Origin of the sequence: Chryseobacterium amylolyticum (assembly GCF_051011775.1) — a bacterium.
GTDB lineage: Bacteria > Bacteroidota > Bacteroidia > Flavobacteriales > Weeksellaceae > Chryseobacterium.
Genome location: NZ_JBPCHX010000009.1, coordinates 57,672 through 115,051 on the forward strand (window position 1 = coordinate 57,672; position 57,380 = coordinate 115,051).

The 57,380-nt window shown below is 37.0% G+C and carries 61 protein-coding genes and 1 tRNA gene (2 of these 62 cut by a window edge); 41 read left to right on the forward strand and 21 right to left on the reverse strand.

Going from position 1 to position 57,380, the window contains the following annotated elements; translation table 11 throughout:
• From ACR1PO_RS21155 to clpB, 4 genes are all read right to left on the reverse strand, one after another.
• On the reverse strand, window positions 1–87 hold the 5' end (the start) of the coding sequence (locus tag ACR1PO_RS21155; RefSeq protein WP_433988081.1) for a sensor histidine kinase. Its footprint begins 570 nt before the window's first position; only the first 87 of its 657 coding nucleotides appear in the window; it begins with the start codon at window positions 85–87; the stop codon falls past the left edge of the window.
• 781 nt (window positions 88–868) lie between these two features.
• Complete coding sequence (locus ACR1PO_RS21160) at window positions 869–1,411, reverse strand: hypothetical protein (protein WP_433988082.1); 543 nt, start codon at window positions 1,409–1,411, stop codon at window positions 869–871.
• Window positions 1,412–1,613: 202 nt separating this feature from the next.
• Window positions 1,614–1,766 (reverse strand): hypothetical protein, encoded by a 153-nt coding sequence (locus ACR1PO_RS21165; RefSeq protein ID WP_002981788.1) that lies wholly within the window; start codon window positions 1,764–1,766, stop codon window positions 1,614–1,616.
• A 135-nt stretch (window positions 1,767–1,901) separates the two neighbouring features.
• Window positions 1,902–4,496 (reverse strand): ATP-dependent chaperone ClpB, encoded by a 2,595-nt coding sequence (gene clpB / locus ACR1PO_RS21170; protein WP_433988083.1) that lies wholly within the window; start codon window positions 4,494–4,496, stop codon window positions 1,902–1,904.
• A 388-nt stretch (window positions 4,497–4,884) separates the two neighbouring features.
• On the opposite strand from clpB, the gene ACR1PO_RS21175 reads away from it, so the two are divergent.
• The 18 genes from ACR1PO_RS21175 (at window position 4,885) to paaZ (ending at window position 21,449) form a co-directional block, all read left to right on the forward strand.
• Window positions 4,885–5,463, forward strand: coding sequence for a TetR/AcrR family transcriptional regulator (locus ACR1PO_RS21175; protein ID WP_433988084.1), 579 nt, complete (start codon window positions 4,885–4,887; stop codon window positions 5,461–5,463).
• Between the two features lie 171 nt (window positions 5,464–5,634).
• The gene (locus ACR1PO_RS21180) at window positions 5,635–6,951 is read left to right on the forward strand and encodes a phenylacetate--CoA ligase family protein (protein ID WP_433988085.1); all 1,317 of its coding nucleotides are present in this window, start codon (window positions 5,635–5,637) and stop codon (window positions 6,949–6,951) included.
• Window positions 6,951–8,036 carry a 2Fe-2S iron-sulfur cluster-binding protein gene (locus tag ACR1PO_RS21185; protein ID WP_332388168.1) on the forward strand — a complete coding sequence of 362 codons (1,086 nt, stop codon included), beginning with the start codon at window positions 6,951–6,953 and terminating at the stop codon, window positions 8,034–8,036. Before ACR1PO_RS21180 ends, ACR1PO_RS21185 begins: the two co-directional genes overlap by 1 nt.
• 92 nt (window positions 8,037–8,128) lie before the next feature.
• Window positions 8,129–9,067: a 1,2-phenylacetyl-CoA epoxidase subunit PaaA gene (paaA, locus tag ACR1PO_RS21190; protein ID WP_332388167.1), complete on the forward strand. Its 939-nt coding sequence runs from the start codon at window positions 8,129–8,131 to the stop codon at window positions 9,065–9,067.
• Between the two features lie 110 nt (window positions 9,068–9,177).
• Window positions 9,178–9,459, forward strand: coding sequence for a 1,2-phenylacetyl-CoA epoxidase subunit PaaB (paaB, locus tag ACR1PO_RS21195; protein ID WP_002981782.1), 282 nt, complete (start codon window positions 9,178–9,180; stop codon window positions 9,457–9,459).
• Between the two features lie 88 nt (window positions 9,460–9,547).
• Window positions 9,548–10,297 (forward strand): 1,2-phenylacetyl-CoA epoxidase subunit PaaC, encoded by a 750-nt coding sequence (gene paaC / locus ACR1PO_RS21200; RefSeq protein WP_433988086.1) that lies wholly within the window; start codon window positions 9,548–9,550, stop codon window positions 10,295–10,297.
• Window positions 10,298–10,303: 6 nt separating this feature from the next.
• Window positions 10,304–11,113, forward strand: a complete 810-nt coding sequence (locus tag ACR1PO_RS21205) for an alpha/beta hydrolase (protein WP_433988087.1) — start codon at window positions 10,304–10,306, stop codon at window positions 11,111–11,113.
• Between the two features lie 3 nt (window positions 11,114–11,116).
• On the forward strand, window positions 11,117–11,581 hold the full coding sequence (gene paaD / locus ACR1PO_RS21210; protein ID WP_433988088.1) for a 1,2-phenylacetyl-CoA epoxidase subunit PaaD: 465 nt from the start codon (window positions 11,117–11,119) through the stop codon (window positions 11,579–11,581).
• A 164-nt stretch (window positions 11,582–11,745) separates the two neighbouring features.
• Complete coding sequence (locus ACR1PO_RS21215) at window positions 11,746–12,546, forward strand: enoyl-CoA hydratase/isomerase family protein (RefSeq protein WP_332388158.1); 801 nt, start codon at window positions 11,746–11,748, stop codon at window positions 12,544–12,546.
• Between the two features lie 82 nt (window positions 12,547–12,628).
• Entirely contained in the window at window positions 12,629–13,762 is a 1,134-nt protein-coding gene (locus ACR1PO_RS21220) for a 3-hydroxyacyl-CoA dehydrogenase NAD-binding domain-containing protein (protein ID WP_433988089.1), read from the forward strand.
• Window position 13,763: 1 nt separating this feature from the next.
• A complete protein-coding gene (locus ACR1PO_RS21225) occupies window positions 13,764–14,231 on the forward strand; it encodes a hypothetical protein (RefSeq protein WP_433988090.1) in 468 nt (155 codons plus the stop codon).
• Between the two features lie 15 nt (window positions 14,232–14,246).
• The gene (locus tag ACR1PO_RS21230; protein WP_332388155.1) at window positions 14,247–14,555 is read left to right on the forward strand and encodes a hypothetical protein; all 309 of its coding nucleotides are present in this window, start codon (window positions 14,247–14,249) and stop codon (window positions 14,553–14,555) included.
• A gap of 9 nt (window positions 14,556–14,564) precedes the next feature.
• The gene (locus ACR1PO_RS21235; RefSeq protein WP_433988091.1) at window positions 14,565–14,978 is read left to right on the forward strand and encodes a PaaI family thioesterase; all 414 of its coding nucleotides are present in this window, start codon (window positions 14,565–14,567) and stop codon (window positions 14,976–14,978) included.
• Between the two features lie 30 nt (window positions 14,979–15,008).
• Window positions 15,009–15,704, forward strand: a complete 696-nt coding sequence (locus tag ACR1PO_RS21240; RefSeq protein ID WP_433988092.1) for a DUF6624 domain-containing protein — start codon at window positions 15,009–15,011, stop codon at window positions 15,702–15,704.
• Window positions 15,705–15,755: 51 nt separating this feature from the next.
• Window positions 15,756–16,961: a 3-oxoadipyl-CoA thiolase gene (pcaF, locus tag ACR1PO_RS21245; RefSeq protein ID WP_332388151.1), complete on the forward strand. Its 1,206-nt coding sequence runs from the start codon at window positions 15,756–15,758 to the stop codon at window positions 16,959–16,961.
• Between the two features lie 101 nt (window positions 16,962–17,062).
• Complete coding sequence (locus tag ACR1PO_RS21250; protein ID WP_332388149.1) at window positions 17,063–17,656, forward strand: acyltransferase; 594 nt, start codon at window positions 17,063–17,065, stop codon at window positions 17,654–17,656.
• Between the two features lie 365 nt (window positions 17,657–18,021).
• Window positions 18,022–18,849 (forward strand): alpha/beta hydrolase, encoded by an 828-nt coding sequence (locus tag ACR1PO_RS21255; RefSeq protein ID WP_433988093.1) that lies wholly within the window; start codon window positions 18,022–18,024, stop codon window positions 18,847–18,849.
• A 104-nt stretch (window positions 18,850–18,953) separates the two neighbouring features.
• The gene (gene paaZ, locus ACR1PO_RS21260; RefSeq protein WP_433988094.1) at window positions 18,954–21,449 is read left to right on the forward strand and encodes a phenylacetic acid degradation bifunctional protein PaaZ; all 2,496 of its coding nucleotides are present in this window, start codon (window positions 18,954–18,956) and stop codon (window positions 21,447–21,449) included.
• Window positions 21,450–21,530: 81 nt separating this feature from the next.
• Here the strand turns inward: paaZ and ACR1PO_RS21265 are convergent, their stop codons facing one another.
• The 3 genes from ACR1PO_RS21265 to ACR1PO_RS21275 are packed head-to-tail and all read right to left on the reverse strand — an operon-like array spanning window position 21,531 to window position 24,206.
• Window positions 21,531–22,442 (reverse strand): hypothetical protein, encoded by a 912-nt coding sequence (locus ACR1PO_RS21265; RefSeq protein WP_433988095.1) that lies wholly within the window; start codon window positions 22,440–22,442, stop codon window positions 21,531–21,533.
• Between the two features lie 8 nt (window positions 22,443–22,450).
• Window positions 22,451–23,299, reverse strand: a complete 849-nt coding sequence (locus ACR1PO_RS21270; RefSeq protein ID WP_433988096.1) for a hypothetical protein — start codon at window positions 23,297–23,299, stop codon at window positions 22,451–22,453.
• Between the two features lie 10 nt (window positions 23,300–23,309).
• Window positions 23,310–24,206: a hypothetical protein gene (locus tag ACR1PO_RS21275; RefSeq protein ID WP_433988097.1), complete on the reverse strand. Its 897-nt coding sequence runs from the start codon at window positions 24,204–24,206 to the stop codon at window positions 23,310–23,312.
• 573 nt (window positions 24,207–24,779) lie between these two features.
• Here ACR1PO_RS21275 and ACR1PO_RS21280 point away from each other — a divergent pair.
• Window positions 24,780–24,944: a bacteriocin-like protein gene (locus ACR1PO_RS21280; RefSeq protein WP_433988098.1), complete on the forward strand. Its 165-nt coding sequence runs from the start codon at window positions 24,780–24,782 to the stop codon at window positions 24,942–24,944.
• Between the two features lie 101 nt (window positions 24,945–25,045).
• Here ACR1PO_RS21280 and ACR1PO_RS21285 read toward each other — a convergent pair whose 3' ends face one another.
• Entirely contained in the window at window positions 25,046–25,717 is a 672-nt protein-coding gene (locus tag ACR1PO_RS21285) for a CPBP family intramembrane glutamic endopeptidase (protein ID WP_433988099.1), read from the reverse strand.
• A 174-nt stretch (window positions 25,718–25,891) separates the two neighbouring features.
• On the opposite strand from ACR1PO_RS21285, the gene ACR1PO_RS21290 reads away from it, so the two are divergent.
• Entirely contained in the window at window positions 25,892–26,668 is a 777-nt protein-coding gene (locus ACR1PO_RS21290; protein WP_433988100.1) for a DUF4241 domain-containing protein, read from the forward strand.
• 4 nt (window positions 26,669–26,672) lie between these two features.
• On the forward strand, window positions 26,673–27,359 hold the full coding sequence (locus tag ACR1PO_RS21295; RefSeq protein WP_433988101.1) for an SMUG2 DNA glycosylase family protein: 687 nt from the start codon (window positions 26,673–26,675) through the stop codon (window positions 27,357–27,359).
• An 83-nt stretch (window positions 27,360–27,442) separates the two neighbouring features.
• On the opposite strand, the gene ACR1PO_RS21300 is transcribed toward ACR1PO_RS21295, so the two are convergent.
• Window positions 27,443–28,264, reverse strand: a complete 822-nt coding sequence (locus tag ACR1PO_RS21300) for a T9SS type A sorting domain-containing protein (RefSeq protein WP_433988102.1) — start codon at window positions 28,262–28,264, stop codon at window positions 27,443–27,445.
• A gap of 38 nt (window positions 28,265–28,302) precedes the next feature.
• Window positions 28,303–28,854, reverse strand: a complete 552-nt coding sequence (locus ACR1PO_RS21305; RefSeq protein WP_312288603.1) for a phage tail protein — start codon at window positions 28,852–28,854, stop codon at window positions 28,303–28,305.
• A 253-nt stretch (window positions 28,855–29,107) separates the two neighbouring features.
• Between ACR1PO_RS21305 and ACR1PO_RS21310 the strand changes: the two genes are divergently transcribed.
• From ACR1PO_RS21310 to ACR1PO_RS21355, 10 genes are all read left to right on the forward strand, one after another.
• Window positions 29,108–29,872 carry an enoyl-CoA hydratase/isomerase family protein gene (locus tag ACR1PO_RS21310; protein ID WP_433988103.1) on the forward strand — a complete coding sequence of 255 codons (765 nt, stop codon included), beginning with the start codon at window positions 29,108–29,110 and terminating at the stop codon, window positions 29,870–29,872.
• 206 nt (window positions 29,873–30,078) lie between these two features.
• Window positions 30,079–30,696 (forward strand): hypothetical protein, encoded by a 618-nt coding sequence (locus tag ACR1PO_RS21315; RefSeq protein ID WP_433988104.1) that lies wholly within the window; start codon window positions 30,079–30,081, stop codon window positions 30,694–30,696.
• A 90-nt stretch (window positions 30,697–30,786) separates the two neighbouring features.
• Complete coding sequence (locus ACR1PO_RS21320; RefSeq protein ID WP_002981743.1) at window positions 30,787–31,077, forward strand: winged helix-turn-helix domain-containing protein; 291 nt, start codon at window positions 30,787–30,789, stop codon at window positions 31,075–31,077.
• 65 nt (window positions 31,078–31,142) lie between these two features.
• Window positions 31,143–31,433, forward strand: coding sequence for a hypothetical protein (locus ACR1PO_RS21325; RefSeq protein WP_332388137.1), 291 nt, complete (start codon window positions 31,143–31,145; stop codon window positions 31,431–31,433).
• A gap of 29 nt (window positions 31,434–31,462) precedes the next feature.
• Entirely contained in the window at window positions 31,463–31,795 is a 333-nt protein-coding gene (locus tag ACR1PO_RS21330; protein ID WP_433988105.1) for a hypothetical protein, read from the forward strand.
• A gap of 12 nt (window positions 31,796–31,807) precedes the next feature.
• Complete coding sequence (locus ACR1PO_RS21335) at window positions 31,808–32,293, forward strand: Coq4 family protein (protein WP_374463314.1); 486 nt, start codon at window positions 31,808–31,810, stop codon at window positions 32,291–32,293.
• A gap of 194 nt (window positions 32,294–32,487) precedes the next feature.
• Entirely contained in the window at window positions 32,488–33,858 is a 1,371-nt protein-coding gene (locus ACR1PO_RS21340) for a DUF4153 domain-containing protein (RefSeq protein ID WP_433988106.1), read from the forward strand.
• 6 nt (window positions 33,859–33,864) lie between these two features.
• Entirely contained in the window at window positions 33,865–34,569 is a 705-nt protein-coding gene (locus tag ACR1PO_RS21345) for a DUF1361 domain-containing protein (RefSeq protein ID WP_433988107.1), read from the forward strand.
• Between the two features lie 53 nt (window positions 34,570–34,622).
• On the forward strand, window positions 34,623–35,162 hold the full coding sequence (locus ACR1PO_RS21350; protein WP_433988108.1) for a hypothetical protein: 540 nt from the start codon (window positions 34,623–34,625) through the stop codon (window positions 35,160–35,162).
• Between the two features lie 60 nt (window positions 35,163–35,222).
• Window positions 35,223–35,735: a hypothetical protein gene (locus tag ACR1PO_RS21355; protein ID WP_332388128.1), complete on the forward strand. Its 513-nt coding sequence runs from the start codon at window positions 35,223–35,225 to the stop codon at window positions 35,733–35,735.
• Between the two features lie 82 nt (window positions 35,736–35,817).
• Here the strand turns inward: ACR1PO_RS21355 and ACR1PO_RS21360 are convergent, their stop codons facing one another.
• The 3 genes from ACR1PO_RS21360 to ACR1PO_RS21370 all read right to left on the reverse strand — a co-directional run bounded on the left by ACR1PO_RS21360 (window position 35,818) and on the right by ACR1PO_RS21370 (window position 38,657).
• Window positions 35,818–37,476, reverse strand: coding sequence for a S8 family peptidase (locus ACR1PO_RS21360; protein WP_433988109.1), 1,659 nt, complete (start codon window positions 37,474–37,476; stop codon window positions 35,818–35,820).
• A gap of 267 nt (window positions 37,477–37,743) precedes the next feature.
• Entirely contained in the window at window positions 37,744–38,193 is a 450-nt protein-coding gene (gene dtd / locus ACR1PO_RS21365) for a D-aminoacyl-tRNA deacylase (protein ID WP_332388126.1), read from the reverse strand.
• Window positions 38,194–38,201: 8 nt separating this feature from the next.
• A complete protein-coding gene (locus tag ACR1PO_RS21370; RefSeq protein ID WP_332388125.1) occupies window positions 38,202–38,657 on the reverse strand; it encodes a hypothetical protein in 456 nt (151 codons plus the stop codon).
• A 109-nt stretch (window positions 38,658–38,766) separates the two neighbouring features.
• On the opposite strand from ACR1PO_RS21370, the gene greA reads away from it, so the two are divergent.
• The 7 genes from greA to ACR1PO_RS21405 all read left to right on the forward strand — a co-directional run bounded on the left by greA (window position 38,767) and on the right by ACR1PO_RS21405 (window position 44,699).
• A complete protein-coding gene (gene greA / locus ACR1PO_RS21375; RefSeq protein ID WP_002981731.1) occupies window positions 38,767–39,237 on the forward strand; it encodes a transcription elongation factor GreA in 471 nt (156 codons plus the stop codon).
• 56 nt (window positions 39,238–39,293) lie between these two features.
• Window positions 39,294–39,683: an HIT family protein gene (locus ACR1PO_RS21380; protein WP_002981730.1), complete on the forward strand. Its 390-nt coding sequence runs from the start codon at window positions 39,294–39,296 to the stop codon at window positions 39,681–39,683.
• 68 nt (window positions 39,684–39,751) lie between these two features.
• The gene (gene clpX / locus ACR1PO_RS21385) at window positions 39,752–40,939 is read left to right on the forward strand and encodes an ATP-dependent Clp protease ATP-binding subunit ClpX (RefSeq protein ID WP_332388122.1); all 1,188 of its coding nucleotides are present in this window, start codon (window positions 39,752–39,754) and stop codon (window positions 40,937–40,939) included.
• Window positions 40,940–41,013: 74 nt separating this feature from the next.
• Window positions 41,014–42,996, forward strand: a complete 1,983-nt coding sequence (locus ACR1PO_RS21390) for a T9SS type A sorting domain-containing protein (protein WP_433988110.1) — start codon at window positions 41,014–41,016, stop codon at window positions 42,994–42,996.
• Window positions 42,997–43,002: 6 nt separating this feature from the next.
• Complete coding sequence (locus tag ACR1PO_RS21395; RefSeq protein ID WP_433988111.1) at window positions 43,003–43,227, forward strand: signal peptidase; 225 nt, start codon at window positions 43,003–43,005, stop codon at window positions 43,225–43,227.
• A 61-nt stretch (window positions 43,228–43,288) separates the two neighbouring features.
• A complete protein-coding gene (locus ACR1PO_RS21400) occupies window positions 43,289–44,581 on the forward strand; it encodes a TlpA family protein disulfide reductase (protein WP_433988112.1) in 1,293 nt (430 codons plus the stop codon).
• 44 nt (window positions 44,582–44,625) lie between these two features.
• Window positions 44,626–44,699: transfer RNA gene (locus tag ACR1PO_RS21405), tRNA-Met, on the forward strand.
• Between the two features lie 381 nt (window positions 44,700–45,080).
• Here the strand turns inward: ACR1PO_RS21405 and ACR1PO_RS21410 are convergent.
• The 8 genes from ACR1PO_RS21410 to ACR1PO_RS21445 all read right to left on the reverse strand — a co-directional run bounded on the left by ACR1PO_RS21410 (window position 45,081) and on the right by ACR1PO_RS21445 (window position 55,005).
• Window positions 45,081–46,379 carry an HlyD family secretion protein gene (locus ACR1PO_RS21410; RefSeq protein WP_332388116.1) on the reverse strand — a complete coding sequence of 433 codons (1,299 nt, stop codon included), beginning with the start codon at window positions 46,377–46,379 and terminating at the stop codon, window positions 45,081–45,083.
• Between the two features lie 43 nt (window positions 46,380–46,422).
• The gene (locus ACR1PO_RS21415; protein WP_332388115.1) at window positions 46,423–46,617 is read right to left on the reverse strand and encodes a hypothetical protein; all 195 of its coding nucleotides are present in this window, start codon (window positions 46,615–46,617) and stop codon (window positions 46,423–46,425) included.
• 71 nt (window positions 46,618–46,688) lie between these two features.
• Window positions 46,689–48,884, reverse strand: coding sequence for a peptidase domain-containing ABC transporter (locus ACR1PO_RS21420; RefSeq protein ID WP_433988113.1), 2,196 nt, complete (start codon window positions 48,882–48,884; stop codon window positions 46,689–46,691).
• A 189-nt stretch (window positions 48,885–49,073) separates the two neighbouring features.
• Window positions 49,074–50,588 carry a thioredoxin domain-containing protein gene (locus tag ACR1PO_RS21425; protein WP_433988114.1) on the reverse strand — a complete coding sequence of 505 codons (1,515 nt, stop codon included), beginning with the start codon at window positions 50,586–50,588 and terminating at the stop codon, window positions 49,074–49,076.
• A 690-nt stretch (window positions 50,589–51,278) separates the two neighbouring features.
• Complete coding sequence (locus tag ACR1PO_RS21430) at window positions 51,279–52,238, reverse strand: DUF3810 domain-containing protein (RefSeq protein ID WP_433988119.1); 960 nt, start codon at window positions 52,236–52,238, stop codon at window positions 51,279–51,281.
• Between the two features lie 91 nt (window positions 52,239–52,329).
• Entirely contained in the window at window positions 52,330–53,775 is a 1,446-nt protein-coding gene (locus tag ACR1PO_RS21435; RefSeq protein ID WP_433988115.1) for an MFS transporter, read from the reverse strand.
• 30 nt (window positions 53,776–53,805) lie between these two features.
• Window positions 53,806–54,543, reverse strand: coding sequence for a lysophospholipid acyltransferase family protein (locus ACR1PO_RS21440; protein ID WP_332388111.1), 738 nt, complete (start codon window positions 54,541–54,543; stop codon window positions 53,806–53,808).
• Window positions 54,544–54,546: 3 nt separating this feature from the next.
• Window positions 54,547–55,005, reverse strand: coding sequence for a GtrA family protein (locus tag ACR1PO_RS21445; protein WP_433988116.1), 459 nt, complete (start codon window positions 55,003–55,005; stop codon window positions 54,547–54,549).
• Between the two features lie 364 nt (window positions 55,006–55,369).
• Here ACR1PO_RS21445 and ACR1PO_RS21450 point away from each other — a divergent pair, with 364 nt between their 5' ends.
• From ACR1PO_RS21450 to ACR1PO_RS21460, 3 genes are all read left to right on the forward strand, one after another.
• Complete coding sequence (locus ACR1PO_RS21450) at window positions 55,370–55,633, forward strand: hypothetical protein (protein WP_433988117.1); 264 nt, start codon at window positions 55,370–55,372, stop codon at window positions 55,631–55,633.
• Window positions 55,634–55,717: 84 nt separating this feature from the next.
• Window positions 55,718–56,569, forward strand: a complete 852-nt coding sequence (locus ACR1PO_RS21455) for a BadF/BadG/BcrA/BcrD ATPase family protein (protein ID WP_332388109.1) — start codon at window positions 55,718–55,720, stop codon at window positions 56,567–56,569.
• 16 nt (window positions 56,570–56,585) lie between these two features.
• Window positions 56,586–57,380, forward strand: partial view of an NADP-dependent malic enzyme gene (locus ACR1PO_RS21460; RefSeq protein ID WP_433988118.1) — the 5' portion only. The gene runs 1,494 nt beyond the window's last position; 795 of the gene's 2,289 nt are visible here — the first part of the coding sequence; it begins with the start codon at window positions 56,586–56,588; its stop codon lies off the right edge, out of view.

A 57,380-nucleotide genomic window follows, 5' to 3' on the forward strand; every position in this document is an offset into this window, starting at 1 on the left:
CAATTCTCTTCCGATCTGCTGCATGGTGGCCTGCTGTATTTCTAGTTGAGTGGCCAGAAGCTCTCGCTGATGAAGTTCGTTTTTCATCTCAATTTCATTCAGGTATTCTCTTTTTCTCTGTCTGTAATTCCGTATATAAATAAATATGGCTATTACAAACATTAAAAAAAAGATGTTGAATGAAATAATTGTTATTAAGAGCTCTGTTTTCCCCATATAAATGAACTTGCAAATAAAATATACATCACTGCTCCTGAAACCTGGAAATATATAAAATACATATCCCAGATATCTATATATTTCCACAGAAGAGAGTTAAACGTCATGAATGGTATGTTTGCGATGTAAAAAAGTGTTACTCCAAGATTAATATAAAACATTTTGTTTTTACTGAAATTAAGAATTTCAGATGAATTAACCTGTTTATAATATTCCATGATGACAAGAGCCATTAAGAGCAGACAGCCTATGTTGTAATTGAAAGAAAATATTACTTTCTTTTCCGGAAAAAAAAGTGCCCTGAGGATGTATGTTAAGAGATATATTCCCGTCATAACATAGAATAACTTAACTTTCTTTAAAGATTCTTTGGCATACAGCCAATAAAAAAATATAAACTGCAAGGGAATTACAAAGTAGTTGTGAAAGTTTATTCTGTCTATTTTGAGTGGTTTTTCTCCCCATTTTACTGCTGATTCACACAGAAAAATAAGAATAAGGTAAATCGCCAGATATTTCCAGGGTTGTTTTTTTACACGGTTATAATAAATCAGGGAGATTATAGCTGAAAAAGCTTCTCCCCAATACATAAATGACGAAAAAATTTTTTGAATCTCAGTCATATTGTGTTTAAAAATATGAATGATGATTAATAAGATGTACCCATCGGTGGTGATGGTGGGATAAGGGTTCCACTATTTTCTCCAAGGTTTGTATCATCATCTTCTCCCGTGTTTTTAGAAAACTCATTGGTTTTCAGGCTGTTTAATGCTATAGATTTTCCTTCAGCACTTTGGAAAGGATTAAAATCATAATCAATAAGTTCTCCTGTTTCATTGGCTTTTTTTAATGTTGGGACCATTACTATAGTATGTCTTCCTGCATATTCAATCGGAACCGGGTGAGACTCCATAATAGACCAGTTTTCTTCCTTCGGATAAGCAGAATAATAAAATCTTACCCCTAAATCTTCTGTAGATGCAGCTGGATTGGCTTTGGCTGCCTCTGCTTCAATATTTGCAATGAAATTTTTCAATTTCGGAAGGTCAAACCAGATGGAATGTGCATCTTCTATTCCTAAAGCAGTATTAATAGCATTCAGGTGATTTTGGCGGTAATTGTTGATCAGAGCCTGGATAAGACTGTTTGACATTGTTCCAGGTTGCAGCGGATTGTTGGATTCTGTATTCATAGCTTAGTGTTTTGCAGATAAAACTTAATTAATATGCAAATCTCGGAAAAAATATGGTAGAAAATACACTTACGAATAGGGATTTATACTGTTATTTTTACCGTGTTTTTACGGATTGTAATAATGAATGTAGCTGATATTTATATTAATCGTGAATTTATATTATAAAAAACGGAGAAATATGTTTTTTCTCCGTTCTTGTCTAAATGCAGGGGTATTTTCTCCAGTCTCTGCAGATATATCCTGATGTGCAGCAAAGGTTAGGCGGGCAGTTCATGTTTTCATCGCACATAATGATTGGGGCAATAAGTCCGCCATCAATTTTCTTTAGATCATTTCTTTTAAGCTTTTTCATACTGATTCTGTTTTGTTATTGGCTTAATAAATATAATAATATTTCACGTAATAAGGAAAAATATATAAAAATAAGTGCTGCAGAGTAATCTACAGCACTTATTCACAAAAATAATGTATATGAAAAAAAACTATTTTATTGTTCGGTAGGTCTGAAAACCAAACCTGTTTCTTCAAAATAATCTAGAGTGATTCTGTCTCCATCATTCACATTTCCTGCAAGAATCTCTTTTGAAAGTTTATTTAATACTTCCTGCTGGATCACTCGTTTCAATGGTCTTGCCCCGAAAGCAGGATCGTAGCCTTTGTCCATCAGATAATCCACTGCATCCTGAGTGAAAGTCATAATGATGTTTCTTTTAGACAGCATTTCATTAAATCCTCTCAACTGATACTGAACGATTTTTCCGATTTCTTTTTTTCTTAAAGGCTGGAACAGTACAATTTCATCAATTCTGTTCAGGAATTCCGGACGAAGGGTTTGTTTTAAAAGGTCAAAAACTTCTTCTTTGGTCTTATCCACAATTTCATCCTGATTTTCCTCCGTAAGATTTTCAAAATTCTCCTGAATCAGGTGTGAACCTAAATTCGAGGTCATAATAATGATTGAATTTTTGAAATTGACTACACGTCCTTTGTTGTCAGTCAGACGCCCGTCATCAAGAACCTGAAGCAAAGTGTTGAAAACATCCGGGTGTGCTTTTTCAATCTCATCCAGCAATACCACTGAGTAAGGCCTTCTTCTTACCGCTTCAGTCAATTGCCCGCCTTCATCATATCCTACATATCCCGGAGGCGCTCCTACCAATCTTGAAACACTGTGACGTTCCTGATATTCACTCATATCAATTCTGGTCATGTTGTTTTCATCGTCAAATAGAAATTCTGCCAGTGCTTTCGCAAGCTCGGTTTTACCCACCCCGGTTGTCCCAAGGAAAAGGAAAGAACCGATAGGTTTTTTATCATCACTTAATCCGGCTCTGTTTCTTCTGATCGCATCTGCAACTGCCTGAATCGCTTCATCCTGTCCAACAACTCTGTGGTGCAGTTCAGTTTCCAGATTTAATAATTTATCCCTTTCAGATTGAAGTAACTTGGTTACAGGAATACCTGTCCATTTAGCAATTACTTCAGAAATATTTTCTGCGGTAACCTCTTCTTTGATCAGTTCATTCTGATGGTTCTGCATTTCAAGCTCAACTTTGCTGAGCTCTTCTTCCTTCTCACGAAGTTTTCCGTACTGGATCTCTGCTACTTTGGCATAATCTCCGGCTCTGGAAGCTCTTTCTGCTTCAAGTTTCAGAGACTCAATATCTTTTTTGATCTGTGTAAGATCTTCACTTTTCTGTTTTTCTTTCAGCCATTTCGCATTGATCTCATTTCTCTGCTCGGATATTTTTGCAATATCTTCTTTAAGGTGATCAATCTTGGTTTGGTTGCCTTCTCTTGAAATAGCGGCCAGCTCAATTTCCATCTGCATGAGTTTTCTGTCCAGCACGTCCAGTTCTTCCGGTTTGGAATTGATCTCCATTCTCAGTTTTGCAGAAGCTTCATCAATAAGGTCAATGGCTTTATCCGGTAAAAAACGGTCTGAAATATATCTTTGAGACATTTCCACGGCTGCGATAATTGCCTCGTCTTTGATTCTTACTTTGTGGTGAGCCTCATATTTGTCTTTAATACCACGAAGGATAGAAATAGCAGATTCAGTATCCGGTTCTTCCACCATTACTTTCTGGAAACGTCTTTCCAACGCTTTGTCTTTTTCAAAATACTTTTGGTATTCATTCAGGGTGGTAGCACCAATTGCTCTTAATTCTCCTCTTGCCAGAGCAGGTTTTAAGATATTGGCTGCATCCATGGCTCCTTCACCACCTCCGGCACCAACCAATGTGTGGATCTCGTCAATGAAAAGAATAATCTGACCATCCGATTTGATTACCTCGTTGACAACTGATTTCAAACGCTCTTCAAATTCACCTTTGTATTTAGCTCCGGCGATTAAAGCTCCCATATCCAGTGAATATAATGTTTTATCCATAAGGTTTTCAGGAACGTCACCGCTGATAATTCTATGGGCAATTCCTTCTGCAATCGCTGTTTTACCTACACCCGGTTCCCCGATAAGTATCGGGTTGTTTTTGGTTCTTCTGGAAAGGATCTGTAAGACCCTTCTGATTTCTTCATCACGCCCGATTACAGGGTCCAGTTTACCTTCTGCTGCTAATTCATTAAAGTTTTTAGCATATTTGTTTAAGGATTGATAGGTTTCTTCTGAACTTGCAGAAGTTGCTTTACTTCCTTTTCTTAATTCTTTGATAGCACCTTCCAACAGGTTTTTGGTTACACCCATATCCTTCAGCATCTTCGATACTTCAGAAGTGGTTTCCAAAAGTGACAGCCATAAATGCTCAATCGTTACATATTCATCACCCATTTTCTTGGCAATATTGGGTGCGTCCAGCAATACTTTGTTGGCTGATTGTGAAAGATAAATATTTCCTCCCTGCACTTTAGGAAGCTTTTCTAAATTTTCACGGTTGCGCTCTCTTACTAATGCAGCATCTGCTTCAGACTTTTTTAATAAGAAAGGCGAAATATTTTCATCTACCTGAAAAATCCCTTCAAGGAGATGTTGGGGTTCAATACTTTGGTTGCCAAATTCCATCGCAACCTGTTGTGCTGCCTGGATGGCTTCCTGTGATTTTACAGTATATTGGTTTAAGTTCATATTGTATATATTTTTGGTAAGGATTCGTTCAAAGTTTAGTTTTTAAAAAACATCAAGAAACCAAATTCTGAGGCTCAGTTTCTTAATGCCAATCAATTATTTAATCATTTAATCGATGACTGTATCGCAAAAACTGTTCAATTATTAAATTTATAAAAAATATAGACAAAATTTCCGGATTTTGCATTTTTAACGGAAATTTAACTTGACAAAATTTCCGATTTCGTAATTATTTATTTAAAATCTATGAACAAATAGTCATATCATGATTATAACAGCTTAATAACAGAGGATACAATACACAGGTTGAATTGGTTCGGATGATTATCTTTTATGATCAAAAAAACGAGCAGTTTAATTCAGAATAATTACTTTTGCATTTTACCAGATGGAACTAAAAGAAAAACAGAGAAAAATACTAGATGTAGCAGTAGAGCTTTTCAAAGAAAAAGGTTATATGGGAAGCTCGGTAAGAGATCTGGCTACTAAACTCAATATCAAAGCAGCATCACTGTATGCGCATATCCGTTCAAAGGAAGAAATTTTGGAATGGATTTGTTTTGGTATTGCCCAGGAGTTTTTCGATGAGCTTCAAGAGGTAAAAAATACAGATATTGCTCCGAAGGAAAAACTGAATCTGTTATTGGATAAGCACCTTTCCGTTGTTCTTAAAAACCGTGATGTTACCCATATCTATTCCAATGAATGGAAACACCTAGAAGAAAGGCTTCCCGAATTTGTTGCATTGAGAAAAAACTATCAGCAGGAAGTGGAAGAACTGATTTCTGAGATCTACAAAGCTGAAAACTGGGAACTGAAATCACCTTCGTTTACGACGAGATTTATTCTTCATACCTTAAATAATTCCTATTTCTGGTTCAAAAGAAGCAGTGATTCCACAGATGAAATTACTGAAGAAATCAGGGAGAAAATTCTTTTCGGTTTGTTAGGAAACCAACATTCATAAGTCTTTGGCAAGATGAATCATTAATACATTTTACATTATACTTTTTACAAGAAAAGCATTGAGCTTTTATTCTGTTATTTAGAATCGTTCAAAATATGACAAAAGTCATAATAATTTTGCCAGCTTGCAAAATCTTTTTAAATTTACACCTAACAAATGTTAGTTAGTTTTATGGATTTTTCAGTTGAATATCTGGAGCTGGATCAGTTGAGACAGCTTCAATCCGGCCGGTTGATCACCCTGATCAGCTATTTGGAGGAGAAGTCGGAATTTTATAAAAAGAAATTTGATGAACTGCAAATATCTCCACAGGATATAAGGTCGATTGAGGATATCACGAAACTTCCCATTACTTACAAACAGGATTTAAGAGATAACTATCCGTTCGGATTATTTACAGTCCCTAAAAGCGAGCTTCAGCGTATTCACTGCTCAAGCGGTACTACAGGGAAACCGACTGTGGTAGGATATACAAAGGAAGATGTAGACCTTTTCAGTGAAGTAGTGGCAAGATCTTTATATGCTGCAGGTGCCAGATCGGGAATGCAGTTACATAATGCTTACGGTTACGGGATTTTTACCGGTGGATTAGGGCTTCATTATGGCGCAGAAATGCTTGGGATGAGTGTTCTTCCTATTTCCGGGGGAATGACGGCAAGACAGGTGGATCTGATTGTGGATTTTAAGCCGGAAGTAATCTGCTGCTCCCCATCATATGCTTTAACGATTGCGGATGAATTTGCAAAAAGAGGAATATCAGCAGATGAAATCAGTCTTCAATATGCGGTTTTAGGTTCAGAGCCATGGACTGAAATTATCAGGGAGCACATTGAAGAAAGATTAGGAGTTCATGCTACCAATATCTACGGATTAAGTGAAATTATCGGACCGGGAGTTTCCATGGAGGATTTTGAGGAAAAAGGAGGGGCATATATCTGGGAAGATCATTTCTATCCCGAAATTCTAGACCCGATCACAAAGCAGCCGGTTCCTTTCGGGGAAGAAGGCGTGTTGGTGATTACAACATTAACGAAAAAAGCAATGCCGCTTTTACGTTACTGGACGAATGATATTACAAGCCTTTACTACGATGAAAATGCCAAAAGGACGATGGTGAAAATGAAACCCATTGTTGGAAGGGCAGACGATATGCTGATTGTAAGAGGAGTAAATGTTTATCCAAGCCAGATTGAAGATGCTTTCTCATATGTAAAAGGAGTGGTTCCTAACTATTACCTGACGCCTGTTGAGAAAGAGCACATGTGCATCGCTTTGGATATTGATGTTGAAATAGATGATGACCTCGTGAAATCTCAGAAAATAGAAGCCAATACCGATGATTATTTTAATTTTGTCGGAAACTTTGGAAAAAACATAGAAAACGAAATAAAAAAACGGGTAGGCATCACTACAAAAGTGAAGGTTCATGCCCAGGACAGCCTGCCAAAATGCGAAGGTGGAAAAATTAACAGAATACTTAAAAAATAATGAATTCATTTTATAAACTTAAAACAGTTAAGGTTCAGAAAGACACTCCCGATGCAGTAAATGTAGCGGTGGAGATTCCTGAAGAGCTTAAAGATAAGTTCAGATTCAAACAGGGACAGTATCTGAATTTCCGGATGATGATCAACGGGAATGAGGAAAGACGTTCTTACTCTATCTGTAATGCTCCCAGTGAAAAAAGCAATACACTGGAGGTATTGGTGAAATTGCTTGAAGGTGGAAAAGTATCAGGCTATTTCAATGAACATCTTCATATGGATGAAGTATTGGAAGTAATGCCTCCGATGGGTGGTTTCAACACATCTTATCATCCGACAAATGTGAAAACCTATGTTGGATTGGCAGCAGGAAGCGGAATTACTCCTGTTTTATCCAATATTAAAGAAAGTCTTTATCAGGAACCTAAAAGTAATGCTTATCTGTTCTACAGCAACAGAAGTATGAATCATGTTTTAAGAAGAGCTGAAATTGATAAGCTGGTAGAACAGTTCAACGGAAGGCTTAAAGTGGTTTATCTGGTAAGCCGTGAAAAGCACGAAGATCCTGTTTTTGAAGGAAGAATTTCTGCTGAAAAACTGGAGCAGTTATTTGAAAGATACGCAGATATTGATGTAAGAGAAGCAACTTATTTCATCTGCGGACCTTCAGAAATGATCAAAGGAATTGCGGATTATCTGAAAAAAGATAAAAAAGTTCCGGCTATCCAGGTATTGTTTGAATATTTCACTCCTCCTGATGAGGAAAATACGGAGGAAATGAGTGATGAATTCAAGGCTATTGCCAATATTGAAAGTATGGTAACGGTAATCATTGATGATGATGAATATTCGTTCCACCTTAACTCCAAAAAAGAGAGTATCTTAGATAAAGCATTGAAAGACAATCTTCCTGTACCTTTTGCATGTAAAGGAGGAGTTTGCTGTACGTGTAAAGCGGAAGTTCTGGAAGGAGAAGTTTTCATGGAGAAAAACTACGCACTTACCGAAGAAGAAGTAGCCCGAGGCTATGTTCTTACCTGCCAATGTCACCCGACAACGAATGTGGTGATGCTTAATTATGATGTTTAATTTTTTGTAAAATGTAAAGTGTATAATGTAAAAAGTACATCGGAAATACATTGTACAGCCTACATTTTACTTTAGTACAAAAAGCAAAAGAAATGGACTTAGAAAAATTTGTTCAATACGTTCACGAAGAAAATAAAGTAGAGCCAAAAGATGTAATGCCTGATGATTACAGGAAATTATTGGTTCGTCAGATTTCACAGCACGCGCATTCTGAAATTGTTGGAATGTTGCCGGAAGCCAACTGGATCTCCAGAGCCCCTTCATTGAGAAGAAAAATGGCTCTTTTGGCGAAAGTTCAGGATGAGGCAGGTCATGGCTTATACCTTTACTCTGCTACCGAAACTTTAGGAGATGGAAGCATCAGAGCAGACAGAGATGCTACTTACGATGATATGCTGCAAGGAAAAGCAAAATACTCAAGTATTTTCAATTATCCTACCCTGAGCTGGGCAGATATCGGAGCAATCGGATGGCTGGTAGACGGAGCTGCCATTATGAACCAGGTAATGCTGATGGGAAATTCCTATGGTCCTTATTCAAGAGCGATGGTGAAAATCTGTAAAGAGGAATCTTTCCACCAAAGACAGGGATATGAGATCCTGATGGCGCTTTGCCGTGGTACCAAACAGCAGAAAGAAATGGCTCAGGCTTCGCTAAACCGTTTCTGGTGGCCGGCTTTAATGATGTTCGGACCTAATGATGACAGCTCGCCAAACTCTAAAATTTCTATGAATTACAGAGTGAAAAGAGAAAGTAATGACAGCCTTCGTCAGAGATTTATTGACGTTACCGTTCCTCAGGCTGAATTTTTAGGATTAACTATTCCTGATAAAGATCTGAAATGGAATGAGGAAAGACAGCATTACGATTTCGGGGAACTCCCTTGGGATGAATTCATGGAAATTCTGAAAGGAAACGGACCTTGTAACAAGAAGCGTATCGAGACCAAGAGAAAAGCTCAGAGAGAGAATGCTTGGGTAAAAGAAGCAGCAGTAGCTTTTGCTGAGAAACAACAAAAAGAAGTAATATAATAATGTAACAATATACCAATGTAGAAATGTAACAACCATTGTCATGCTAAGCTCGTCGAAGCATCTCATAGTTAAACTGGTACATTGATACATTGTTAAATAATTTGACTATGGCAAATTTAGATATGTGGGAAGTGTTTATTCAGACTAAACCGGGATTATCTCACAAACACGTTGGAATTGTACAGGCACCAACAGCAGAAATGGCTTTGCAGAACGCAAGAGACGTTTATACAAGAAGAAAAGAAGGAACTTCTGTTTGGGTTGTTCCAAGCAAATATATTGTGACTTCGGAAGGAGTGGATAAAGAAGCTTTCTTTGATCCGGCTGATGACAAACTATATCGTCATCCGACTTTCTACGAGATTCCTAACGATGTAAAAAATATGTAATCAATAAAGATTGTAAGATGTGAGATCAGATGCTAGACTTTTTTGTCAATCTGAAATCTTGTGTCTGAAATCTGAAATCTACTAAACAATGAACCCATTATATAATTATTTATTAAAACTAGCAGACGACAGTTTCATTATGGGACAGCGCCTGTCTGCATGGTGTGGTGAAGGACCTTACTTAGAAGAAGATATTGCATTGACAAACATTGCGTTGGATGAACTGGGGCAGGCGAATAACTTTTATGTGTACGCTTCAAGGGTGATTGATAACGGAAAAAGTGAAGATGATATTGCGTTTTTAAGATATGAGCACGAGTATCTGAACGCCCACTGGACAGAACTTCCCAATGAAGACTATGCACAAACGATTCTGAAAGTTTATGTTTTTGCAGTATATCAGAAACTGATGTATGAAGCATTATCGAATTCTGCTAATGAAGAATTGGCCGCCATCGCTCAGAAATCATTAAAAGAGGTAAGATATCATTATACTCACGCTGCTTCCTGGATGAAAATTTTTGCTCAGGGAACAGAAGAAAGCAAATTCCGTTTGGTAAAAGCTGTTGAAAATATCTGGGAATATACAAAAGGTCTTTTCGCGAAAACAGAAGGAGAGGAAGATCTTGCAGCTTTGAATATTGCTCCGGATACAGATGCTCTTTATGAAGAATTCCTTGCGATTACAAAGAAAGATTTTGCAGATTTCGGTTTAGAATATCCTGAAAGTCCTTTCATGCAGCCAAAATCAAGAACAGGATATCACACGGAATATTTTGGATATATTCTTTGTGAGCTTCAGTATATGCAGAGAGCGTATCCTGGATGTACGTGGTAATAAATTATGAAGAAGCTGCTTCTTGGGATATTGGCTTTTTTTCTTGCAGCATATGTGATACTTTGTGTTGGTATTTATTTCTATCAGGAGAAAATTATTTTTTATCCTGAAAAGTTACCGGAAAATTACAAGTTTACATTTGATGGTGATTTTGATGAAATACCTATCAAAACGCAGGATGGAAAGCATTTGAGTTCTGTTTTATTCAGAGCCCAAAATCCAAAAGGAGTCATTTTTTATCTTCACGGAAACGGAGGGTCAATAAAAGACTGGGGAGAAGTAACTCAATTATATCGGAGCATGAATTATGACACGTTTATGCCTGATTACCGGGGCTATGGAAAAAGTGAAGGTAAAATCAGCAATAAAGATCAGCTTTTGTCGGATGTTGATACTGCTTATAAAGAACTTTTGAAACGATATCCGGAGAATAAGATTATTATTTTAGGGTATTCTGTAGGAACAGGACTGGCAGCAAAACTGGCGTCAGAGCATCATGCAAAATTGCTTATTTTACAGGCTCCATACTATAGCACAGAAGATGAAATGAGTCGGAAATTCTCATTTCTTCCGAAGTTTTTACTGAAGTATAATTTTGAAACCGGTGAATATTTAAAAACAGTTAAGTCACCGATAATTATTTTTCATGGTGATAAAGATGAGGTTATTAATTACAAGGCATCTTTAAAACTTAAAAATAATTTTAAAAAAGATGATAGCCTGATTATATTGAAAGATCAGTATCACAACGGCATAACAGATAATTTAGATTATCAGAAAGCAATGAAAAGAATCCTTGATTCTGATAAAAAATAAAATATGAATCAGCTTTTAGATTTATTAAAAACAATTCCCGATCCGGAAATTCCGGTGATTGATATTGTGGAATTAGGAATTGTAAGAGATGCACAGGTTACAGGTGAAAATACCTGTGAAGTGATCATTACACCTACTTATTCTGCCTGTCCCGCTATGTTTACCATTGAAGAGGATATTATCAAAATGATGAAAGAAAACGGATGGGAAGCAAAAGTAGTGACCAAGATGTTTCCGATCTGGACAACAGACTGGTTAACGGATGAAGCGAGAGAAAAACTTCGTGCGTACGGAATCACGCCTCCCGAAAAAGGAGCAGACGAACACCACATCGGGAAACCGAAAAAATGTCCGCGTTGCGGTTCTGAACATACCAAGCAGATCAGCAGATTCGGTTCTACACTGTGTAAGGCCTCTTATCAATGCTTGGACTGCCTGGAGCCTTTTGATTATTTTAAATGTCATTAATAATGCAATAACTGCAAACAATGAATTAACCATAGCCCATCGATAAAAATTGACGAATATGCAGAGCATAACGATGGTATTGTTAGATTGTTAAAATCTTAGGTGGTTACATGAATTTATATTGTTAAATTAGTGCGTTGTTAAATAATAAATTAATAAAAACTATGTATACACAACTCGATATTGAAACGCATTTTGACGGAAAGCTTAAAATCGCATATCTTAATCAACCGGAAACGATGAACGCCCTTACAAAGCCGGCTTTATCAGATCTCAGAGACTTTGTCAAAGAATGCAGTGAAGACGAAACCGTAAGATGTGTTGCCATTTCCGGAAGAGGAAGAGCTTTCTGCTCAGGTCAGAATCTGGATGAAGCTTTTGTGGTAGGAAAGGAACACCATGATCATGACATCATCAGAAAAATTGTGGTAGACTATTATAACCCTTTGGTAATGGAAGTTACCCGTTGCAAAAAACCGGTTATTGCTTTAGTAAACGGTCCAGCAGTAGGAGCTGGGGCTATGCTGGCTTTGATCTCTGACTTTGTTTTGGCGAATGAAAAAGCCTATTTTGCCCAGGCATTTTCAAATATCGGTTTGATTCCAGATACAGGAGGAACGTACTTTTTACCGAAGCTTTTAGGTAGACAATTGGCCAACTATTTAGCATTTACAGGTAAAAAATTATCTGCAGAAGAATCTAAAGCTTATGGTCTTGTAGCAGAAGTTTTCAGTGAAGAAGAATTTGTTCCAAAATCTATGGAAATCCTTGAAAGAATGGCAAACATGCCGACAGCAGCCATCAAGCTTACTAAAAAAGCATTTGCCAATTCTTATAACAATACCTTGAAAGAACAGCTTGAACTGGAAGGAGATCTTCAGCAGGAAGCTGCAGAAACAGAAGACTTCATCGAGGGTGTAAACGCCTTCTTACAAAAAAGAAAACCTAATTATAAAGGAAAATAAAAAGATTGTACAATGTAGAAAGTAAAATGTACCATGTACACAAATCAATACTTTTTACATTGTACATTTTACATTGTACAAAATGAAAAATATTGGAATTATCGGTGCCGGAACAATGGGAATCGGCATTGCACAGGTAGCCGCAACGAACGGATGCAAAGTATGGGTGTATGACGCCAACGCAAACCAAGTAGAAACGGCAACGGTAGGTCTGGAAAAAACACTCACCAGATTGGTGGATAAACAAAAAATTTCGGCAGAGAAAATGACTGAAATTTTAGCTAATATTTCCATTGCTACAGAATTGAAGGATTTCAAAGATTGTGAGCTGATTATAGAAGCTATTATCGAAAACAAAGAGATCAAAACCAAAGTGTTTACAGAGCTTGAAAATTATGTTTCAGAAAACTGTATCCTTAGTTCCAATACCTCTTCTATCTCTATCACCTCTCTTGGTGCAGAACTAAAGAAACCGGAGCGTTTCATCGGAATTCACTTTTTCAATCCGGCTCCATTGATGCCTTTAGTGGAAGTTATTCCATCCTTATTAACAGAAAATACATTAGCAGAAAAAATCTACAACCTCATGAAAGAATGGGGGAAGACTCCTGTTATTGCCAAAGATATTCCAGGTTTTATTGTCAACAGAATTGCCAGACCTTATTATGGGGAAGGCTTAAGAATTGTTGAAGAAAACATCGCAACACCAGAACAGGTGGATGATGCCATGAAAATTTTAGGAAACTTCAAAATGGGACCTTTTGAATTGATGGACCTTATTGGGGTTGATGTAAACTTTGCCGTAACAACTACCGTTTACAAAGATTATTTCTACGATCCGAAATACAAACCATCATTACTTCAGCAAAGGATGTCTGAAGCCAGACTTCACGGCAGAAAGACGGGAAAAGGTTTCTACGATTACAGCGAAGGAGCAGAAAAACCTGTAGCTCAGAAAGACGATGCTTTATACCAGCAGATCTTTTTAAGAATTATTTCCATGCTGATCAATGAAGCTGTAGAGGCTAAAAGGTTAGGAGTTGCCAATGACGAAGATATTGAACTGGCCATGCAGAAAGGCGTAAACTATCCAAAAGGTTTATTAAGCTGGGGGAAAGAAATAGGGTATGCAAAAATATCCGAAACCTTACAAAACCTTTATGAAGAATATCAGGAAGAAAGGTATAGACAAAGTCCTTTGTTGAAGAAAATGTAATATGAAATATTTTCCTGAAAGATATGATGAAATAAAATCTTTACACTCTGTTGAAAAGATTTTATCAAATATAAATAGCAATAGTGAGAAAAGTTATTCTCTAACAATGAATCGCACTAATAAATTTTTAAGAGGATATACAGAGAAAAATTTTTTTAAAGTAATAAGTGCCGAGGTACCATTGGGAGCTTTATGTGTTTTTGAAGGTCAATTGTTTCAAAAGGAACATGAGACAATAATAAAGTTGAATTCAAAATTTCATAGAACTTTTAGAATAATGTTATTTGTTTGGGGCATTCTTCCGGTTTTTGCGATAATTGTTAATTGTTTTCAAACTGGAGCAATAGCATTAGCATTATTATTACCAATTGCTATGCTTTATACAATAATCTATTTCGTAATTAAATTTTATTTCAAAAAATCTTATGAAAATGGAATTAAAGATTTGAATAGGATTATTAATAAATAAAATTAGGTCATTATCATGAATATAGATGAATTCAGGGCAGAGCTGGAAACCAGGCTTTTAATTGAGAAACAATATTTAATTCAGGAAGCCTCCTCTGTTGATGAACAGGAAAGACTTGAGTTACTCGGAAAGTTTAATGAAAAATATAAAGAGCTGATCAAAAGATTAGCCAACGAAAATGGAATTGATTTAAACGCATCCTATCCCTCTGAAAATTCATCAGACTCAGAACATCTTTCCTATGAACAGATCATTCTGGGTAAAACAATGAATGTTTACGACAGATTATCCGATGGGCTGTATGAAGAAATAACAAACATATAATTAATAGAAATGAATCCAAAACAAGTTGCAGATTATATGTTCAATCAGGATTATTTTTCCCAGTGGATGAATATCAAAATGATTGAAGTAAAAGAAAATTACTGTTTACTGGAAATGCCGATCAAGAAAGATATGCTGAACGGCCTTAAAACAGTTCATGGCGGAGTTACGTTTGCGTTTGCAGACTCGGCACTGGCATTTTCTTCCAACAATACCGGAGATGCTGCTGTAGCATTGAACTGTATCATTAATTTTACCAAAGCAGGAAAAGAAGGTGATGTTTTCAGAGCAGAAAGTGTTTTGGTCAATGATACGAGGAAAACAGCTGTTTATGACATTCAGATTACCAATCAAAATAAGGAGCTGATTGCAAAATTTGTAGGAACAGTTTACAAAATAGGAAAAAAAGTAACCGACTTATAAAACCTAATACCAAACACCAGATTAACCAAAATGAGAAAAATATTGATGTTACTTTTTGGGATTTCAGCGCTTCTCGTTAATGCCCAGCAGAAAGTGAACGAAGTGTTGAAAAAAGAACTTGATGCTATTATGAAGGTGGATCAGGGGTATAGAATGCTTTTTGATACTGCGATCACTCCCGAGAAAAAAGAGCAGCTGTTGAAAGATCTGAATATTGACCAAGAAGAATTCAAAAAGAAAAACTGGATGTTGGTGGCAGAACACGATAGTCTGAACATCCAGAAAATTGAAAATATTATTGCTCAATATGGCTATCCGGGAAAAACACTGGTAGGAGAACCTGCCAATCAGGCGGCCTGGTATGTCATCCAGCATTCAACAAAAATTGGAAAATATCTGCCTCTCATTAAAGAAGCTGGAAAAAAGAAGGAAATTCCTTTCACCTGGGTTGCTATGATGGAAGACCGTTATCTGATGCAGCAAGACAAAGAACAGATTTATGGAACACAGGGAAAAGGTGAAATGACAAAAGATAAAGATGGAAAGCAAGTCTTTGTCAGTTTTGTATGGCCGGTAAAAGATCTCAAAAATGTTAATAAAAGAAGAAAAGAAGCAGGCTTCGATTCTACTCTTGAAGAAAATGCCAAAAGAATGTTCGGACCAGACTTTAAATATGAACCTTACACTTTAAAACAGGCTTTAGAACTAAGAAATAAAAACAAATAAATCCGGTATTGTTATACTGTTACATTATCAGATTGTTATATTAAAATAATTATGAACAACGTATACATCATAGACTATGTCAGAACTCCCATCTCAAAACTGCAGGGAGGATTATCAGAAGTAAGAGCCGATGATCTTGCTGCTATTGTGATCAAAGAAGTGGTAGCAAGAAATCCAGAAGTTCCTGTTGAGGAAATTGAGGACGTTATTTTCGGATGTGCCAATCAGGCGGGTGAAGATAATAGAAATGTAGCAAGAATGGGGCTTTTACTGGCTGGTCTTCCTTATAAAATTGGTGGCGAAACGGTCAACAGACTATGTGCTTCAGGAATGTCTGCGGTAGCCAATGCATTCCGTTCCATTGCTGCAGGAGAAGGAGAAATTTATATTGCAGGAGGGGTGGAGCATATGACGCGTTCTCCGTATGTAATGTCAAAACCCAGCGCTGCTTTCGGAAGAGACAGCCAGATGTTTGATACCACTTTCGGATGGCGTTTTATCAACCCTAAAATGAAAGAAATGTATGGTGTTGACGGAATGGGAGAGACCGCTGAAAATTTAGCGGATATCCACCAGATCAACAGGGAAGATCAGGATAAATTCGCCCTTTGGTCTCAGCAGAAAGCTACTAAAGCTCAGGAAAGCGGGAGGCTGGCAGAAGAAATTGTAAAAGTGGAGATTCCTCAGAGAAAAGGCGATCCGGTCATTTTCGAAAAAGATGAATTCATTAAACCGTCTTCATCTATGGAAGGGTTGGCAAAACTTCGTCCTGCTTTCAGAAAAGAAGGAACGGTAACTGCCGGAAATGCTTCAGGAATGAATGACGGTGCAGCTGCTTTGATTTTAGCAAGCGAAGAAGCAGTTAAAAAATATGGTTTAAAACCAAAAGCAAAAATTCTGGGATCTTCAGTAGCCGGAGTTGAACCAAGAATTATGGGAATCGGTCCGGTAGAAGCCACTCAAAAGTTGTTGAAAAGATTAAATCTATCCCTTGAGGATATGGATATCATCGAATTAAACGAAGCATTTGCAGCACAGGCACTGGCTGTAACCAGAAGTTTAGGTTTAAAAGATGACGACACAAGAATAAATCCGAATGGAGGTGCCATTGCAATCGGTCACCCACTTGGGGTCTCCGGAGCAAGAATTGTAGGTTCTGCGGCCATAGAACTGCAGAAACAGGATAAAAAATATGCATTGTGTACCCTTTGTATCGGTGTCGGACAGGGATATGCAATGGTAATCGAAAAAGTGTAGCTTTTTAAATAATGTACAATATAACAGTTTATCAATGTAACAATATTGAATCTATTGCTAGACTGTTATATTGTTACATTGGTATATTAAATTAAAATTCTATGAACATCTACTCATACCACGGGATTCGTCCCATTATAAAGCCATCTGCTTACATTCATCCGCAGGCAGTTATTATCGGGAATGTAGAAATAGGTGAAGAAGTATATATTGGTCCCAATGCGGTAATCCGGGGCGACTGGGGGAAAATTATCATTAAAGACGGAGCTAACGTACAGGAAAACTGTACCCTGCATGTCTTTCCAAATATAGAAACTATCCTGGAAGAATCTGCACACATCGGACATGGTGCGATCATTCATTCAGGACACATCGGAAAAAACTGTCTGATCGGAATGAATTCTGTGGTAATGGACAAAGCCTATATCGGTGATGAAAGTATTGTGGGGGCATTGGCTTTTGTACCGGCTAATTTCAGATGTGAACCAAGAAAATTAGTGGTAGGAAGCCCTGCGAAAATTATCCGTGATGTTTCCGATGAAATGATTCACTGGAAAACAGAAGGAACTAAACTATATCAGGAACTGGCAAGAGAAGGGAAAGAAGCTATTCTGCCTTGTGAGCCGTTTACGGAATATGTTCAGCAGACTCCGACTAAAATTGTGGATTACAGTATCTGGGATGATATAAAATAAGTATACAAGAAAACCTGTTAGGTATAATAGAAAGGAGCTCTTTTTCTGAATGCGGTAAAACGAAAGAAAATATCAGATGAGAAATATTTATTGAAGGCTCTCCATTACATCCATAATAATCCGGTTAATCACGGATTTGTAAATAAAATTGATCAATGGAAGCATTCTTCATATAATTCATATTTGAATCCTGAAAAAGAAAGTAAATTGAACAGAAAGGAAATCATGCAGTATTTTGATTCGGTAGAAGTTTTTAGAAATTATCATCAATCTACTATTGAATATGACTTTTTAAATTTTGAATAATGGCTAATAATTAAACCTAACGGGTTTTTAAAACCCGTTAGGTTTAACAAAAAATAAATATGATTAGAAAAATTGCAATTGCATGCAGCATAATGTTTGCGGTGGTGTGTACGTTTTCAGCACAGACTGTTGCTACAAAACCGCTTACAATAGGAGAAGTAAGGACCATTAAGTCCAAAACATTAAATGAAGACAGAACACTGAATATTTATCTTCCGCAGGGATATGATAAAACAAAATCATACCCGGTAATCTATCTGCTGGATGGAAGTATAAACGAAGACTTTATTCACGTGACAGGATTAGTACAGTTCTTTAATCAGATGTATTCCATGCCGGAAACTATTGTAGTGGGAGTGGCTAATGTAGACAGAAAAAGGGACTTTACTTTTCATACGGATTTAAAAGACTTACAGAAAGATTACCCTACAACGGGACATTCTGATAAGTTTATTGAATTTATGGAAAAGGAGTTAAAACCATATGTTGAAAGCCAGTTCAAAACTACAGATAAATACCTTTTCGGTCAGTCTTTGGGTGGACTTCTGGCAACAGAAATCCTTTTGAAAAAACCGGAAATGTTTGATAACTATTTTATCATTAGCCCAAGTTTGTGGTGGGATGATGAAAGTCTGTTAAAACAGGCTCCACAGCTGCTTTCAAAATCTTCGGATACTAAAAAATTCGTTTATGTTTCCGTAGGGAAAGGAGAACATCCTGTGATGGTGAAAGATGCTGAGGCTTTCTATGATGTTTTGAAAAAAGCAGGAAAGAAAAACTGGACATTAGAATATAAAATGATGGAAACAGATAATCACGCAACCATTCTTCACAGAAGTTTATATGAAGGATTGGTGAAAATGTTTCCTTATCAGGAACCGAAATAAAAAATAAATGTAACAATATACCAATGTGAAAATGTAACAATAAATCCATAGCAAACAACTATTGATAAGCTGTTACACTGCTACATTGATAAATTAAATATTTTATGGAAAAGTTAAAAAACTATATCTATGGACAATGGGTGGAAGGAACCGGAACCGGAGTCCCTTTGTACAACGCCGTTACAGGAGAGCAGGTAGCTGTTTCCGATACAGAAGGGCTTAATTTTGAACAGGCTCTTGACTACGGAAGAACAGTAGGATACAAAAACCTTTCTTCAATGACTTTCTACGACCGCGGGGAAATGTTGAAAAAAGTAGCCCTTTACCTGCTGGAAAGAAAGAAAAAATACTACGAACTATCCTACAAAACAGGAGCTACCCATGTGGATTCGTGGGTAGATATCGAAGGAGGCTTCGGTACTTTCTTTACCTATTCCGGATTGGCAAAAAGAATGCTTCCCAATACTCCGTTCTGGGTAGACGGAGATACACAGAAAATCTCTGCAAACGGGACTCATTTGGGAACCCATATTTTAACACCAAGTGAAGGCGTTTCCATACAAATTAACGCATATAACTTTCCGGTGTGGGGAATGCTGGAAAAGCTTTCCACTTCCTTACTGGCAGGTGTTCCTTCCATTGTAAAGCCATCTCCTTTCGGATCTTATCTTACCAATGCGGTATTTCAGGATATGATTGAAAGTGGAGTATTGCCTGAAGGTGCTGTTCAGTTAGTTTGCGGTGAGCCAGGGAATATTTTAGATTATGTACAGGATGGAGATTCTGTATTGTTCACAGGTTCTGCCCATACAGGGAGAAAATTAAAATCACTTCCTTCTGTTGCCGGAAATGCTGTCCGTTTCAATATGGAAGCAGATTCCCTGAACTGTTCTATCTTGGGATTGGAAGCAAAACCGGGAACTCCTGAATTTGACTTATTCATTAAAGAAGTACGAAACGAAATGACCACAAAAGCTGGTCAGAAATGTACAGCAATCAGAAGAATTATCGTTCCTGAGCATTTAATCGGTGATGTTCAGAATGCTTTGTCCAAAGCTTTGGATCAGACAAAAATCGGAAACCCGTTAAGCAGAGAAACCAGAATGGGTTCTTTAGTGGGAAGACAGCAGTATGAAGAAGTTCTGAGAAAAGTAAACCTGTTAAAATCAGAAACCGAACTTGTCTATGACGGAAAGCATGAACTGGTAGATGCGAACTACGAAAACGGAGCATTTATGAGCCCTAAACTATTCCTGAACGATAAGCCTTTCGAAAAGAATATCTCTCATGATGTAGAAGCTTTCGGACCTGTATCTACATTAATGCCGTACAGAGACGCTGAAGAAGCCGCTGCGCTGGCAAAGAGAGGAAAAGGAAGCCTGGTGGGATCTATCGTTTCTCATGATGAGAACTTCATCGCTGAAACTTCATGGAAAATGGCTTCCCAGCATGGAAGAATCTTTGTACTGAACAGAGATAACGCCAGGGAAAGTACCGGCCACGGTTCTCCACTTCCGACATTAATGCACGGAGGTCCTGGTAGAGCAGGGGGCGGCGAAGAAATGGGCGGTCTGAGCGGTCTTCATTTCTTCCTGCAGAAAACAGCTATTCAGGGATCACCGGATGTACTGAAAGCAATTACCAAGATCTATCAGCAGGGAGCGGAGAAAAAATTCTCGGATAAACATCCTTTCCAGAAATATTTTGAGGAAGTGGAAGTAGGAGACTCTTTAGAAACGGCAGGAAGAACCGTTACAGAGGCAGATATCGTAAACTTCTCCAATGTTTCATGGGATCATTTCTATGCCCATACAGATGCTACAAGTTTAACAGGTACTATCTTCGATAAAACTGTTGCCCACGGATATTTCATTCTTTCAGCTGCTGCAGGATTATTTGTTTCAGGTAAAAAAGGGCCTGTTATTGCCAATTACGGATTGGAAGACTGCAGCTTCTTCAAACCTGTATATGCCGGAGATACCATCACGGTTTATTTAACGGCAAAAGAAAAAATAAACAGAGGAGTAAAAGGAAGAAATATCCCTTCCGGTGTTGTAAAATGGCTGGTGGAAGTAGTAAACCAAAGAGATGAGGTCGTTTGCGTGGCAACAATCCTGACATTGGTAGCTAAGCAGTCTCCTTTTATTGATCTGAATGTGAAAAATGTTCAGAAAATACTGAACGGATTAACAGAAAGCACTCCTGCGCTTTGGGGAAAAATGTCTCCTCAGCAGATGATTGAACATTTGGAAAAAGCGGTACTGGTAAGCTTCGGAGAGCCTGAAGCAGAAAAATGCTTCACTCCGGAAGAAAATATTGAAAAATGGCAGGACTCGCTTTATAATCACAGAGCAATGCCGAAAGAATTCACAGCTCCTTTCCTTCCGCAGGATGGTTCGCTTCCTGAACTTACCCACAAAAGCCTGGAAGCTGCAAAGCAGTCATTCATGGATAATCTGAAGAAATTTGTGATCTATTACAAAGAAAATCCACAGGCAGAACACATGAATTATGTATTCGGAAAACTGAACAAAGAAATGTGGGAACTGATGCACAGAAAGCATTTTACTCACCACTTCCAGCAGTTTGGATTGATTTAGCTAAAACTAAGTATAAAATAAAAAACAGCAGTTAAGTAAACTGCTGTTTTTTTATGTAATCAAATATCAAATATCAATCGATTACTGTTCAACTATTGTAAGTGAATTATAAGCTCCGTTTCCTGAAGTATCAAACTGGCTGATTGTACCATCAAATGCCACTGTAATCCAGGTAAAAGGTCTTAATTTGTCACCCTTGTTTAAATATACGCTTACTGTACATGAAGACCCTACTGGTACAGCATTGGGACTTGCTCCGGTATCAGAAGAATATCCATTATTTGTTTTTATCCTTTGGGTGATTGTACCCCCCGGATTTCTGACTTCCCATATTGCTTCAGTCTGATTGTTTGATCCTGTATTGACCTGGCTGGATTGTAATGCGAAAGTAAAAGTTGCAAAATATACACCATCACGCGGAGCTACAAATTCACCTGTAGCCGGATTGAAATTTGAGGTGGGAACCCCTGAGTCCGAGTCAAATTTCTCAGTCCAGTTAGTTAAATAAGAAGATCTTCTTTGAACAATGCCGGATTTAGTTCCTATTTCTGAAGGCGTAGCACTTTCAAATACATAAGTATCCTGAGTTGTTTTGCTTGCCATTACAATGATACGCGGTTTCCCTTTAGGAAAAAAGCTCACCCAGTTTGAACCGTCGGAAAACTCCAGATAGCCCTTTACACCAATGGCAGGGCTTGCTACATATCGTAATGCACCTGCACCCGCCTGCGCTGCTGTTTTAGTAGTGTTTCCGATAGCTACAGAACCATTTACATTGTTGCGCAGATCCAGCGCTACTTTTGGGTTAGCAGCTAATGTGGCTATTTTTCCGGAATTATCAATAATAATGTTCCCTGCATCTGTCTTAATTTCAACAGGGTTGGCTGGATTGGATAATCCTATTCCTATTTGAGCATTGATATAGTTTATATTGAATGATAAAGCAATAAAAATACTAATCAATCTTTTTATTTTATTCTTTGATTTCATCATGATGTGTATTACAATTCACTGATACTTAAATTATTTAATTTATTGTCATTTAAAATGCTTCGTGCACTGCCTATATTATGCTTCACCGTAAATTTTATAGTATCATCTTTCTTAAGATTGAAAATAGCATTACAATTACCGCTTATAAAATTACTTACTGCACCGGCCTGAAAGGCAGGATAAGAATTTACTGTTTTAAATACGGGAATGTTATTCGTGTTCTGGCTGCTTTCTATCGTGGTTTCTATAAAAGTGTTTTTAGGTATATTTCCGTTGGCCAGAGTAATGTTGAAGGAAACAAGATAGAAACCATCACGTGGGGCTTTAAAAATTCCGGCGCTTGGATCAAAATCTCCGCCTACTGCTGTACCTGAATCAACTGTTTCTGTCCAGCCGGTAATGGTTGTCGTCGTTGCACTGGGAATACTTTGTGCAGAGCTGTTACTGGCATTTACCAGCGCTTTAGTCGGAGGGGTGAGTGGTAATGCAATCCATTGCTCGCCATCAGAATATTCTAAATATCCACCGGTATTATAACGTATTGCTCCTCCACCTGCTGAAGAAGGGCTCTGTGTATTGCTGCCCAAACCAATAATTCTTTGGTCGTTTGAAGATCTGAGATCAACCTTGGTAACCGGATTTAGAACTCCAACTCCTATCTGACCCTCTGATGTAATGACAACATCGTTAGATATTTTTGTAGCATCAGGAGCAGAACCATTATCTTTTCCGGCATCTATATGCAGAGGCTGTGCAGGATTAGGGGTGAAAAAACCTACCTGGGCTGCTGTTTTAATGGCCAGAAAAAATAAAATAGAAGAGAATAGCTTATAAGTGATATTGATTTTCTTTTTCATGATCTATATCTTAATGTTCTATTATAGTTAGATTGTTAAATCCATCATCCGGATTGGCAGGATCTGATGAGTTACTGGTAACTCTGAGAGGAATAGCTCCTGAGGTAAGATTCTGATACAATCTGGCACTTACCTTGGTACCTGCAGTTAAAGTAAGGGTAACGGTACTTGATCCTCCAGCCTGTGTAGAACGTGTAGAATTTGCATCATCAGCTGTACCTGTCATAGATTGGCCGAAAGTTTTATATACGCTGGCAAGAACAATACCTGTAGTAGGATTATAAAATTGGGATTCAACTCTGGAACCATCATTAATAACAGCACCTGTGAAATTAAATGTTAACAGAAAGGTATAAGTTCCGTTTCGGGGAGCTGTAAATTCACCGGTGATTGGATCAAAGCTGTTGCTCATATCACGTACCTCGCTCCAGTTAGTAATAGTGGTAGGAGTTGCTGTCGGTATTGACTGGCTTGCTATTTTACGGACCACAACAACTGCTTTTTGAGGGGCAAGATAAACCTTGTTCCATACTATGCCGTCAGATACCTGAATTTTAGCTCCTGCCGGTATATTGTTTACATCATACCGTGTAGCACCTGCACCCGCCGCAGCAGCAGACATAGTGGTTGTCCCTAACCCAAGTGAATTTTCACTTCCTGCGGATCTCATATCCAACTGAACTTGCGGATTTAGAACCCCGGCTCCAATAAAACCTGTTGTCTTATTTACAATAATGTCATTAGAAAGTTGTGCTGGTGTTGGTACACCTGAAGTGGGATTGTCTTTTGCACCATCTACATGTAAACTTCCCAATGGATTATTTGTTCCTATACCTATTTGCGCATTGAGTGTATTAATAAGGAAACAAAAAGGAAGTATTAATAATTTGTGTTTTTTTTTGATCATATTTTAATTTAGAATTTTAGGCAATTAATACAATTTAATAAGTCACTATTTTTAAATAGTAATGACATTCTAAAAATCAGTTTTCAGGATTTAAAAGTAAATATGTCTTAGGAAGCTGATTATTAGGGTTATGATGAGTACAAATCTGTTTGGGCCTTAAATTTTGCTTTTGAGGGATTTAACAAAATTTAGAATTTTTCAATTTCTACTCAGGTATTTGACAAGAGACTCGCTTGAAAAAGAACCATAACTTGCATAACAACAGTTTAATTTCTCATCATTAATGTGCTTTTAGAATCTTCGATTATAATAATATATGTGCCACAGCCAGAGTGTTTTAAATTTTTGTCAAAAGTGAAAATTTTTTAAATACTTACAAAAAATAGTGTTAAGATATACATCGACAGGCTGATAGATTTTTTTCTACGATCAATAAGTCTGGGAATCTTATTTAGGAAGTCCGGAATCGGTTTTTAATCAATTAATTATAATGTTTTTCTGGATGAAAATTGTTATCTTTAATAAGCGTAATCCGAAAAGCATATAGAGTAGGAGACAACATTAAAACTAATTATGATGAAAAGCTTAAAAAAACTTTCAAGACATGAGTTGAGATCTCTTAAAGGAGCCGGACCAAACTGGTCTTGTACCCTTAATCCCTGTCCTCCCGGAACCTGCTGCCTTCCAGGAAGATGGCCGGATATTGCCAGGGCATGTTATATATGCGCTGATTCTTAGATTTTTTAATTGTAAACAATACATAAAGCTGCAATCCCCTGAGTTTTGCAGCTTTTCTTATATCTTTTGTTAAAAATTATTTGTGTTTGATACTGTGAGATTTATTTTTTAAGCTTGAAATAACTATATACCAAAAGAGGTAAAGCGAAGATCTGGAACAAAAATACAAGCAGTGATGGAATTCCTTCAAGATGGGTCTCATTGGCTTTCATGAAGAGCTGTTTACCTAGCGGACCGTTTGAGAATACAATAATATTAACCAGGTTCCAGCCCAGATGAAGGGCTATAGGAAAATACATGGATCTCGTTTTAGCAAAAGATACAGCCAGCATCCATCCAAAGATACCAGTCATCACAAAAATAATTCCCATTTGAAAAGGATTTCCGAAAGCATTATAAGAAAACCAGTGATAGATGCCAAAACAGATTGCAGAAAGAATACAGGCTTTAGTAGCTCCCCATTTTTCAATAGCAAGATAAAGCAATGCACCTCTGAAAAGTAGCTCTTCAAACAGCACCGACTTTACAACCCACCACAAGCTTATTAATGCAGCAGAGAATGTCAATTGCTTATTCAGGATCCAGCTGTTGCTGATAAAGGCTGTTGTCATGATATGATAAAGGCTGCAGACCGCTGTCGCCAGCAGAAAACCGATACACCAATGAATTAATCTTCTTTGGCTTGGTTTAAATCCTAAAACAGAAAGATCCTTTTTGCCCCCAAACTTAAGGAGCATCCAGGAAATGATAAGCTCAATTATAATTCCAATCATTGGTTATAAGTTTTATTTGAATGAAAGAGTTATTTCATTGAAAACGAAGATAATAAAAAAAATAAGCCGGTAATGAAATGATTTAATTTTTTAATTAACAGTTCCTTGCTTTAGTCTTTTCCTTCTCTTGCAAAAAAACAGTATTTTTAAAACTCAATCATAAAATAAAGAACAATGAACGAAAGCTGGATGCAAAAATGGGAAGAAGTAAAGGAAATTCTCACATCTCCTGTAGATATTGATAGTTATTTTACTTCAGAGGTGATTATGGGACAGAGCATGGAAGTCATGGAGATCGGAAATGTTTCCCTGCCTTCCGGAAAAGTAATCGTGAGAGATCCGCTGGTTTATCTGAATGCAGATGAGAAACCTTATTTTGTGGAAGTTCCCAAAGGAGACTTTCCTGTAACGGTTGCTGTAGCAAAATTAGAAGGATGGGGAAGCCGGTATGCTGCTGTGAAAGTAGAATTTACAAAAGAAAAACCCGTACTTTACCGGGAAGCATTGATTGGAACCGAAAATCTTGAAGGTGTCAGTGAAGGAGAGTATTTCGGGTTTGCAGTAGATGCAGGATTAGGCTGTATCACAGATCCTGAGGTGGTTCCTTTTGTTGAGAAGTTTCTTTCAGAATTGAATGTTGATAATATTTATGATGATTATTTTGCAGAACTCTTTGCTGAAAGCTACAAAGAAAACCCTAAAAATCAGAGAGATCTTGGTGACTGGATCAACTGGAAGGTTCCTAATACGGAATACCATATTCCTATCTTTGCAAGTGGTTTGGGTGATGGCCTTTATCCTGTTTACTTTGCTTATGATGTTCAGGGAAAAATATCAGGCCTTTATATTCACTTTATTGATATTGAACTTATGCTGTCCGAAGAAGAGGAAGAAGACAACGATGATGAGGATTCTGAACAGCCGGATAATTTTATATTTTTAAAGCAATAATTTCATGAATACAACTTTTGCAGACCATGTCATTCATTTCAATAAGAATCTTAGCTATACAGGAAGCCTGCCAGAGGGGTTTGAAGTCCTGAATCCATATCTGGATAATCCGGAAACATTAACGGTCATGCAGGAATTTTATCATAAGTACTATGATGACCCGGCTAAAAGGAAATTTATGATTGGAATTAATCCAAGCCGTCATGGAGCAGGAGTAACGGGAGTTCCGTTTACCGATACAAAAAGACTTGAAAGTGTTTGCGGAATCAAAATGAAGTCAGCATACACCCATGAAGTCTCTTCCGTATTCATGTATGATATGATTGAAGAATATGGCGGTGCAGATCTTTTTTATAAGGATATTTATATCAATTCTCCTTTTCCGCTGGCGATTGTGAGGAAAACCAAAAACGGATGGCTTAATGCCAATTATTATGATGACAAGGAGCTCTTCAATTTTGTAAAAGACTTTATGATCGAATCTCTGAAGAAGCATATCAGTCTTAATCTGGACACTTCAGAAGTTTTTATCCTGGGTAAAAAGAATGCAGATTTTCTTTCAAAACTGAATAAAGAAGCCAAACTCTTCGATACCATGACCGTTCTGGAACATCCAAGATATATTCAGCAGTACAAATCAAAAGATAAACAGCTTTATATAGACAAATACATTTTAGCGTTGAAAAAATGACGAAATCCCTTCATCGGAAGGGATTTGTCATTTATGAATTAGAATCTTTAAGGGATATGGAACTTATGTGCAATTTCCTGATATTAGTTTTTAATGATTTTGGTGGATTCTGTTGCTGTTTTGATAATATAAACTCCTTTCGGAAATTCTGAAATATTGATTTCATTATTCCCTTTCTGGGTTTGTACCGTTTTCAGCAATTTACCGTCAAGGCTGTATACTTTAGCTTCATTGGCTTTTTCAGTGTTGATAGAAAGAGGGCCGTTGGTTGGGTTGGGATAAATAGTCAGGTTTTTTTGAGTGCTTTTAGCTTCTGCTGTACCTAATACCAGATTGCTGTCTTTTGCCCAGGTAAAGGCATCAAAACCTACATACCGGAAGGCGCCGCCTGCAGTGATCTGCAATTCGTCAATCACGATATTTGAATAATTCTGGCCGTTTAGGTTGGTAAGATCTATCAGGGTATATCCATTGGTGGACCCTAAGCCTGTCGCAAATCCGGTAGTTTTGGTTTGTGTGAATTTTGTTACTCCACTCAGCTTTCCGGTAACGGTCAGGGTTCCTATTACATTGAGATCCAGATTCAATGCAGAAAGATACATCCAGAATCGGTTTACCTTAAACAGGTTAGAGGTAGTTTTAATACTGAATGAGGGCGGAAACTGAGAATCATTGGAATTATCAATATACCGGTTATCATTCATTGTTCCGCTCCAGCCTGTTCCCGGGAAATTCCCCTGGATGTCAAAAACACTTACATGTGAAATGATATTGAAAATGACTCCATTATCGGTGAAGCTTGTACTCCCGTGGGATTCCGTTTCAAATAGTTCTGTACTGGTCTGCCCGAATGAGAAAATTGAAATGAGCAGACTACAGATTGCTAAAAAAGTAGTGCTTTTCATGATGTTTTGTTTTAAATGTTAGGTTGGTTAAAAGGATCTTAATCTCTTGGCGGATAAATGCCTTCAACACAGATAATATAATTTAAGCCAAGATATGGAGGCATATTATTCAACGGTAAACCTTGTCCTGTAAAAGAAATACTTAGCGGATTAATCGTTGTATCAGGGTTGGCATCATTCACGAAACTTGGTACTGCATTGAAATCTCTTCCCACCTGCGTTCCTGAGATGGCAATTGTTGAGGTGGCTGTAGGAGTAGACGAATTGGCATTCTTATTGGCTACTTTAAGCTGGAATCCGGCTCCTATACTTGGAAGGTTTGATGATAAAAGTGTATTTTGTGTTGTACCGGATACTATTCCCAAAGGATAGTTTTCACCGGAGTTTACATTCCCGGCACCTAAAGCCATACGTCCTTTTAAGTTGGGAAGAGCAAAAGTTGTGATGCCATCTCCGCCGTAAGTGGTTCCTAAAATAGAAAATAAAGCAGAATTTCTTGAAATGCTTATTAAGCTTCCGTCGCAAAACATCCAGCCTCTCGGCGCGAAATTTCCTGCAAATAATTTTACAATTCCAATGTACTCGTCCATGATAATATGTTTTTAGTTTTAAATTTCTTACTCTTTTAATGGCTTTTCAGATGCCGCCATGGGTTATTATTTCTTGTTTCAAAGGAACGATTAATAGCATGCAGGTACTAGAGTAGAAAATACCAAATTAAAAACTCCGTATTTCTACGTAATAATGTCTCGAATTATGCATTGTTTAAAAGAAAATATAAGATTTAAGTTTCTCTGAACGAGCTGTATTTCGTATTTTTGTAAGAATCCAATAAAAATAAAAATGAGCGAATTTGTAGCATCAGAAATTAAAAATAATATTGCCGAGATCAGTTTCGGTACCCCTAAAAGTAATTCTTTGCCGGGAGCAATTTTAGAAAAACTGGCAGCAACCATTCTTGAAGAAGGAGCGAAAGATGAGGTGAAAGCTATTTTGGTTAAAAGTGAAGGTGAGAAAGCATTCTGTGCAGGAGCAAGCTTTGATGAGCTTTTAGCAATTGAAGAACTGGAAGCTTCTACACAATTTTTCGGAGGCTTTGCTAAAGTTTTGAATGCGATGAGAAACTGCGGAAAGATTGTAGTTGTAAGAGTTCAGGGTAAAACTACCGGTGGAGGTGTTGGAATTGCCTGTGGGGCAGATTATTGTTTTGCCACAAAAGATTCAGCGCTGGCACTTACCGAAATCAATCTTGGAATTGGTCCCTTTGTTATTGGTCCTTATGTGGAAAGAAAAATCGGCAAATCACAATTTTCTGCAATGGCTATTGATGCTGATTTCAGATCTGCTGAATGGGCTGAACAGCATAATATCTACCATTCGGTTTCAGATACTATTCAGGAAATGGATGAAAAGCTGGAAAAATTTTTACAAACTTTGGCTTCAAGAAGCAGTGATGCATTGGCATTAATTAAAAAAGTGTCATGGGAAGGAACAGACCATTTCAATGAATTAATGCCTGCAAGAATTCACATGAGTGCCAGTCTTATCCTTGAAGAGTCTGCAAAGAAAAATATTGAATCGATTAAAGAAAGATTGAGAGCGAAGTAATTTTTTATTGTACTTTAAACAGAAGATTCTAAATCTAACATACCATCCGGAGAAAGCATTGTGTTTCTCCGGATTTTTTTGTCCCATATAATATTATTGTTTGGATTGTCCTGAGTTTTAAGAAATGAATATAAATACCAAAATTTTAAAATAAAAACTTGGCAAATTGAAAATAAATTATAACTTTGTAATTCAAAGTTCTTTTTATGGATTCAAAAAACTATCACGAAGACTTATCCCATATCCGTTCCATGATGGAGCGTTCTTCCAGATTTATTTCTTTAAGCGGATTATCCGGAGTTGTTGCAGGTTTAACAGCAATTATCGGAGCTGTGTATGTGTATTTTGTTTTCCAGAGAGAAGGAATCAGCTATTTTGATGGGGACAGGAATATTTTAGGGCCTGCCCTGGTGAAAGAACTTGTTCTGATTGGAATCGTTATTTTGGTGGTAGCTGTCCTTAGCGGATATATTTTTACAGCTTATAAAAGTAAAAAGAAAGGTTTGAAGATGTGGGATGCCACAACAAAGCGACTTTTGATTACCTTTGCGGTTCCTTTGATTGCTGGAGGAGTTTTTTGCCTGGCACTTCTTTATCATCATCTTTTCGTTTTCATTGCTCCGGCTACACTCATTTTTTACGGATTGGCTCTGGTGGCAGCAGAACGGTATACATTAACGGATGTAAAATATCTGGGATATTTTGAGATTGTTTTGGGACTTATTTCTTTATTTACTTTAGGATGGGGATTAGTGTTTTGGGCAATTGGTTTCGGGGTTTTACATATTATCTATGGATTAATTATGCATAAGAAGTATAAGTAATCAGAACAAGTAGTTTATAAGTTTGGCCTCAAGTATAAAACTCCATAAATGGTGTCAGGAAATATTGCAGAATAAATAAGATAAAGTAAAATGATCAAAATAAATCAACTCAATAAAGAATTCGAAAGCCGTGTAAGACTGGGCATTATGTCCGTTCTTATGGTGAATGACTGGGTTGATTTTTCTGAAATGAAAAGCCTGCTCGAAATTACAGACGGAAATCTGGCCAGCCATAGCAACGCACTCGAAAAAGCAGGATATATAGAAGTGAAAAAAGAATTTGTCGGAAAAAAACCTAAAACATCTTATCGTGTTACGCAGAGTGGAAGGCAGGCTTTTACTGAACATCTTAATGCTCTTGAAAAATTATTGGGACGGTAGTTCTATATTTTTTTGAAAATAAACTTTGAAATACAAAGTACTTTATAATATTAAAATCAAATAAAATGATGACACAAAAACAAAAAACAGTTGCAATTTATGCCCTTCCTTTGGTTTTGCTAAGTATTCCGTTGTTGGGAAATCTATTTTCTAAAGAGGTAAACTGGTCGCCTTCAGATTTTCTGATAGCGGGAATTTTACTCTTTACAACAGCATTTTTGATCAATTGGGTCAGACACAAAATCAAAAAACAAAGTCAGAAAGTTCTGATCTGCATTTTCATTGTGCTGGCTCTTGCACTGATCTGGCTCGAACTGGCAGTAGGGATTTTTGGAAGTCCGATTGCAGGAAGCTAAAATTTTGTTTGCTTACTAAAATCTAAATAATGATGAAAGGTTCAGAAATAATAAATCAGAAAATGATAAAAGGTCAGGAAATTCTATACTTCGGAAAGTCTCTGTTTGGTTTGTGCTTTGTGTTGGGAAGCATCTGCCTTATCGGGTATTTGACAACAAGGATGGAAGAATTTGCAATAGGAGGATATATGCTGCTAATTTTTGGAGCATTTTTAAACATACTGGTGATACTGGGGCTTTTGATCTATGGTTGCATATACAGATCAAGATTGAATGAATGTCTGAAAGCTATTGGTATTCTTTTGATAAATATACCGGTTGCAATTCTTTACACAGCCATAGGACTTAATAGTCTACATTAAAATAAATACATTATGAAAAAAATACGCGTTCAGTTTCTGCTATTTGTGTATGATAAAACTCAAAAACTCTACAGAAAATATTTTAAAAAGAAAAAAAGGCAATGGCAGTTCAATGAAAAACAGCTGCTGGAATTCCAGGAAGATTCTTTAGGGAGAAAGCTCGGTGAATTTTACAGGAAACACGGGTTTTCAATGATTCCCAAAATGGAAAACCATGATGTTCACCATCTGATTACCGGCTGCGGAACCAACTTCGAAGATGAAATTGCCATGCAGTACTTACTCCTCGGAAACGGCAAGCTCAATGCACATCTCCTGGCTGCAATCGTCTTAGGAACAATTATCCTTCCGGAATATGTGAAAATTTATATCAAAGCCTACAAAAAGGGTCAGAATATGAGGGCTTTTCATCACTGGGATTTTGAAGGGCTGCTCTGGCAGAATTTTGAGCATGTGAAGGATTTCATTCAACAGAAAGAAACAATACCACTTCATTAAGATTAAAGATAGTGGCAAAAATAAATTCAGTCCACCGGGGAGAAGACATTTTAATCTCCTTTTTGTTGGGTACATCTTTACTGCTTTTATTTTGCATTACAAGAGCTGGATTTTTCGTGATATTCGGATTTTATTATATCTGTAAAATTAAATCCTTCGATCCTTTAAATTTTAAATCTTTAAAAATTAACCTCATGAAAACACATCATTATATATTTCTTACAGCCCTCTTGTTTGTTATTGTCTTCTATGACCAGGAAGTAGGGCTGAACCTTGGGATTCTTGGGATTGCCTATGCTGTACTGACTCTGTTCAGAACGGAGGAAAAAAACAGGACCGGAACCTTGTACACCCTTTTTGTGACAAGCATCCTGTCCAGCATTGCATTTACCTGGTTTGGAGACTTCCCGTCGTTTATTGCAGTCGTAAGCTCATTGCTTTTACTAGGGTATAAATTGAGGAACAGAAGATTAAAAATTCTCTTTTTAATTCCGGTTTTTGTGGTGAATTGCTGTACATCATTCTGCCGTTTCTTCAGTTTTGATGAATGGCTGCCTAAGAAGAATATTCCCGGGTTATGGCAGAAAACACTGGCTTTCATTCTGATCCCGCTGGTGCTGGTTTCCGTTTTCTTTGGAATTTATTCTGCAGGAAGCGATCATTTTGCGGCTCTTTTCACAGATTATGAGATTGATATTAATCTATGGCAAGTATTCTGTCTGTCTGTTTTAGGATTCTTTATTGCCTTCAATTACTGGAACTATGCCGTAGAAAAACTGATTTACAAAAATAATCATGTTCTGGATAATGAGTTTCCAAAAAATTCCCGGATCCCGAAGGCTACCTATTCTTTCCTTGACATTGATGCAGAAAGAATGAGCGGAGTGATTTCCTTTGTTTTGCTGAATATTCTGTTGGTATTCTTTATTATTACGTACAACTACGAACAGTTTTATGAAACGGTAAAAACACCCGTTCAGTTGTCAGAAGAAACCCATGAAAGAGTAAATGCAGTGATTATGTCTATTGTAATGGCTATTCTGGTGATCATGTTTTATTTTAAATCAGGATTTAATTTTGATCCGAAAGCCGGCCTATTAAAAATATTAGCTAAAATCTGGATTTTCCTCAATGCTATTCTTGTTTTGTCTGCAGTTCTTAAAAACTATGAATATATCGTTAATTACGGTTTTACCTACAAAAGGCTGGGAGTTTTTGCTTTCCTTATTTTATCAATGATCGGCCTGGCTTTAACCTTCGTTAAAATTCAAAAGCAAAAAAGAAATATTTTCCTTGTCAATACGATGGTCTGGTACATTTACGGAACCGTTTTAGTGTGCAGCTATTTCAATTGGGGTGGTTTTATTACTGCTCAGAATATGAAAAGAAAAGATTTTGCAGTGAACTATCATTTGACATCCGTTAATTTCAGTGAAAAAGCCCTGTTGAAGTATGCAGATGAAAAAAATGATCAGAAGCTTAAAAAGACACTGCTGAATAAAGTAAAAAATGAAACATCCAAAACGTTTCTTTCCAGAATTATCTATTATCAAACCATTCAATAACTGATCATGAAAAAGTTTACAGGATCTTCAAGATTTAAAATCAGTATGCTCCTTATATTAATGACCGTATTTTGTTTCAGCCTCTCGGTTTTCAGATACTGCATCAGTGATACAAAAGTGTTTTTATTCCTCAACTGGAACCTCTTTCTGGCATGGATTCCTTTATTATTAAGTTCTTTGATTCTGGCTTTTACTATCAGAAGCAAAATCTCGCTGGCCTTTATCATTATAGTCTGGATTTTGTTTTTCCCCAATTCGCCCTATATCCTTACAGATCTTTTTCATCTGAGAGCAAGAAACGGGATCCCGATCTGGTATGACCTGATTGTGATTCTTTCTTATGCCTGGACAGGTCTGATCTGTGGTTTTATAAGTCTTAACGATATTGAACAGCGTCTTTCAGATTATGCCGGCAGAAATTTCATTAGCGGTTTAATCCTATTTTTCCTTTTTATGAGCAGCTTTGGAGTTTATCTGGGAAGGTTTCTGAGATGGAACAGCTGGGATGTGCTCAATAATCCTTTTGGTCTTTTCTCTGATATTGTAGTGAGGTTCATCTATCCGATGGAATATACAAAGACTTGGGGTGTCACTGTTCTGATGGGGATCATGCTCAATTTTATGTACTTCACATTCAGATGGGTGGGAACAGATAATGAAAAAGTAATTGAAACTGAAAATAAACCGTTGCATGAATTGGAACAGTTTTAGCATTTAATTGAGCTCAACAGAATATTGGTTGACCACTTTTAAAATGAATTATTATGAAAAAAAGCTTATTGTTAATCCCTTTGATGATTGTTGCCTGTAAAAAAGAGCCTGCCGTGACCAGTGTTCCGGATAAAGACTCTACAGCCGTCACAGAAATGCCGGACTCTGCTGTGAAAACTGATTCTGCTGCATTGATCAAAAGAGATTCAATTATTAACAATGCCCCGGCCACCAAAGAAGTTCTTCGTAAAGGTGTAATGAGAGATGAAAAAGAGGGGCAGATTATAAGAACTGCTGATGCCAGCCAGCTGCCTTTTACTATAGGGGAAGAATTTACAAAAGATGATCAGGATTTAGTTTTAAAACTGACCCATTATGACCGTCCGAATATCAAAGCAAAAATTTCTACAAAAGAAAAAGATTTCAATATCAGATTCAATCAGATAAGACTGCCTAATGGGAATTACGATGGTCCCTTCGGAAGGGAAATTACTTATGACACTCCCGGAAAAGGAGAAGTGTGGCTGATTATAGGTAAAAGTAATATGGCTTCCGGAAATACCAAAGGAAGCTTTACCGTAACTGTAGAATAAAACCAATCAATTTGGTACAATTTCTGCAAACTAAACTCTGAAGTTTAAAAATTTAAAATTATGAAAAATATAGTTCTAACAGCAATGGCCGCCTCAGCAGTACTCGTAAGTTGCGGAACCGTACAGTCGCTGGTTCAGAATACATTTCCCTACACAACGAATGTCTTGGTATCTACGGGAGTACCTGCTGATAAAGAAGTCTCTTCCACTGCTACAGCTACCAATGTGCAGACATGGTTTGGAGGTAATAATAATGCAAAGATTAAAGATGTAAGAATATCAGATGCAAAAATTTCTGTTGCATCTCCTTCAGGAGGTAATCTGAGTGCATTTAAAACCGTTAAGATCTATGTTTCATCCAACGGAACAGGAGAAAGACTGGTCGCATCACGTTCCAATATATCCACTAATTCTTCCAGCTTAAATCTGGATCTGAATGATACAGGATTCCTTGATGAAATTGTAAAAAGTTCCGGATTGACGGTAAGAACAGTTTATGAACTGAAGAATCAGACCTCTTCGGATATGAATATAAAAGTAGCGCTTAACTTCAACAGCGTTCCTGCACAATAATACAGATAAAAAATTGATATTAAAAACCCTCTTCCGGAATTCCGGAAGAGGGTTTAATGTGAAGTAAAATGTATAAAAATTTTTAAAGTTTTGTAAATTTCTCAATAACTCTTCTCTGGCCTTCATTGATATTAATGATATACTGACCTGCAGGCAGTTGTGAAATATCAATTTTTTCATCAGGCAAAACTGAGTTTTTTATCACGGTACGCCCCTGAAGGTTGATAATCTCAAAATCCAGCTTTTTATCTTCCACACTTTGAATCGCAATAGAATTGCTGGATGGGTTAGGGTAAATTTTAACTTCTAATGCAGATAAGGTTTTAACAGGGGTGGCAAATTTACTTTCCAGCTGAAGTATGGCATTCTTCACATTAGGAAGAGGACCTATCTTTTGGCCGGTCACAGTTCCTCCCTGCGGAATTCCCGTAGAAATCAAAAGGTTCTTCATCGCCGTAGGTGTTAAATATTGTCCTGTTGTCTGGCGGTAAAAAGACTGGATCAGAATAGCTGCAGAAGACACCACCGGCGTAGCAGAACTCGTACCACTGAAATAATTATAGGTTCTGTTATTATCATTGTCATATTTTGCATAAGATCCGTAGCCTGCTGCCAGCACACTGCTTCCCCAACCCTGAACATCCACTCTGTTTCCATAAGTACTGAAGCTCAGCTTTGAATGGGTGGTATTGGGAGATCCGGCGCCTACGATGATGGCTCCGCTGTTTCCTCTTGCAAGATAGCTGGCATAAAACGGATCATCGAGATTTTGGTTGCCATTACCTGCAGCTGCAATGATAATGATTCCTGAATCAGTAGCCGCTTTTGTAAGGTCCCAGATGACCTGGTCATACTCAGCAGGGCAATACTGGCCGTCTTTTCCGCCAGTCTGCATTTCATATAAAATAATATCGCCGGCCTGTGATGCGTTGATAGATCTGCTCACTGCAGAAGCTCTGTTGTATCCCACAGTGGTCCATTCCATATAGCCCTTTATTTCAGAAGTACTGTAAGCAGCTCCTGTAAGTCCGATATTATCTTTAATTGAACCTAAAATACTTACCACTGCAGTCCCGTGGTCACGGTAATTATTATTCGCTAATCCTGCATTAGGAGAATATCCGGGCTCAAGCTGTATAGAGTTTTGATTAGAAAGCATTTCATGTGTTTTGTAAAAACCATATTCCACATCCCTTACACGGATATTCTGTCCGGTAATTCCTCTTGACCATGCATATTTTGCATTGATACCCGGATTGTCGTTCAGGTAAGTCTGAAGACTTTCCAGATCCGGAGTAGCCACAAAAGTATTGACCAAAGGAGGTTCAACGGGAGAAGCGCTCATCACAGATACATATTCTATTTCCGGAAACCTTTCCAGAGTCCGGATGATTTTTTCTGCTGTTTCTGTGCTCTGAAGAGGAAGATCAGCCTTATAGATTCTTTTCAGCTTTTCTACAGATTCTGTGGAATTTCCGATGGCTTTACTGTTTCTGGCCATTTCATCAAGCTTATTGTCCGTAAAATCAAGATCATACTTAAACGAAATGTGATGCTCTCTTGAAAATCTTTCCAGATCAGCGTTTCGGCTGAACGCTGCTTTTTCAGAATTGATGCCTTTTGAAAAGCATACATAAATAACTGAATTTTGATCATTAGTCATCCTGTGCTGGCTGTCCTGGCCAAAAGACAGGGAAGAGCAGAACGCAAACAATGCGAAAAGGTTGATTTTTGTTTTCATACTATTTTGTTAAATGGTTGTGAATCAGTTTTGATTTACACCAAAAATAGTAATAAAATAAAAAACAAATCACATTTTTGTGAATTTAATTTTAAACTTTTTACTCTTTTCTTTTGTATAAAGGTTTTTTTGTTTTTGGGTGATAACCTCACAGGTTTTGAAAACCTGTGAGGTTTAAGAGCGCAAATTTTATACTTACTCATCAAAAAAATACGCTTCAATTGATGAAACGTATTGGATATATTTTACATTTTTGTCTTTCTCTGCTTAGCTTTTGGTAATAGAATCCATTACAATGGTCACAGGCCCGTCATTGATCAGGGATACTTTCATATCTGCCCCGAAGATTCCGCTCTCTGTTTTCAATCCGGATTTGCTTATTTCTTCTTTAAAGTAATCAAAAAGAGGAACTGCTTTATCAGGTTTCGCAGCTTTTATAAAAGAAGGGCGGTTCCCTTTCTTGTAATCGGCAATCAATGTAAACTGGCTGATGCAGAGGATTTCTCCGGAAATATCCTTCACAGAAAGATTGAGCTTATCGTCTTCATCCCCGAAGATTCTCAGGTTTAAAACCTTCTGTACAAGCCAGTCTGCATCTGTTTTTTCATCATTTTCATCCACACCTACCAGCAGCATCAGTCCTTTACCGATTTCACCGACAGTTTTTCCGTCTACCTTCACACTGGCTTCAGAGACTCTTTGTATAATGATCTTCATTTGATATTCTAATAGTAAACATTTAAAGTTTTGCTTGGTGCATCATAGCTGTACGGATACGTTTTGGGAGGAAGAGATGTTTTAGCTCCCGATTCCGGCTGTCCCGTACTTAAAATCCATCTTGTATTATCCTGAGGGCATACAATAGAAATATTGTCTTTCACCTCCAGAGTTGTATTGCTGTCAGGACATATATGAGGAGCATTCCTGTCGTATACTTTAAATCCGTTTGCTGTTCGGACAATGATTAATCCTCTGGTTCCGGACTGTTGTTCATTGACGTAGATCCAGCCGTTGATATTGTTCAAAGGGTAATACGCCGGCAGGTTCAGGTTAAGGGATACATTGATAGGAACATTCGGGAAGCAGTTCACCGTATCTTCTCTGCTTCCACATGAGTTTATGGTTAAATTACTGAAAATCAATAAACTGAAAATAGATAAGATTGAAAAAGTTTTTTTCATTTCAATTTAAATTTTTATATATTTGTAAAAATTAAACGATTACAACACGAAAACATTGTCCGGCAAATGTCGGATTATTTTTTTATACTAAAACTAAATTTTGAAAATTATGGCAAGCTATGTAACTAAGGAGGGCTTAGAGAAAATGAAAGCTGAGCTGGAACAGTTGGAAACTGTGGAGAGACCAAAAATTACTCAGCAGATCGCAGAAGCCAGAGACAAAGGCGATTTGTCTGAAAATGCAGAATATGATGCGGCCAAAGAGGCGCAGGGTATGCTTGAAATGAGAATTTCCAAGCTGAAAGACGTCATCTCTACTTCTAAAATTATAGACGAAAGCCAATTAGATACTTCAAAAGTTTCAATCTTAACAACAGTGAAACTTAAAAACAATGCTACCAAGCAGGAGCAGGTATTTACATTGGTACCGGATAATGAAAGCGACCTGAAGACAGGAAAGATTTCAGTGAACACACCTATCGCAAAAGGTCTGTTAGGAAAAGCTATAGGCGAAACTGCTGAAATCACTTTACCGAACGGAAACAAACTGTCTTTTGAAGTATTAGACATTTCTTTATAGTCTGATATTTCTTTTATTTCTAACTTCTAAAATATCTAACCCAAACTTCTGACAAAATGAGCACTATATTCACAAAAATCATCAATGGCGAAATTCCCTCTTATAAGATTGCAGAAAATGAAAACTTTATCGCATTCTTAGACGCAATGCCTTTGGTGAAGGGACATACTTTAGTAGTACCTAAGAAAGAAGTGGATTTGATTTTTGATCTTGAAAGTGAAGAATACAAAAACCTTTGGGGATTTGCCCAAGAGGTAGCCAAGAAGATCAAAACTGCAATTCCATGTGTAAGAGTAGGAGTAGCGGTGGTAGGACTTGAAGTTCCTCATGCACACATCCATCTGATTCCTTTAAACAAAATGGAAGACATGAATTTCAGAAATGAGAGATTAAAATTAACGAACGAAGAATATACAGAGATTCAAAACTCAATTATTAATTCTTAACAACCGGAAAATCGTAAAAAAGTAATTTTTTACGATTTTCTTTAACATATACATATATATTATATCCTATGAACTCAAACCAATGTTCTTTCTGTGGCAGAAAAAGAAATGAAGTACAGATGCTGATTTCTGGGCAGAATGGTTTTATTTGTGAAAATTGTATAGAGCAGGCACATGCTATTGTAAAAGACAGTGCATCCAAAACAGGATATTCGCCTGCAGAAAATATGGAGGAGCTTAAAAAACCAAAGGAGATCAAAGAATTTCTTGATCAGTATGTAATTGGTCAGGATCAGGCAAAGAAGCAGCTTTCAATTGCTGTGTACAACCACTATAAAAGATTGCTTCATGCTCAGGACGAAAACAGGGAAGTGGAGCTTGAAAAGTCAAATATTATCATGATAGGGGAAACCGGAACAGGTAAAACCCTTTTGGCAAAAACGATTGCCAGAGAGCTTAATGTTCCTTTCTGCATCGTGGATGCTACTATTTTAACAGAAGCAGGCTATGTGGGGGAAGATGTTGAAAGTATCCTTTCAAGACTTCTGATGGTGGCAGATTATGACGTTGAAAAAGCGGAAAAAGGAATTGTTTTCATCGATGAGATTGATAAAATCGCCAGAAAATCAGATAACCCGAGTATTACAAGAGATGTTTCCGGAGAAGGAGTACAGCAGGGATTGCTGAAGCTTTTGGAAGGAAGCATTGTAAATGTTCCGCCTCAGGGAGGAAGAAAACACCCGGATCAGAAATATATCCAGGTAAATACGCAGAATATCCTTTTTATTGCAGGAGGAGCCTTTGACGGAATCAAAGAGATCATTGAAAGAAGAATGAACAAGCAGGCCATCGGTTTCAGCTCTGAAAAAATCAATAAGACTGATGAAGATGAGTATATATTAACAAATATTAATGCGATTGATCTTCGTACTTTCGGATTAATTCCGGAACTTTTAGGAAGATTTCCAATCATCACTTACCTTGATAAACTCACAAAAGAGACTTTGGTAAGAATTATGAAGGAACCCAAAAATTCTATCGTGAACCAATTTGTGGAACTTTTTAAAATGGATGGCACCAATTTGGTTATTACAGACGGAGCAATTGAAAAAATCGTAGAGGAAACTATCGAAAAAGGACTAGGGGCGAGAGGCCTTAGAGGTACTACCGAAAAAGTTCTAGAAGACTATATGTTTTCAATAGGAGAGGAGAAAGAGATCATCTTAACGGAGGATAATGTTTTGATTAATAGATAAAATATTTTTTTTTTTAGAAAAATAATAATACCTTTGCGGGTGAAGATTGTATTAACACACAAATAATTTATACAATGAGAAAAAGTTTATTTGCTATAGGTCTTTTAGCAATTAGTTATTCTGTTCAGGCGCAGATACTATGTCATGTTGACACTAATGCTAATATGTATGTGAGCGAAGGCACCCTAGTTTATAGCGGTGGAGGTGTACAAACAAAAGGGAGTGGCCTTTTGGACGTGCATGGAAATATAATGGTTGTAGGATCTGGTACAGACGCTTTTAAGACAATAGATGCTACCGGTTCTGATAAGACTGATGGCGGAAATATTATCTTAAGACTTAATACCCCTGCTTCTTTTGCTACTTCCACGTATGGCCAGTTGTACATCGACGGACTATCCCAGTCCAACATTACTGGTATTGTAACCAAAGAATACAGAACTACAAGACAGGGTAGTGGTAATTATTTCCAACAAGTTGCTCTGCCTTTTTCCGGCAAAGCCTTTAATTCATTATCTACTGAACTTGGTAAGACTTTTAATACCAACAGATATGGTAACCCTATTCTAAAATGGGATAATGCTAATGCCGTTTCAGTTACTACTTTAAATCTAGCTCCAACTTCAGTTACTTGGGATGGTTCAGGCTATTATATGCTGAAAGTTAGTAATAATGACTGGAATCCGAGTGCTCCAGCATCCGGAACTGTATTCAATATTAATGGAAAGCCATACGCACCGTATGCTGGTACTATAACTTTACAGAATGCAGGGAAATCTAATATCGGCGCTTCTAATGTTGTATTCGGAACTGGCGGTAATAGTGTAAACCAGTACAATGAGAAGTACAATACTTATCTTGATGATTTGTTTGAAAGTACCAACGGTAATAATTGGTCAGCAACATTTGGCCAGAATATCTATCAGTTTGGAAACCCTTTCCTTACCAATTTGGATTTAGCTAATATTGGATATACTGAAAACGTTACAGGATCTGATGGTAATGCTGTGAAAAATGTCTGGGGAGTTGAGTATGATCCAGGCACTATCGTTACTCTTCCAGGTGGTTCTACATATGCTACAGGTTCTAAGGTTGTTACTTTTGTAACAACAGGTGACGGAGTAGCTCCCGCTGTAGGGGATGTAGATAATGTTGTAATCAAACCAATGCAGTCGTTTAAAATAAAGTTAAGAGACAATACAGCTCAGACTTTAAACTTTAACACCTTGAGAAGATTCAAATCTACAGCAAGAGCAGCAGGAACTAACTATGATGTAAATGCAGCTAAAATGTCTACTGGTAAAACTAACAGTAATACAGTAAAACAGCTTGGAGTAATTGGTCTTGATGCCAATGGTAATGAAATTTCGAGAACATATTATGCTGTTTCTCCATCTTTCACAACAGGGCACCAGATTTCTGCAGCTGCATCAGTTCAGGCTTCAGCAGGCAGCAGAATTATCGGTACTTACGAAGAAGCATTGAATGGAGGGTATGATAACAACCATACTAACTATTGGTTATATATTAACGAAGCTAATGAGAATAACTTCCAAGGTAAAAATGTTAAGTTAGTTAACTATAAACTTGATCAGGTTAAATCTTATAAATTCGAGATCAGAGAAAATGCAGAGCTTATTCCGGCAGGTACACACCAGTTATCTTCAGGAATTGGTTTCTACTATAAAGCAGAGAATGGAAATTTAGTACAGGTTAAACAAGGTGATGTTGTGCCTGTAACAAATGAGGAAGCTAATTTGTATTATGGTGAGCCAAGTAATATTACTTTGGCTGTAGATAAAACAGCTACTGGTATTTCCAGAACACTTGTTGTTTACGATCCATCCGTTACAAATTACATCGTTAGATTTGATCCAAAATGGAAAAAAGCGGATATTCAGGTTTATGATATGAGCGGTAAACTGGTAATCTCTAAAAAAGCGGTTGATGCATCCAGAGATTTTGTAATCGAGCTTGATGGCTCAGTTAAAAACTCTTACATTGTAAAAATCGTTTCTGATAAAGGAGAAACTGTTAACACTAAAATCTTAAAATAAGCACATATGAGAACTATTAATAAACTAGTATTAGCCTTTTTCCTAATTGTTGTATCTCTGGTTAATGCAGAGACCCCGCCGCAACCAGCAATCCCAACTGGAGGTGGTACCGGAGGAAATGGTACAGGATCGCCCGCCTCACCAATTGATATGTATGTATATGTACTTGGTATTGTAGCAATTGGACTTATTGTTTACTTTACAAAAAAGTACAAAAGCGTAAAAGCATAAAATTTTATTAAAATAATATTAAACTCTCTGATTACTCAGGGAGTTTTTTTATTTTTACTCTATGAAAAAAATTTATACGCTATCTGCGGTTTTAGCTGCATTTGCTCTGCAGGCTCAATTTACGGTTACAATCCAGACTCCGGCAGATTTTAAAGATCAGGACGCAATTCTATATACATTAAACGGCTCAAAAGATATTATTGTTACTAAGGAACAAAGTAAGAATGGTATATTGACATTTAAATACCCCAGCAATTATATGGGAATGATGAAAGTTTATTTCCCTGGCTCTAACAATACGGTAAGCTTTATTTCTGAGAATAAGAACGTAAGTTTTAAACTGGATATCCAGAATAATAAAGTCAAGGACGTTACTTATCTTGATGAGGCAAATAATCTGATGAGCAAACAGCAGGAAGGTTCACAAAAGAAAGAACTTATTTTGCCGGCTTTGACACAGATCAAGGAATACTATAAAGACAATACAGACTTTGGAAAAGCACTGAAAACAGAAATTGACAGGCTTTCCGGAACTTCAGGCACTATTGATGCGGTACAACATCCGTTTATTGCTTATTATAATACGAACTACAGTAAATTTATTTCTAACTCACCCGATTCAGCCAAAAAATCAGATCAGGAAGAGATGATCAACTTTCTGGATAAATCAGGTGATATGCTTGAAAGCTCGTCATTATTGAGACCTGTTTTGGTGGCTTATCTTAATTCAGGAGGAAATACAAATGTTGTGGCCTCAGTTGATAAACTTTTAGACCGTTTAAAAGTAGAAACTCCAAGAGGGCAGACTGTATTATCAGAACTGATTGATATCTTTGATGCATATCAGATGGATGAGTACAAGAACAAATATCTGTCGCTTGCTAAAAATCTTAAATGTACCATTACCGACAGGCTTGCTTCTACCTTAAAATCGAATGCAAACACTGAAATGGGTGCTGTTTTCCCTAATTATAAGTTTCAGTCACCCGTTAATACCACTGCAAAATCTTTACATGATATAAAGGCAGATAAGAAGGTTATCGTATTCTGGTCATCGACCTGTTCACATTGTGAAAGTGAACTTCCTAAGCTTCTTGAAAAATACAATGATCTTAAATCAAAAAATATTCAGGTTGTAGGGCTGTCCTTGGATGTGGATAAGAATTCCTATACCAAAAAGATTGCTGCATTTCCATGGGTGAATGACTCGGAATTGAGAGGATGGAACAGCAGTTATACGGATACGTACAATATTCACGCAACTCCGACGTATTTTATTTTAGATGCTAACAATAAGATAATCAGCAAACCAGATCATGTTGGTGATGTTTTGGAATATTTTAAGCTAAAATAATTTTGGAGGTAAAGAAATATTTTCTATATTTGCACCACCAAAACGGCGAGGTAGCTCAGTTGGTTAGAGCGCAGGATTCATAACCCTGAGGTCACGGGTTCAATTCCCGTCTTCGCTACGATAAACCGCAATCATTAAATCAATGATTGCGGTTTTTAATTTTAAAAGTATCGTAGATTCATCTTTTAATTCTTTCAGAAGATTTCTTTTTTTTAAGATTTTAGTCTTCTTGTAAGAAGATGCAGGGAACATCCGCCGGTTAATTTGTCATGGCTTTTATGCATTTATCTTGGTATACATATATATCCCCGTATTCGCTTTTCTATAGCTTAATTTTGGAATATCTGGTTTTTCATGACAGAATACTTTATTGAATCGGATAATGCGCCTAATGGCCTGTTTAAACAGTCTACGGTAATTTCAGTATCTGTAATTAAATAAAAAAGTAAGAGCCGTTCTGCAATCTGCGGAACGGCTCTTATTTTTTTATATTGGTTTATTAAACCTGATATCCGAGGAGTTTTCTGATCTGATAGAAAAATCGTTCAATCAGTCGCAGATCCTGTGTTACGATCTCTGCGCTGCCCCGAAGTTCTTTATCAAATGTAAGTGTTTTGTTATAGCTTGTTTTTAATCCTTTAGGTAAAATAACATCTACGTAATAATTGCCTTTTTCATCAGGAATAAGCGATATATTCTGTACTTTTCCTTCGATGATACCGTATTCCTGGAATCGGTAATTGTCCAGTTTGATGAGTACTTTTTCACCTGGAGTTATTTTTCCTGAGTTTGTTGTAGGAACAGACATTCTGCCTACTAACTTTTCTTTATTTTTAGGAAGAATAGAAAGGATAGGTTCACCAACCTTTACGAACTGATTCTCGCCGAAAAACTGCTGAAAACTGGCAACACCATCTGTGGATGAAATTACCAGATAGTTAAGTTCCCATTGTTTTAAAGATTTTCGCAGCTGCTCAAGAAGCTGTAAGGTTTGTGAAGAGTATGTAATTCTGTCTTTTTCTGTATTAATGGCAGTTCCGCTTTTGGTTTTATTCAGATTGGAGATCCCTTCATCCACTTGTGATATGGAAATTTTAATATTCTCAAGATTTTGCTGAGCCTGAAGATATTTGATCTTTTCATTTTCAAGTTCCATCGCTGAAATAACACCCTGGTTGAATAGCTCCTGAGATCTGTTGAAATTTTTCTTAGTCAGGTCATATTTAATAGACTCAAGGTTTTTCTGTTGCTTTAAAGTAGCAATTCTTACTCTATATTCAGAGATACTCTGGTTGGCAGCCAGATTTTCAGGAGCATAAGGCTGTAACCTTGTAAAGAGTGCTTCATCCTGAAATGCTTTGGCGAAACTGTTGTATTCACCCTGTAGCTCTCCCAGCTTAAATCTTGAAGCCTGAGCAATAGGGAAGGTGTATAATTTATCAGGTGTGATAGAATCCACTAGTTTTTTCAGCGCTAAAATATCCTTATAATTGGCTGCAGACTGCATCACCATCAGTACATCATTCTTTTTAACTTCCTGATGGTCTTTTATGAATATTTTTTCAATTTTAGAACTGGTCCTTGCTTCAATTTTCTCAGGAGGGTTCTGAGAAGTTACAATAATGGGAGCGGGTACAAATTCCGGATATTTTATAATGTAGCTCATCAGAAGGATAAGCAGGAGGATAATAAATATAACGGTATTTCCCCAGCGGATCATCCAATGCGGAGGCTGGGTAAGAATATCCTGTACGCTTTCTGAGCGGAGTTCAATATTGTCTAAAACGTCTTCTTTCATTGTTCTGATGTAAAATTTCCTCCAATTTCAGGGGGAATATAGTTTAAATAATTGGGCAGTTCCCGTCATACCATGATGGCGGCGAAGTGTCTGCATCCGGCGGGCATTCAAAATGCTTTATGCGGCATGGTACCCAGCTGCCAAGACACCATGATCCACAGCAGTTGTTGTCCGGGATAATAACACCTCCGCTGACAAATGTCAAATCTTTTCTCGAAAGTTTTTTTAGATTTTTCATGATTAATATTAGTTTTATTTTTCCTACTCTGTAAGCTTTTCGGATTCCGCTATATGCTGACTTTATCTTGTTTAATTTCCTAATTCAAGCTGGTTTCTTACCAGCCTGTAATATTCTCCCCTTAAATCTACCAGCTCAGCATGGCTTCCTTCTTCTACCACTCTTCCCTGGTCTAGTACAATGATCTTATCGGCATGCCTTACTGTGGAGAGCCTGTGTGCAATAACTACAGCTGTTTTGCCTTTGAAGAACTGCTCAAGATTTTCCATAATCACTTTCTCATTGTTGGCATCCAATGCAGAAGTAGCTTCATCAAATAAAATATATTCCGGAGCTTTATAAACAGCTCTTGCAATGAATAACCTTTGTTTCTGACCGCCGCTGACCCCAACACCTTCGTTGCCGATTTTTGTATTATAGCTCAACGGAAGGCTTTCTATAAATTCTTTGATATTGGCAATTTCTACAGCACGTCTCAGTTTTTGCTTATCAATATGATCTTCACCAACAGCAATATTATTGGCAATGGTATCATTGAATACATAACCTTCCTGCATTACCACTCCGCAATGATCTCTCCAGTATCTCGGGGAAATATTTTTCATATTGGTATTCCCGATTCTGATTTCTCCCTGGTCTGGATCATAGAACTTCATCAAAAGTTTCAACAGGGTTGTTTTCCCGCTTCCACTGGCACCTACAATAGCAGTTGTCTGCTGATAAGGTATCGTAAGGTTTAGGTTTTCAAAAACAGGTACATCAGAACCGATATACCTGAATGACATATCTTTGATTTCGATATCTTTTTTCGGAATATCTGTGACGTATTGTTCATTCTTATCTTCTTCATCATCTTTATCGTGGATTTCTCCCAATCTTTCAAGGGAAATTTTCGCATCCTGAGTCTGCTTGATAAAATCGATAAGCTGAAGAAGCGGACTGTTCAGCTGCCCAATGATATATTGAACGGAAAGCATCATCCCTAAAGTAAGATTTCCGCTTAGTACAAGTTTTGCAGAAAGGAAACTCACCAGGATATCTTTCATCTGGTTGATAAAGTTACCTCCCACAGACTGCCATTGCTCCAGTGAAAGAGATTTTATCCGGATTTTAAACAGTTTTACCTGAAGAAATTCCCAGTCCCATCGTTTTTGTTTTTCGGCGTTATGCATTTTAATTTCCTGCATACCGTTGATGAGTTCGATCACTTTGCTCTGCTCCTGAGATACCTGGGAGAATCTTTTATAATCAAGTTCTTTTCTTTTTTTCAGGAAGAAACTGATCCAACCTACATACAATACGGCTCCTACAAGGTAAACAAGGAAAAGCCTGTAATCATAAAATAACAGTACAATACTGAAAATAATAAGATTGACCAGTGAGAATAATGTATTCAGTGAAGAACTTGTAAGAAGCTGTTCAATTCTGTGGTGGTCATTTATTCTCTGCATAATATCCCCGGTCATTCTTGTATCAAAGAAACTTATAGGAAGTTTCATCAGTTTGATAAAGAAATCGGAGATGATGGAAATATTAATTCTTGCGGAAAGGTGAAGGAGGATCCAGCTTCGGATGGTCTCAATTCCCATTCTTCCCAGGAACAGCATAATCTGTGCAAGTAAAACCACATAGATAAAATTTATATCCTGGTTCTGGATCCCGACGTCTACTATACTTTGGGTAAGAAATGGAAATATCAGGGAAAGTAAACTTCCTCCCAAAAGCCCGATAGCAAGCTGTATAACAAGTGTTTTATACTTAAGGAGATATTTGGAAAGAAAAGTAAAGCTGGCTTTACTTTCCTCAGCATCGAATTCTGTCTGGAAGAATGCCGGAGTTGTTTCAAGGATCAGAACAATTCCTTCTTCTGTATTTTCATTTGCATTTTCTCCGATCCAGGATCTGATGAACTCTTCCCGTGTGTAAGTGATGAGTCCATAACTCGGATCTGAAATATATACTTTATTATTCTTATCAATTTTGTATACGACAACAAAATGATTTTTATTCCAGTGTGCTACACAAGGAAAAGGAACCTCTTCTACAAGGGTATTGAAATCGATCTGGACTCCCATTGACCGGAATCCGAGGTTTTCTGCTGCATCGCTCAGCCCAAGAAGGCTGCTTCCTTCACGGGTTGTCTCGGAAAGGTTACGAATCTGCTGCAGGGATATGCTTTTACCATAATACTTACTGACAATCCTGAGGCATGTAGGACCGCAGTCTTTGGTATCCGGCTGCTTATAAAAAGGAAACTTTTTTTTCAAAACTACTACTCATTATAAAATGCCGCCAGTGAATGACGACATTTTGCTTTAATTCAATTATAATTCAATGAAATGGTACACTGGATATAGCCCCGTTTGTTACCGTTTTTCTACTCTTTTACACCTTTTCAGATGGTTATTTTGTTTTTCCTAAGATAGGGAAATTTTTAAATGGATAATATTTAATAATTAAATCTCATCATCCTCTATTAATTCATCAATAAAGAATAAAATATCTTCACGATCATACTTGTCCGGAAACTGATATCCATTGATAATAAAGATAGGTGTAAAGCTTAATCCTGCATTACTGTTTTCTTTAGACATTTCTACTAATGGATTAAGATTTTCTGATGTTATGTTTCCTCCTGCAAGAGTATTGATTTTGTTTTCATCCTTGGTTTCAAACCATTCTTCCACTGCATGTAAAAACTCTTTTTCAGGTTGGTTATGATAAATATAAGTTAAGTCCGAGATAAGCTGCGTATATTTTTCAGGAGCTCTGTCAGGGCTGTAATTGAATCTCATCTGCAAAGAGAGATTGTCCGGATATTTCTCCAAAAGGCCCTCTACCAGTTTATGAGCATCTTTACAGAAACCACAGTATGGATTGGAAACAATTGATATGCGAAGTTTGGCATCCCTTTTTCCAACAGCAAAAGTTTCAGTATCCTGGAATTCTATTTTCGGATTTTGCATCATTTGATCTTTAAAAAGCTCATAATTTCTTTTGAATCTGAGATTTTTCGCATTTGATTTTTGAAGTGCTTCTTTTTGTTCAAGAAGGGTGTTGAAATAAATAACAGCAGAGAAAACAAGTGCCCACAGGATAACCGTCAGTAAAAGTGCTCCCACGCTGAATGAAAGATTCTCGAAAAGTAAACTGCTTATTACAAGTTGCCCTGCAAGGATTGAAATAATCAACAAACATACCCTGCAAAATGTTTTTTCTACTAATGCCTGAATATACAGAGAGTATCCGATTGCTAATACCGAAACGAATGTAAATGCTTTTACCATATAAGCTGTAGCCGGTAAAAACAGACCCAATACTGTAAGCCCTGTGAAGTAAATCAGGGAAAAGTCCGCGAATTTTAAACCTAGAATGCTGGTTTTATCCTGTTTTATAATTTTATCACATGAGTTGGCTGTCTGGCTGGCAGCAGTACCTCCTCCTCCGCATATGCTTCCGATAACGGTAGAGGTATTTCCGAATTTCTGGTTGAAAATTTCCAGGGAAATATAAACCCCCGCTAATGAAAGAAGATTAAATATAGCGTCATAAATGGTTTGACTTATAAAAGAATAAGCAAGAACAGCAGCAAAAATGATGTACAGGACCGGCTTGAAATTGAATGTCAGTTTGTTTTCCGCATTCTCAGTTTTCTCAAACAGAAGTACAAAATCGGTTGATTTATTATAAAGCTCCTCTTTCCCGAAGGTTTTTGCTTTTTCAGAATATACTGAATAATTGTTTCCTGACTTTTTTACAAGGGAAAATGAATTTTCAACAATAGCAATAAATTCTTCCGGAAGTTCGTCCCAATATTCTTTGTCAAGTTCATAAGCGTCATTTTTTACCCCCATAAAGTTCAGCGTATCACTGAATGCCAATGCAGATGGGTAATTGGGATGTGAGTTGAACTGGAAAATAAATTCCTGTTTATCTAGTTTTAGGTGGTTAATTAGTTTGTCAAAAATCATATTAATATTTTTATCTAAAATACACAGATGTTTTAAATATACAAAAAAAAATCTCCTTTATTAGTGAGATATAAACGGTTGCTGATAGATTTTATTTGATCCTCAGTATTTTATTTTGCATAACTTATTGCAAAAACCAGACATTGCAGTCTGAATATTTATATGAAGCAAATGATTTAACTCTTCTCAGGAAAAAACTTCAGGTATTATTTTGAATAGAAGTCAGATATGAACAATAAATTTTAGTTTACAGAATATAATTGCCTATTTTGAGACAATAGCCGAAATTGATTTAAAAATATCTCATTTTTTCTATAAGAATATCATACGGAATATAGGAGATAACTCCAATTTTTAACGAAGGAAAAAGTAGTTAAACTGGAATATTTTTTATTTAAACAATCGTTTGATTTTGTAAATATTTAATAGCTTTTATGAAGTTGTAGCACTGTTTTGTTTATTAAATGTCAGTATTTGATGTGTTTTGTGATAAGAACGGATGAACTCAAAAAAACTTAAAAAATCATAAAGTTTTCATAAAGTTTTAAAAAAGGATGGAAATGTTTTTGTATTTATAAAATATGTCGTACTTTTACATCGCCTTGAATGAGGGAACAAGTCAAGGTAATAAATTTTTTTTCATCATTTGTGTTTTTAGAATCGTATCGCCTGATACGATTCTTTTTTTATCTATTTTTCATAATTTAAGAGAAGATCTATAAAGTAAGAATAGGTAACGGAACCTTCCTGCTGATTACTCTTCAGAAACAGATTGTTGGTAAATCCAAAGAAGTCATCAAGCCAGCCCTGATGTCTGGAGATGAAGCTCTTTTCATAAGCACGGTCTCTTTGCATAGCCGGAGAATAATGGTGAAGAATATTTTTTACAAACGCTGGATCTTCCTCCACAATAAATCTTAAAAGACTTTTTAAAGTAAAAAATTCGGTACTGTATCTCAGTTCCGTGTTGCTGGAATGAATTCCTATTAAATATCCCACAAAATTGGCTTCCTGCTCTCTTGCAAACCCCAGCTGGTGAGAGCTTTCATGAGCTGTGGTGAAAGGGATGAAAGTATGGGGTAATTCAGAGTTATATTGGGCTTCGGCAGTAAAAGGATTATAGTACCCGAGTATTCCCGTAAAGTTCATTACATTTTTGAACAAGCTGGGTTTAATATCCAATATCTGAGGAGCTTTTTTATCTGAAATATAAGAAGGTAATTTGGTCTGTTGATACAGGATTTCCTTTTGTATAGAATTCAAGTCAGTGATTACGAAAATCCCTTTGTTATCCTCATGAACAGATTGCCTGGTAACCTTACATTTTTCAAGATAGATCAGGGCTAATTTTTTTGCCTTGTCTATATCGGGTTCTTCCTGGCTTGAAAGCTTTTTAATAACAGGAGTCTGGAAGTACAGCATTCCCCAAAACACCTGGTAAATGAAATAAAAGGCATTGATAATAATCAGGATCTTCATGATCGCATCATGTCTCCGCTGCTTCCTGAATAAAGCTATTACATAATATAAGAGAAAAATGCTTAATACAATATAAATCAGGTCTCCCACAGAAAACGGGATCCAGCTGAACAGCATCTGGTGGATTCCTTTTTGAAATTCAAAAAAACTTTCAAAAAAAGAAATCATTATTTTGGATTTCGAGAAACCGTAAAACAAAAGAAATTGGGCAAGTAATATACCTGCCCAAAATCTTTTCTTCTTATATATTGTCTTTGTTATATTAATGACCACTGCCTTTAGATATTTTATCAAGATCAATGCCCTGGGCTTTTAAGATTCCACTCACACGGATCGCATAGAATGCAAGATAAGCAAAACAAATAACCCCTACGATATAACTGAAGTGAATATTCGTAATATCTGCAATATATCCTTGTAACATACTTACAATTCCACCTCCCATAATCATCATAATAAGGAATCCGGATCCCTGGTTAGTGTGCTTTCCAAGTCCGTTGATGGCCAGTGCGAAGATACATGGCCATAAAGTAGAACAGAAAAGACCTACACTGGTAAATGCATACACCGATACCATTCCTGTAGTGAACATTCCTATAAGTAGGGCTGTAATTCCTGCTAAAGAGAAGATTAAAAGCATTCTTGCCGGGTTTCCTTTACTTAAAATATCACAGATGATCATAGCAACGATGATAAATCCATATACATAGAAAGGAGAAAGATCATGGTTGGCAATAGCATTTACCAGTAAAAATACGCCGAACGCCAGATAAGGAGCCAGGAACCTTAAGATTTTTTTAAAGCCTGCATTTACATCAAATGCTTCTACAGCACCTGTCCAACGGCCAATCATTAATGACGCCCAATACAATGAAATATAAGGGGCTACTTCTTTCGTTTCAAATCCAAGGCTTTTTTCCATATAAGCAGGAAGGTTACTTGCTGTAGAAACTTCTACCCCCACATATACGAAAATTGCGATCATTCCCATAACCAGTTGAGGATATTGGAATGCAGAAGTTCTGTGTTCTCCCGGAGTTGCATCATCCGTACTCTCAGTGTTGGTTGGAGTGATTGCAGGAAGTGAAGAAAATTTAAGCATTAACGCTACAAGGGCAAAAGCTGCTCCCAGTATTAGGTAAGGTACCTTTACACTTTCCACACTCGCTTCCGTATTGGCAGCACTTGCAGAACCAAAGATGGCAAACGAAACAATAAGTGGTCCGATAGTAGTTCCTAAATTATTGATTCCCCCCGCCATTGTTAACCTTTGTGATCCTGTTTCCGTAGGGCCTACCTCAATAGCGAGCGGATTGGCAACAATCTGCTGAAGAGAGAATCCCAAACCTACAATAAATAATCCGGAGATCATTAAAGGAAAAGAATGCATATTGGCGGCAGGGTAGAACAACAGTGTTCCGAGTGCAGAAATCAAAAGTCCTACAATGAGACCGTTTTTGTACCCGATTTTGTTGATCAAGTCCTGTTTCAGGCTCTTGGATACAATCATATAAATTAAGGAGCCTACAGTATACGCTACATAAAAGCATATCTGGACCAGCATACTTTCGGTTTGAGACAGATTGAAGGCTTTTTGAAAAACCGGGATCAGAATATCATTACTGGCTGCTACAAATCCCCAAAAGAAGAATACAGTAACCAACGGAATGAATTGAGCCCAATTGGTTTGCTTAGAATAATTTGACATATTTATTATAGATTTCACAAACAAATATAACTATTTACTTTCAACGGAATACCTCATTAAGGTTTTTTTTATTTTCTCATAAGCCTCTGCCTTTAGGTCTTTAGGCGAATCAGTAGGTTCGATAATTCCATTGAAATACACCTTTACTCTTCCGGGATAGCCTTTTGAGTTTTCAAAAGGAAACATTTCCTTGAGTCCGATAAAGGTATAAACAGCGATAGGGGAATGATGTTTTGAGGACAGCATAAAAGCTCCGTCCTTAAAATCATCGAGGATAACAGAAGTGTCATCAGGTACGCCGCCTTCCGGAAAAATGGCAATACTGTTACCTTCTTCCATCTTTTCAGCGCATCGTCGGTATACATCAGCACGGCTTCGCGCACTTGCTCTGTCTACCATCACACATATCCTTTTATATATAGTTCCGAAAATCGGAATCTTTACCAGTTCTTTTTTACCTACAAAACATATCGGATGATCTGGAAACAAAATGCAGACAAGCATAATATCCATGATAGAGGTGTGGTTGGAGATAAAAACATACGGTATATTCTTATCTTTTTCCTGAGTGGAGAGTTTAATAAGGTCATATCTGAAACCCATTCCGTAGAACATTCCGAAACACCAGATTCTGACCAGCTTATAGCCGTATTTATAATGTTTTTTATTAAAAGATAAAATATATACGGGGATTCCGATGGTAACGGTCAGAAAAAATGCCAGCAGAAGCAGCCAGAATCTCCAGAGATAATTTAAAATTTTTGTCACAGCCTAACCGTTAAAAATTACTTTCTTTTTTATTGAATAATTCAGAATGGAAACCAGTAATATCGCAGCAATTTTGCTGATCATTTCCGGGCTCAAGGTATAAAAAAATAAATTGATATTATCTTTAAATATGAAACTGTAGAAAATCTGGAAAAAACCTAAGCTGAGCAGTGTTGAAAAAAAGGATACCACCATAAAATAAGCAAACTCTTTTCTCTTTGAGTGCTTTCCCCTTTCAAATACGAACCAGATACTCAGGAAATAATTGGTAATAATCCCGCAGCTGGTAGAGAAAATATTACTCAGAGGATAATGTACACCATAAAAGTTGGTTTCTTTTACAATGAAATGTGGAAGATAGGTGCTGAAAACTTTAAAGCTGCCTATCTCTACAATAGCACTTAGTCCTCCTGCAATGATGAAGAACAAAACCTGCTTCTGGCGTAAGAGTATTTCTTTCATTTAATGAATATAAAAACTAAACATGTTTGTACATATTGTATAGCGTACCGGAATGATTTACAGCTCATCAGATAAATACCTTACGGTTTCCTGCTTGTAATAATGGTTTTATAACTTCCAAAATGATATACCTTCACAATATGAATATGCAAATTTATAACTATATGTTAAACACTGAAAAAAGTTGTTAAAATATTTTTTTTAATAAAAAATATGTCTAATTTTAATATTCAGAATGATGTAATTAAGACCTGATAATAAATTCATTTTCAACTCCTTGTGTTGATGGTTTTTTCTATCTTGTAGTGCGCAGCTAAGAGCATATCCTCCTACATTTTATGACCCAATTATTAATAATATTTGTATGAAACGTCAAAACAAATACAGAAAATTCCAGCTTCAACAGAAAAATATTGAGGCTCTTGAGAAAGAAAATTCCCGCTTCAAAAGAGTGTATTCCGAATATGAAAATATGTCAAACGAATTGTGGAATCTTGAAAACTCCACTGGTGAGCCGGTGCCTGATGATTTTATCAATGCAATGGAATTACAGACTTCCTATCTTGAAGATGAAATAGAAGATTGGCTTTTACAATTCAACGAAAAAAAAGCACAGATTAAACATTGATGATTTTAGACAGCTTCCAGATTGTTTTAAATGCTAATTGAAGATAAATTCATAATTTAGCATCTTTAAATTAAAATCTAAAATATGGTTGCTATTGTAGATAGTGGTTCTACTAAAACGGATTGGGTAATTCTTGATGACTTTAAGAAAGTTTTTCTGAAAACGGAAACAATCGGTTTCAATCCGAATTTTATCAACAGGGAGCTTATTGCTCCGGAAATCCAGAAAAATAGCAATCTGATATCGGTTAAAAACTCAATTACCAAAGTATTTTTTTATGGTTCCGGATGCGGAGTGAAAAAGAACTGCGAAACCATAGAAGAAGAACTGAAAAAAGTCTTTGGAAAAGCAGAAATAATTGTGAAGGAAGATCTGATGGCTGCTGCATATGCGGCTTATAGCGGGAAACCTGCTATTGTGTGCATTTTGGGCACAGGATCAAATTCCTGTTTTTTTGATGGTGAAAATGTGAAGATAGAATTACCTTCACTCGGATTCCTGATAGGGGATGAGGGAAGCGGAAGCGCTATCGGAAAGCAACTGGTGCGCAGATATTTTATGAAAAAGCTGCCTGCAGACCTTCATGAAGAATTTGAGGCAGATTATCAGCTTACCGTGGAAGATGCATTGAAAAATATGTATCATACTCCAAGACCCAATGCATATCTGGCGAATTTTACCAAATTTGTAATCGAAAGAAAAGATCATCCTTATTTCAGGGATATGGTTTTTGATGAAATGAAAAATTTCTTCGAATACCAGGTTCTCCCTTATGAGGAAGCGTATGAAGCTGAGATTAATTTCATCGGTTCCATCGCTTATTATTATGAAAATACACTACGTTCTGTAGCATCAGAACTTAATTTAAATGTGGGACATGTAGTTCAGAAACCAATTGAAAGCTTAGTAGATTACCACATTAAATATATACTTTAACAAAAAACAAAATTTTATGTCAAGTAACAACAATCGTGACGAAAAGAACTTTAGCCAGGCCGCGCTGGATTATCATAAAGCAGAACCCAAAGGAAAAATTGAAGTAATCCCATCAAAGCCCCACTCTTCCCAAAGAGATCTGTCATTGGCATATTCCCCGGGAGTAGCAGTGCCTTGTATGGAAATTCATGATAAACCGGAAACTGTTTATGATTACACAGGAAAAGGAAATCTGGTAGCAGTAATTTCTAACGGTACTGCCGTACTTGGACTGGGAGATATCGGTGCTGAAGCTTCAAAACCGGTAATGGAGGGGAAAGGACTTTTGTTCAAGATCTTCGCAGATATCAACGTTTTTGATATTGAGATCGATGAAAAAGATCCTGAAAAATTTATTGAAATCGTAAAAGGAATTGCCCCTACTTTCGGAGGAATTAACCTTGAGGATATTAAAGCTCCGGAAGCTTTTTATATAGAACAAAGACTGAAAGAGGAATTGAATATTCCTTTGATGCATGACGACCAGCACGGAACAGCAATTATCTCTGCTGCTGCATTGATTAACTCTCTGCAGATTGCCAATAAGGATATTGATAAAGTGAAAATGGTGGTGAACGGAGCTGGTGCTGCGGCCATCGCATGTACAAAGCTTTACATCTCATTAGGATTGAAAAAAGAAAACGTCCTGATGTGTGACAGTAAAGGAGTAATCAACCATAAAAGAGAAAACCTTACTCCTGAAAAACTGGATTTCATCGCTCAGACGGATATCGAAACATTGGAAGATGCTGTAAAAGGCTCTGATGTTTTC

Excerpts from the sequence above, each read along its gene's own strand:
- ACR1PO_RS21160 (WP_433988082.1), bottom strand. The coding sequence starts at position 1,411 with ATGAATACAGAATCCAACAATCCGCTGCAACCTGGAACAATGTCAAAC.
- ACR1PO_RS21165 (WP_002981788.1), bottom strand. The coding sequence starts at position 1,766 with ATGAAAAAGCTTAAAAGAAATGATCTAAAGAAAATTGATGGCGGACTT.
- clpB (WP_433988083.1), bottom strand. The coding sequence starts at position 4,496 with ATGAACTTAAACCAATATACTGTAAAATCACAGGAAGCCATCCAGGCA.
- ACR1PO_RS21175 (WP_433988084.1), top strand. The coding sequence starts at position 4,885 with ATGGAACTAAAAGAAAAACAGAGAAAAATACTAGATGTAGCAGTAGAG.
- ACR1PO_RS21180 (WP_433988085.1), top strand. The coding sequence starts at position 5,635 with ATGGATTTTTCAGTTGAATATCTGGAGCTGGATCAGTTGAGACAGCTT.
- ACR1PO_RS21185 (WP_332388168.1), top strand. The coding sequence starts at position 6,951 with ATGAATTCATTTTATAAACTTAAAACAGTTAAGGTTCAGAAAGACACT.
- paaA (WP_332388167.1), top strand. The coding sequence starts at position 8,129 with ATGGACTTAGAAAAATTTGTTCAATACGTTCACGAAGAAAATAAAGTA.
- paaB (WP_002981782.1), top strand. The coding sequence starts at position 9,178 with ATGGCAAATTTAGATATGTGGGAAGTGTTTATTCAGACTAAACCGGGA.
- paaC (WP_433988086.1), top strand. The coding sequence starts at position 9,548 with ATGAACCCATTATATAATTATTTATTAAAACTAGCAGACGACAGTTTC.
- ACR1PO_RS21205 (WP_433988087.1), top strand. The coding sequence starts at position 10,304 with ATGAAGAAGCTGCTTCTTGGGATATTGGCTTTTTTTCTTGCAGCATAT.
- paaD (WP_433988088.1), top strand. The coding sequence starts at position 11,117 with ATGAATCAGCTTTTAGATTTATTAAAAACAATTCCCGATCCGGAAATT.
- ACR1PO_RS21215 (WP_332388158.1), top strand. The coding sequence starts at position 11,746 with ATGTATACACAACTCGATATTGAAACGCATTTTGACGGAAAGCTTAAA.
- ACR1PO_RS21220 (WP_433988089.1), top strand. The coding sequence starts at position 12,629 with ATGAAAAATATTGGAATTATCGGTGCCGGAACAATGGGAATCGGCATT.
- ACR1PO_RS21225 (WP_433988090.1), top strand. The coding sequence starts at position 13,764 with ATGAAATATTTTCCTGAAAGATATGATGAAATAAAATCTTTACACTCT.
- ACR1PO_RS21230 (WP_332388155.1), top strand. The coding sequence starts at position 14,247 with ATGAATATAGATGAATTCAGGGCAGAGCTGGAAACCAGGCTTTTAATT.
- ACR1PO_RS21235 (WP_433988091.1), top strand. The coding sequence starts at position 14,565 with ATGAATCCAAAACAAGTTGCAGATTATATGTTCAATCAGGATTATTTT.
- ACR1PO_RS21240 (WP_433988092.1), top strand. The coding sequence starts at position 15,009 with ATGAGAAAAATATTGATGTTACTTTTTGGGATTTCAGCGCTTCTCGTT.
- pcaF (WP_332388151.1), top strand. The coding sequence starts at position 15,756 with ATGAACAACGTATACATCATAGACTATGTCAGAACTCCCATCTCAAAA.
- ACR1PO_RS21250 (WP_332388149.1), top strand. The coding sequence starts at position 17,063 with ATGAACATCTACTCATACCACGGGATTCGTCCCATTATAAAGCCATCT.
- ACR1PO_RS21255 (WP_433988093.1), top strand. The coding sequence starts at position 18,022 with ATGATTAGAAAAATTGCAATTGCATGCAGCATAATGTTTGCGGTGGTG.
- paaZ (WP_433988094.1), top strand. The coding sequence starts at position 18,954 with ATGGAAAAGTTAAAAAACTATATCTATGGACAATGGGTGGAAGGAACC.
- ACR1PO_RS21265 (WP_433988095.1), bottom strand. The coding sequence starts at position 22,442 with ATGATGAAATCAAAGAATAAAATAAAAAGATTGATTAGTATTTTTATT.
- ACR1PO_RS21270 (WP_433988096.1), bottom strand. The coding sequence starts at position 23,299 with ATGAAAAAGAAAATCAATATCACTTATAAGCTATTCTCTTCTATTTTA.
- ACR1PO_RS21275 (WP_433988097.1), bottom strand. The coding sequence starts at position 24,206 with ATGATCAAAAAAAAACACAAATTATTAATACTTCCTTTTTGTTTCCTT.
- ACR1PO_RS21280 (WP_433988098.1), top strand. The coding sequence starts at position 24,780 with ATGATGAAAAGCTTAAAAAAACTTTCAAGACATGAGTTGAGATCTCTT.
- ACR1PO_RS21285 (WP_433988099.1), bottom strand. The coding sequence starts at position 25,717 with ATGATTGGAATTATAATTGAGCTTATCATTTCCTGGATGCTCCTTAAG.
- ACR1PO_RS21290 (WP_433988100.1), top strand. The coding sequence starts at position 25,892 with ATGAACGAAAGCTGGATGCAAAAATGGGAAGAAGTAAAGGAAATTCTC.
- ACR1PO_RS21295 (WP_433988101.1), top strand. The coding sequence starts at position 26,673 with ATGAATACAACTTTTGCAGACCATGTCATTCATTTCAATAAGAATCTT.
- ACR1PO_RS21300 (WP_433988102.1), bottom strand. The coding sequence starts at position 28,264 with ATGAAAAGCACTACTTTTTTAGCAATCTGTAGTCTGCTCATTTCAATT.
- ACR1PO_RS21305 (WP_312288603.1), bottom strand. The coding sequence starts at position 28,854 with ATGGACGAGTACATTGGAATTGTAAAATTATTTGCAGGAAATTTCGCG.
- ACR1PO_RS21310 (WP_433988103.1), top strand. The coding sequence starts at position 29,108 with ATGAGCGAATTTGTAGCATCAGAAATTAAAAATAATATTGCCGAGATC.
- ACR1PO_RS21315 (WP_433988104.1), top strand. The coding sequence starts at position 30,079 with ATGGATTCAAAAAACTATCACGAAGACTTATCCCATATCCGTTCCATG.
- ACR1PO_RS21320 (WP_002981743.1), top strand. The coding sequence starts at position 30,787 with ATGATCAAAATAAATCAACTCAATAAAGAATTCGAAAGCCGTGTAAGA.
- ACR1PO_RS21325 (WP_332388137.1), top strand. The coding sequence starts at position 31,143 with ATGATGACACAAAAACAAAAAACAGTTGCAATTTATGCCCTTCCTTTG.
- ACR1PO_RS21330 (WP_433988105.1), top strand. The coding sequence starts at position 31,463 with ATGATGAAAGGTTCAGAAATAATAAATCAGAAAATGATAAAAGGTCAG.
- ACR1PO_RS21335 (WP_374463314.1), top strand. The coding sequence starts at position 31,808 with ATGAAAAAAATACGCGTTCAGTTTCTGCTATTTGTGTATGATAAAACT.
- ACR1PO_RS21340 (WP_433988106.1), top strand. The coding sequence starts at position 32,488 with ATGAAAACACATCATTATATATTTCTTACAGCCCTCTTGTTTGTTATT.
- ACR1PO_RS21345 (WP_433988107.1), top strand. The coding sequence starts at position 33,865 with ATGAAAAAGTTTACAGGATCTTCAAGATTTAAAATCAGTATGCTCCTT.
- ACR1PO_RS21350 (WP_433988108.1), top strand. The coding sequence starts at position 34,623 with ATGAAAAAAAGCTTATTGTTAATCCCTTTGATGATTGTTGCCTGTAAA.
- ACR1PO_RS21355 (WP_332388128.1), top strand. The coding sequence starts at position 35,223 with ATGAAAAATATAGTTCTAACAGCAATGGCCGCCTCAGCAGTACTCGTA.
- ACR1PO_RS21360 (WP_433988109.1), bottom strand. The coding sequence starts at position 37,476 with ATGAAAACAAAAATCAACCTTTTCGCATTGTTTGCGTTCTGCTCTTCC.
- dtd (WP_332388126.1), bottom strand. The coding sequence starts at position 38,193 with ATGAAGATCATTATACAAAGAGTCTCTGAAGCCAGTGTGAAGGTAGAC.
- ACR1PO_RS21370 (WP_332388125.1), bottom strand. The coding sequence starts at position 38,657 with ATGAAAAAAACTTTTTCAATCTTATCTATTTTCAGTTTATTGATTTTC.
- greA (WP_002981731.1), top strand. The coding sequence starts at position 38,767 with ATGGCAAGCTATGTAACTAAGGAGGGCTTAGAGAAAATGAAAGCTGAG.
- ACR1PO_RS21380 (WP_002981730.1), top strand. The coding sequence starts at position 39,294 with ATGAGCACTATATTCACAAAAATCATCAATGGCGAAATTCCCTCTTAT.
- clpX (WP_332388122.1), top strand. The coding sequence starts at position 39,752 with ATGAACTCAAACCAATGTTCTTTCTGTGGCAGAAAAAGAAATGAAGTA.
- ACR1PO_RS21390 (WP_433988110.1), top strand. The coding sequence starts at position 41,014 with ATGAGAAAAAGTTTATTTGCTATAGGTCTTTTAGCAATTAGTTATTCT.
- ACR1PO_RS21395 (WP_433988111.1), top strand. The coding sequence starts at position 43,003 with ATGAGAACTATTAATAAACTAGTATTAGCCTTTTTCCTAATTGTTGTA.
- ACR1PO_RS21400 (WP_433988112.1), top strand. The coding sequence starts at position 43,289 with ATGAAAAAAATTTATACGCTATCTGCGGTTTTAGCTGCATTTGCTCTG.
- ACR1PO_RS21410 (WP_332388116.1), bottom strand. The coding sequence starts at position 46,379 with ATGAAAGAAGACGTTTTAGACAATATTGAACTCCGCTCAGAAAGCGTA.
- ACR1PO_RS21415 (WP_332388115.1), bottom strand. The coding sequence starts at position 46,617 with ATGAAAAATCTAAAAAAACTTTCGAGAAAAGATTTGACATTTGTCAGC.
- ACR1PO_RS21425 (WP_433988114.1), bottom strand. The coding sequence starts at position 50,588 with ATGATTTTTGACAAACTAATTAACCACCTAAAACTAGATAAACAGGAA.
- ACR1PO_RS21435 (WP_433988115.1), bottom strand. The coding sequence starts at position 53,775 with ATGTCAAATTATTCTAAGCAAACCAATTGGGCTCAATTCATTCCGTTG.
- ACR1PO_RS21445 (WP_433988116.1), bottom strand. The coding sequence starts at position 55,005 with ATGAAAGAAATACTCTTACGCCAGAAGCAGGTTTTGTTCTTCATCATT.
- ACR1PO_RS21450 (WP_433988117.1), top strand. The coding sequence starts at position 55,370 with ATGAAACGTCAAAACAAATACAGAAAATTCCAGCTTCAACAGAAAAAT.
- ACR1PO_RS21455 (WP_332388109.1), top strand. The coding sequence starts at position 55,718 with ATGGTTGCTATTGTAGATAGTGGTTCTACTAAAACGGATTGGGTAATT.